Annotated in this window: 58 protein-coding genes and 1 riboswitch (1 of these 59 running past the window's edge); of the genes, 25 read left to right on the forward strand and 33 right to left on the reverse strand. The window is 44.6% G+C overall.

Annotated elements, in window-relative coordinates:
* Window positions 1-138: 138 nt before the first annotated feature.
* Entirely contained in the window at window positions 139-2508 is a 2370-nt protein-coding gene (gene ppsA, locus F0231_RS08610; RefSeq protein WP_171759325.1) for a phosphoenolpyruvate synthase, read from the reverse strand.
* A 172-nt stretch (window positions 2509-2680) separates the two neighbouring features.
* On the opposite strand from ppsA, the gene F0231_RS08615 reads away from it, so the two are divergent.
* Window positions 2681-3514 (forward strand): pyruvate, water dikinase regulatory protein, encoded by an 834-nt coding sequence (locus F0231_RS08615; protein WP_171759326.1) that lies wholly within the window; start codon window positions 2681-2683, stop codon window positions 3512-3514.
* 21 nt (window positions 3515-3535) lie between these two features.
* Here the strand turns inward: F0231_RS08615 and F0231_RS08620 are convergent, their stop codons facing one another.
* The 9 genes from F0231_RS08620 to F0231_RS08660 form a co-directional block, all read right to left on the reverse strand.
* Window positions 3536-5860, reverse strand: a complete 2325-nt coding sequence (locus F0231_RS08620; RefSeq protein ID WP_171759327.1) for a bifunctional diguanylate cyclase/phosphodiesterase — start codon at window positions 5858-5860, stop codon at window positions 3536-3538.
* Window positions 5844-6890 carry a spermidine/putrescine ABC transporter substrate-binding protein gene (locus tag F0231_RS08625; RefSeq protein ID WP_171759328.1) on the reverse strand — a complete coding sequence of 349 codons (1047 nt, stop codon included), beginning with the start codon at window positions 6888-6890 and terminating at the stop codon, window positions 5844-5846. The genes F0231_RS08620 and F0231_RS08625 overlap by 17 nt, the downstream gene beginning before the upstream one ends.
* Window positions 6880-7938 carry a PotD/PotF family extracellular solute-binding protein gene (locus F0231_RS08630; RefSeq protein ID WP_171759329.1) on the reverse strand — a complete coding sequence of 353 codons (1059 nt, stop codon included), beginning with the start codon at window positions 7936-7938 and terminating at the stop codon, window positions 6880-6882. The genes F0231_RS08625 and F0231_RS08630 overlap by 11 nt, the downstream gene beginning before the upstream one ends.
* A 157-nt stretch (window positions 7939-8095) precedes the next feature.
* Window positions 8096-8878 carry a heme ABC transporter ATP-binding protein gene (locus tag F0231_RS08635; protein ID WP_171759330.1) on the reverse strand — a complete coding sequence of 261 codons (783 nt, stop codon included), beginning with the start codon at window positions 8876-8878 and terminating at the stop codon, window positions 8096-8098.
* Window positions 8878-9915, reverse strand: a complete 1038-nt coding sequence (locus tag F0231_RS08640) for an iron ABC transporter permease (RefSeq protein WP_171759331.1) — start codon at window positions 9913-9915, stop codon at window positions 8878-8880. The genes F0231_RS08635 and F0231_RS08640 overlap by 1 nt, the downstream gene beginning before the upstream one ends.
* 12 nt (window positions 9916-9927) lie before the next feature.
* Window positions 9928-10773, reverse strand: a complete 846-nt coding sequence (locus F0231_RS08645) for a hemin ABC transporter substrate-binding protein (protein ID WP_171759332.1) — start codon at window positions 10771-10773, stop codon at window positions 9928-9930.
* 11 nt (window positions 10774-10784) lie between these two features.
* The gene (locus F0231_RS08650; RefSeq protein WP_171759333.1) at window positions 10785-11198 is read right to left on the reverse strand and encodes a biopolymer transporter ExbD; all 414 of its coding nucleotides are present in this window, start codon (window positions 11196-11198) and stop codon (window positions 10785-10787) included.
* The gene (locus tag F0231_RS08655; protein ID WP_171759334.1) at window positions 11195-11881 is read right to left on the reverse strand and encodes a MotA/TolQ/ExbB proton channel family protein; all 687 of its coding nucleotides are present in this window, start codon (window positions 11879-11881) and stop codon (window positions 11195-11197) included. Before F0231_RS08655 ends, F0231_RS08650 begins: the two co-directional genes overlap by 4 nt.
* Window positions 11881-12630 (reverse strand): TonB family protein, encoded by a 750-nt coding sequence (locus tag F0231_RS08660; RefSeq protein WP_171759335.1) that lies wholly within the window; start codon window positions 12628-12630, stop codon window positions 11881-11883. The genes F0231_RS08655 and F0231_RS08660 overlap by 1 nt, the downstream gene beginning before the upstream one ends.
* Window positions 12631-12800: 170 nt before the next feature.
* Here F0231_RS08660 and hutW point away from each other — a divergent pair, with 170 nt between their 5' ends.
* The 4 genes from hutW (at window position 12801) to F0231_RS08680 (ending at window position 15859) form a co-directional block, all read left to right on the forward strand.
* Window positions 12801-14171 carry a heme anaerobic degradation radical SAM methyltransferase ChuW/HutW gene (gene hutW / locus F0231_RS08665; protein WP_171759336.1) on the forward strand — a complete coding sequence of 457 codons (1371 nt, stop codon included), beginning with the start codon at window positions 12801-12803 and terminating at the stop codon, window positions 14169-14171.
* Window positions 14172-14183: 12 nt separating this feature from the next.
* Window positions 14184-14687, forward strand: a complete 504-nt coding sequence (gene hutX, locus F0231_RS08670; protein ID WP_171759487.1) for a heme utilization cystosolic carrier protein HutX — start codon at window positions 14184-14186, stop codon at window positions 14685-14687.
* A 24-nt stretch (window positions 14688-14711) separates the two neighbouring features.
* A complete protein-coding gene (gene hutZ / locus F0231_RS08675) occupies window positions 14712-15242 on the forward strand; it encodes a heme utilization protein HutZ (protein ID WP_171759337.1) in 531 nt (176 codons plus the stop codon).
* A 95-nt stretch (window positions 15243-15337) separates the two neighbouring features.
* Complete coding sequence (locus F0231_RS08680; protein ID WP_171759338.1) at window positions 15338-15859, forward strand: ATP:cob(I)alamin adenosyltransferase; 522 nt, start codon at window positions 15338-15340, stop codon at window positions 15857-15859.
* A 70-nt stretch (window positions 15860-15929) separates the two neighbouring features.
* On the opposite strand, the gene F0231_RS08685 is transcribed toward F0231_RS08680, so the two are convergent.
* Both F0231_RS08685 and F0231_RS08690 read right to left on the reverse strand, forming a co-directional pair.
* Window positions 15930-16481: a DUF924 family protein gene (locus tag F0231_RS08685; protein WP_171759339.1), complete on the reverse strand. Its 552-nt coding sequence runs from the start codon at window positions 16479-16481 to the stop codon at window positions 15930-15932.
* A gap of 16 nt (window positions 16482-16497) precedes the next feature.
* Window positions 16498-17916: a PLP-dependent aminotransferase family protein gene (locus F0231_RS08690; protein ID WP_171759340.1), complete on the reverse strand. Its 1419-nt coding sequence runs from the start codon at window positions 17914-17916 to the stop codon at window positions 16498-16500.
* A 99-nt stretch (window positions 17917-18015) separates the two neighbouring features.
* Here F0231_RS08690 and F0231_RS08695 point away from each other — a divergent pair, with 99 nt between their 5' ends.
* From F0231_RS08695 to F0231_RS08705, 3 genes are all read left to right on the forward strand, one after another.
* Window positions 18016-18930, forward strand: coding sequence for a DMT family transporter (locus tag F0231_RS08695; RefSeq protein ID WP_171759341.1), 915 nt, complete (start codon window positions 18016-18018; stop codon window positions 18928-18930).
* Between the two features lie 96 nt (window positions 18931-19026).
* Window positions 19027-19272: a hypothetical protein gene (locus F0231_RS08700; protein ID WP_171759488.1), complete on the forward strand. Its 246-nt coding sequence runs from the start codon at window positions 19027-19029 to the stop codon at window positions 19270-19272.
* A 106-nt stretch (window positions 19273-19378) separates the two neighbouring features.
* Window positions 19379-20119 (forward strand): ABC transporter substrate-binding protein, encoded by a 741-nt coding sequence (locus tag F0231_RS08705; RefSeq protein WP_171759489.1) that lies wholly within the window; start codon window positions 19379-19381, stop codon window positions 20117-20119.
* 79 nt (window positions 20120-20198) lie between these two features.
* Here the strand turns inward: F0231_RS08705 and F0231_RS08710 are convergent, their stop codons facing one another.
* Window positions 20199-20747, reverse strand: a complete 549-nt coding sequence (locus F0231_RS08710) for a hypothetical protein (RefSeq protein WP_171759342.1) — start codon at window positions 20745-20747, stop codon at window positions 20199-20201.
* A gap of 267 nt (window positions 20748-21014) precedes the next feature.
* Entirely contained in the window at window positions 21015-21839 is an 825-nt protein-coding gene (gene nadE, locus F0231_RS08715; RefSeq protein ID WP_171759343.1) for an ammonia-dependent NAD(+) synthetase, read from the reverse strand.
* Window positions 21840-22025: 186 nt separating this feature from the next.
* Here nadE and F0231_RS08720 point away from each other — a divergent pair, with 186 nt between their 5' ends.
* Both F0231_RS08720 and F0231_RS08725 read left to right on the forward strand, forming a co-directional pair.
* Window positions 22026-22538: a nicotinate-nicotinamide nucleotide adenylyltransferase gene (locus F0231_RS08720; protein ID WP_171759344.1), complete on the forward strand. Its 513-nt coding sequence runs from the start codon at window positions 22026-22028 to the stop codon at window positions 22536-22538.
* Between the two features lie 32 nt (window positions 22539-22570).
* A complete protein-coding gene (locus tag F0231_RS08725; protein ID WP_253825759.1) occupies window positions 22571-23059 on the forward strand; it encodes a hypothetical protein in 489 nt (162 codons plus the stop codon).
* A gap of 35 nt (window positions 23060-23094) precedes the next feature.
* On the opposite strand, the gene F0231_RS08730 is transcribed toward F0231_RS08725, so the two are convergent.
* Together F0231_RS08730 and F0231_RS08735 are read right to left on the reverse strand one after the other, a co-directional pair.
* The gene (locus F0231_RS08730) at window positions 23095-24945 is read right to left on the reverse strand and encodes a bifunctional diguanylate cyclase/phosphodiesterase (RefSeq protein ID WP_171759345.1); all 1851 of its coding nucleotides are present in this window, start codon (window positions 24943-24945) and stop codon (window positions 23095-23097) included.
* A 113-nt stretch (window positions 24946-25058) separates the two neighbouring features.
* On the reverse strand, window positions 25059-25952 hold the full coding sequence (locus F0231_RS08735; protein WP_171759346.1) for a LysR family transcriptional regulator: 894 nt from the start codon (window positions 25950-25952) through the stop codon (window positions 25059-25061).
* Window positions 25953-26063: 111 nt separating this feature from the next.
* Here F0231_RS08735 and F0231_RS08740 point away from each other — a divergent pair, with 111 nt between their 5' ends.
* The 3 genes from F0231_RS08740 to F0231_RS21130 all read left to right on the forward strand — a co-directional run bounded on the left by F0231_RS08740 (window position 26064) and on the right by F0231_RS21130 (window position 27859).
* Window positions 26064-27242 (forward strand): multidrug effflux MFS transporter, encoded by a 1179-nt coding sequence (locus F0231_RS08740; RefSeq protein WP_171759347.1) that lies wholly within the window; start codon window positions 26064-26066, stop codon window positions 27240-27242.
* Window positions 27243-27293: 51 nt separating this feature from the next.
* Entirely contained in the window at window positions 27294-27644 is a 351-nt protein-coding gene (locus F0231_RS08745) for a hypothetical protein (protein WP_171759348.1), read from the forward strand.
* Window positions 27645-27724: 80 nt separating this feature from the next.
* Window positions 27725-27859, forward strand: a complete 135-nt coding sequence (locus tag F0231_RS21130; RefSeq protein WP_301337902.1) for a hypothetical protein — start codon at window positions 27725-27727, stop codon at window positions 27857-27859.
* A gap of 97 nt (window positions 27860-27956) precedes the next feature.
* Here the strand turns inward: F0231_RS21130 and F0231_RS08750 are convergent, their stop codons facing one another.
* From F0231_RS08750 to norR, 9 genes are all read right to left on the reverse strand, one after another.
* Window positions 27957-28556, reverse strand: coding sequence for a glutaredoxin (locus tag F0231_RS08750; RefSeq protein WP_171759349.1), 600 nt, complete (start codon window positions 28554-28556; stop codon window positions 27957-27959).
* Between the two features lie 62 nt (window positions 28557-28618).
* Window positions 28619-29536 carry a DMT family transporter gene (locus tag F0231_RS08755; RefSeq protein WP_253825760.1) on the reverse strand — a complete coding sequence of 306 codons (918 nt, stop codon included), beginning with the start codon at window positions 29534-29536 and terminating at the stop codon, window positions 28619-28621.
* Window positions 29537-29775: 239 nt separating this feature from the next.
* Complete coding sequence (locus F0231_RS08760; protein ID WP_171759350.1) at window positions 29776-30690, reverse strand: DMT family transporter; 915 nt, start codon at window positions 30688-30690, stop codon at window positions 29776-29778.
* A 216-nt stretch (window positions 30691-30906) separates the two neighbouring features.
* Window positions 30907-32244 (reverse strand): MATE family efflux transporter, encoded by a 1338-nt coding sequence (locus tag F0231_RS08765; RefSeq protein ID WP_171759351.1) that lies wholly within the window; start codon window positions 32242-32244, stop codon window positions 30907-30909.
* Window positions 32245-32414: 170 nt separating this feature from the next.
* Window positions 32415-34334, reverse strand: coding sequence for a monovalent cation:proton antiporter-2 (CPA2) family protein (locus F0231_RS08770; protein ID WP_171759352.1), 1920 nt, complete (start codon window positions 34332-34334; stop codon window positions 32415-32417).
* Complete coding sequence (locus F0231_RS08775) at window positions 34331-34951, reverse strand: NAD(P)H-dependent oxidoreductase (protein WP_171759353.1); 621 nt, start codon at window positions 34949-34951, stop codon at window positions 34331-34333. The genes F0231_RS08770 and F0231_RS08775 overlap by 4 nt, the downstream gene beginning before the upstream one ends.
* Window positions 34952-35062: 111 nt before the next feature.
* On the reverse strand, window positions 35063-35674 hold the full coding sequence (locus F0231_RS08780) for an HAD family hydrolase (protein ID WP_171759354.1): 612 nt from the start codon (window positions 35672-35674) through the stop codon (window positions 35063-35065).
* 15 nt (window positions 35675-35689) lie between these two features.
* Complete coding sequence (locus tag F0231_RS08785) at window positions 35690-36049, reverse strand: glutaredoxin domain-containing protein (RefSeq protein ID WP_171759355.1); 360 nt, start codon at window positions 36047-36049, stop codon at window positions 35690-35692.
* 83 nt (window positions 36050-36132) lie between these two features.
* Window positions 36133-37722, reverse strand: coding sequence for a nitric oxide reductase transcriptional regulator NorR (gene norR / locus F0231_RS08790; RefSeq protein WP_171759356.1), 1590 nt, complete (start codon window positions 37720-37722; stop codon window positions 36133-36135).
* Window positions 37723-37950: 228 nt separating this feature from the next.
* On the opposite strand from norR, the gene hmpA reads away from it, so the two are divergent.
* Both hmpA and F0231_RS08800 read left to right on the forward strand, forming a co-directional pair.
* Window positions 37951-39126, forward strand: coding sequence for an NO-inducible flavohemoprotein (gene hmpA, locus F0231_RS08795; protein WP_171759357.1), 1176 nt, complete (start codon window positions 37951-37953; stop codon window positions 39124-39126).
* 127 nt (window positions 39127-39253) lie between these two features.
* Window positions 39254-40642, forward strand: a complete 1389-nt coding sequence (locus F0231_RS08800) for a CHASE4 domain-containing protein (protein WP_171759358.1) — start codon at window positions 39254-39256, stop codon at window positions 40640-40642.
* 15 nt (window positions 40643-40657) lie between these two features.
* On the opposite strand, the gene F0231_RS08805 is transcribed toward F0231_RS08800, so the two are convergent.
* The 3 genes from F0231_RS08805 to F0231_RS08815 form a co-directional block, all read right to left on the reverse strand.
* Window positions 40658-41191, reverse strand: coding sequence for a hypothetical protein (locus F0231_RS08805; RefSeq protein WP_171759359.1), 534 nt, complete (start codon window positions 41189-41191; stop codon window positions 40658-40660).
* The gene (locus F0231_RS08810; protein WP_171759360.1) at window positions 41184-41723 is read right to left on the reverse strand and encodes a YaeQ family protein; all 540 of its coding nucleotides are present in this window, start codon (window positions 41721-41723) and stop codon (window positions 41184-41186) included. Before F0231_RS08810 ends, F0231_RS08805 begins: the two co-directional genes overlap by 8 nt.
* A 65-nt stretch (window positions 41724-41788) precedes the next feature.
* On the reverse strand, window positions 41789-41998 hold the full coding sequence (locus F0231_RS08815) for a cold-shock protein (protein ID WP_047047292.1): 210 nt from the start codon (window positions 41996-41998) through the stop codon (window positions 41789-41791).
* Window positions 41999-42384: 386 nt separating this feature from the next.
* On the opposite strand from F0231_RS08815, the gene F0231_RS08820 reads away from it, so the two are divergent.
* Window positions 42385-42597, forward strand: a complete 213-nt coding sequence (locus F0231_RS08820) for an alternative ribosome-rescue factor A (protein WP_171759361.1) — start codon at window positions 42385-42387, stop codon at window positions 42595-42597.
* Window positions 42598-42641: 44 nt separating this feature from the next.
* On the opposite strand, the gene F0231_RS08825 is transcribed toward F0231_RS08820, so the two are convergent.
* On the reverse strand, window positions 42642-43805 hold the full coding sequence (locus F0231_RS08825; protein WP_171759362.1) for a threonine/serine exporter family protein: 1164 nt from the start codon (window positions 43803-43805) through the stop codon (window positions 42642-42644).
* A 470-nt stretch (window positions 43806-44275) separates the two neighbouring features.
* Between F0231_RS08825 and F0231_RS08830 the strand changes: the two genes are divergently transcribed.
* Window positions 44276-44635, forward strand: a complete 360-nt coding sequence (locus tag F0231_RS08830; RefSeq protein WP_171759363.1) for an NADH:ubiquinone oxidoreductase — start codon at window positions 44276-44278, stop codon at window positions 44633-44635.
* A gap of 187 nt (window positions 44636-44822) precedes the next feature.
* Window positions 44823-45989, forward strand: coding sequence for a D-alanyl-D-alanine carboxypeptidase family protein (locus F0231_RS08835; protein WP_171759364.1), 1167 nt, complete (start codon window positions 44823-44825; stop codon window positions 45987-45989).
* A 118-nt stretch (window positions 45990-46107) separates the two neighbouring features.
* Here F0231_RS08835 and F0231_RS08840 read toward each other — a convergent pair whose 3' ends face one another.
* Both F0231_RS08840 and gbpA read right to left on the reverse strand, forming a co-directional pair.
* Window positions 46108-46956, reverse strand: a complete 849-nt coding sequence (locus tag F0231_RS08840; RefSeq protein WP_171759365.1) for a delta-class carbonic anhydrase — start codon at window positions 46954-46956, stop codon at window positions 46108-46110.
* 181 nt (window positions 46957-47137) lie between these two features.
* Window positions 47138-48601 (reverse strand): N-acetylglucosamine-binding protein GbpA, encoded by a 1464-nt coding sequence (gbpA, locus tag F0231_RS08845; protein WP_171759492.1) that lies wholly within the window; start codon window positions 48599-48601, stop codon window positions 47138-47140.
* A gap of 68 nt (window positions 48602-48669) precedes the next feature.
* A riboswitch (cyclic di-GMP riboswitch) is annotated at window positions 48670-48759 on the reverse strand.
* Window positions 48760-49122: 363 nt separating this feature from the next.
* Between gbpA and F0231_RS08850 the strand changes: the two genes are divergently transcribed.
* The 6 genes from F0231_RS08850 to F0231_RS08875 all read left to right on the forward strand — a co-directional run bounded on the left by F0231_RS08850 (window position 49123) and on the right by F0231_RS08875 (window position 54760).
* Entirely contained in the window at window positions 49123-49473 is a 351-nt protein-coding gene (locus F0231_RS08850) for a helix-turn-helix transcriptional regulator (protein ID WP_171759366.1), read from the forward strand.
* A 115-nt stretch (window positions 49474-49588) separates the two neighbouring features.
* Window positions 49589-50260, forward strand: coding sequence for a DUF3313 domain-containing protein (locus tag F0231_RS08855; RefSeq protein ID WP_171759367.1), 672 nt, complete (start codon window positions 49589-49591; stop codon window positions 50258-50260).
* A gap of 10 nt (window positions 50261-50270) precedes the next feature.
* Complete coding sequence (locus F0231_RS08860; RefSeq protein WP_049844907.1) at window positions 50271-50486, forward strand: DUF3820 family protein; 216 nt, start codon at window positions 50271-50273, stop codon at window positions 50484-50486.
* Between the two features lie 265 nt (window positions 50487-50751).
* Window positions 50752-51714 carry a LacI family DNA-binding transcriptional regulator gene (locus F0231_RS08865; protein ID WP_171759368.1) on the forward strand — a complete coding sequence of 321 codons (963 nt, stop codon included), beginning with the start codon at window positions 50752-50754 and terminating at the stop codon, window positions 51712-51714.
* A 152-nt stretch (window positions 51715-51866) separates the two neighbouring features.
* The gene (locus tag F0231_RS08870) at window positions 51867-53198 is read left to right on the forward strand and encodes a PTS transporter subunit EIIC (protein ID WP_171759369.1); all 1332 of its coding nucleotides are present in this window, start codon (window positions 51867-51869) and stop codon (window positions 53196-53198) included.
* A 116-nt stretch (window positions 53199-53314) separates the two neighbouring features.
* Window positions 53315-54760, forward strand: a complete 1446-nt coding sequence (locus F0231_RS08875) for a sucrose-6-phosphate hydrolase (RefSeq protein ID WP_171759370.1) — start codon at window positions 53315-53317, stop codon at window positions 54758-54760.
* Between the two features lie 69 nt (window positions 54761-54829).
* On the opposite strand, the gene F0231_RS08880 is transcribed toward F0231_RS08875, so the two are convergent.
* On the reverse strand, window positions 54830-55717 hold the full coding sequence (locus F0231_RS08880) for a LysR family transcriptional regulator (RefSeq protein WP_171759371.1): 888 nt from the start codon (window positions 55715-55717) through the stop codon (window positions 54830-54832).
* A gap of 117 nt (window positions 55718-55834) precedes the next feature.
* Here F0231_RS08880 and F0231_RS08885 point away from each other — a divergent pair, with 117 nt between their 5' ends.
* A complete protein-coding gene (locus tag F0231_RS08885; protein ID WP_171759372.1) occupies window positions 55835-56728 on the forward strand; it encodes a DMT family transporter in 894 nt (297 codons plus the stop codon).
* A gap of 133 nt (window positions 56729-56861) precedes the next feature.
* Here the strand turns inward: F0231_RS08885 and F0231_RS08890 are convergent, their stop codons facing one another.
* A protein-coding gene (locus F0231_RS08890; protein WP_171759373.1) for a LysR family transcriptional regulator crosses the window boundary here: on the reverse strand, window positions 56862-57671 show its 3' portion. 93 nt of this gene lie beyond the right edge of the window; the window shows 810 of its 903 coding nt (coding positions 94-903); the start codon falls outside the window, past its right edge; its stop codon occupies window positions 56862-56864.

Genomic DNA, 57671 nt, shown 5'->3' on the forward strand with positions numbered 1-57671 from the left:
AATCGATACCTAAAATGTGGATGGTAGACATATGGTTCACCTCGTTTTGAGAGCCTACTCTAAGCGTAGGGCTTGAGAGTGAGGCGGACCATATAATTAAGGCTTCCGAATTGGAAGCCTTTGTCGTTTATTAGTGAGTTACTTGCTTACTTTACCAAGCTTTAGCCACGTATCGATGACTGTATCAGGGTTTAGGGATACAGAGCTAATGCCTTGCTCCATCAGCCACTCAGCCAAGTCATCATGGTCTGATGGGCCTTGCCCACATATACCGACGTATTTACCCGCTTTGGTCGCAGCATCAATGGCCATTTGCAGCATGGCTTTAACGGCTGGGTTGCGTTCGTCGAACAGGTGAGCCACATCGCCCGAATCACGATCAAGACCAAGAGTAAGCTGAGTCATATCGTTTGAGCCGATAGAGAACCCATCGAAGTACTTCAAGAACTCATCTGCAAGTACGGCATTAGATGGCAACTCACACATCATGATTACTTTTAGACCCTGGTCGCCACGGCGCAGATCAAACTTAGCGAGTAGATCGATAACCGACGCCGCCTCGCTTGGTGTGCGTACAAATGGGATCATAATCTCGACGTTTTTAAGACCCATTTCGTTACGAACACGCTTGATCGCTTGGGTTTCAAGCTCGAAACAATCTTCAAAGACAGGAGAGATGTAGCGAGAAGCGCCACGGAAACCAAGCATTGGGTTCTCTTCGTGCGGTTCAAACGCTTTACCGCCTACCAAGTTGCTGTACTCATTCGACTTAAAGTCTGACATACGAACAATGACGCGTTTCGGCCAGAATGCCGCGCCGATAGTGGCGATGCCTTCAGTCAATTTGCTGACATAGAAATCGATAGGATCTTTGTATCCGCGAATGCGTTGGCTGATCTCAGCTTTTAGCTCGTCGCTCTGCTCATCAAAATTCAGCAGTGCTTTCGGGTGAATACCGATCATCTTGTTAATGATGAACTCTAAGCGAGCAAGGCCAACCCCTTCATTTGGGATTTGAGCAAAGTCGAACGCTCGGTCTGGGTTGCCAACGTTCATCATCACTTTTGTTGGTAGCAATGGCAGTTCATCAACCGCAGAGCGCTTAATTTCAAACTCTAGCTCACCGTTGTAGACATAACCTGTCTCGCCTTCAGAACAAGATACCGTGACGGTTGCGCCATCAGTAAGTTCATTGGTTGCAGTGCCACAGCCAACGATAGCTGGAATGCCAAGCTCACGAGCAATGATCGCAGCGTGACAAGTGCGGCCGCCACGATTGGTTACGATAGCTGAGGCTTTCTTCATCACAGGTTCCCAGTCTGGGTCTGTCATATCTGTAACGAGAACGTCGCCTTCTTGAACCAGTGACATTTGGTCAAGAGAATCAACCAAGCGAACTGGACCTGAACCAATGCGCTGGCCAATTGCACGGCCTTCTACAAGAACGTCAGCTTTGTTGTTAAGCTCATAACGCTCGATAACGTTCTGTTCGCTCTGAGAGCAGACCGTTTCTGGACGAGCTTGTACAATGTATAGCTTGCCATCGATACCATCTTTTGCCCACTCAATATCCATTGGACGCTGGTAGTGCTTCTCGATGATCATTGCTTGTTTCGCAAGTTCTTTGATTTCTTCATCATTTAGAGAGAATGTATCGCGCTCTTCAGATGATGTATCAATAATATCAACCTGCTTGCCAATCTCTTGGTTTGTTGAGTAAATCATCTTTATAAGCTTTGAGCCAAACGTCTTTTTAACGATAGGGTAGTGGCCCGCTTCAAGCATTGGTTTATGCACGTAGAACTCATCAGGGTTAACTGCGCCCTGAACAACCATTTCACCTAAACCCCAAGAGGAGGTGATGAAGACTACTTGATCAAATCCTGATTCGGTATCTAGGGTAAACATCACACCTGAAGACGCTTTGTCAGAACGAACCATGCGTTGAATTCCCGCAGAGAGCGAGATACCACGGTGATCAAATCCTTGGTGAACGCGATAAGAGATTGCTCGGTCGTTAAATAGCGACGCATAGACGTGTTTGGTCGCTTCAAGAACCGCATCAATGCCTTTCACATTTAGGAAAGTCTCTTGCTGACCCGCGAACGAGGCGTCTGGCAAGTCTTCCGCTGTTGCTGATGAGCGAACAGCAACCGAAAGCTCATCGTTACCATTAATCAGCTCTTGATAGTTTTCGCGAATGTCCTGCTCAAGATCAGCAGGGAAAGGGGCATCTAAAACCCATTGACGAATGGTAGCACCTGTCTTACGCAGGGCGTCAACATCTTCAACGTTAAGTTCATCGAGTAGTTGGTGGATACGGTCATCCAAGCCTTCATAATCAAGGAACTGGTTAAATGCGTGGGAGGTGGTCGCAAAACCGTTTGGCACAGATACGCCAGCATTGGATAAGTTAGAGACCATTTCTCCTAAAGAAGCGTTTTTACCGCCGACTTTGTCGACATCTTCCATGGATAGGCCGTTGAACCAGAGGGTGTTCTTTTGCATGTCTTTCTCCAGAAACATTGCAGCTTTGTAGGGGTGGCAAACGATTACGTGTTAGCTCAAAAAAATTCACGAGGAATTTCAAAAGCTGTGGGGGCCGTAACAGCAAGCCGGGTTTTATTATCGATATTATGGTTACTATCCTACTCAAAATAATTTTAAAGTTTAAAATAAAATGCAAATTGATATTCAAAGTCGTGATGTATTCTATGTTTCTGATGGAACGGCCATAACATGTGAAACCTTAGGGCATGTTGTTCTGGGTCAATTCCCATTTAAAGCCAACGAAAAAACCTTTCCATTTATTGAAAGTGAAGACAAATTAACTGACCTAATAAAAGAAATTGAAACTTCCTACCGGAATCATGGCATTAAACCTCTGGTGTTTTTCTCTATCGTGATCCCTGAATATCGTCAAAGGCTGCTTGAATCGAACGCTTTTGGTTATGACGTATTAGAAAGTATTGTGCAGAAGGTACAAGACGATATTCAGATGGAGCCCAAACCCAAGTTGCAGCGCTCACGCAGTGTAGGGAAAGATTCCGATAAGTATTTTGATCGCATAGCGGCTATTGAGTACACGCTTGCTCACGATGATGGTATTACTCTAAAGGGGTTGGAAGAGGCGGATATTATCTTACTTGGGGTATCTCGCAGTGGGAAAACACCCACCAGTTTGTACATGGCAATGCAGTTTGGATTACGTGTGGTGAACTATCCGTTTATTGATGATGATCTTAAACGGATGAAGCTACTGCCAGAGTTTGAAATTCATCGCCACAAGTTATTCGGGCTAACGATCAACCCTGAACGATTAACAGAGATTCGTGAAAACAGACTTGCTGGCAGCGACTATGCCAGCAATGAACAGTGCCTACATGAACTCAAGACCGTTGAAGCTTTGTTCCGCCGAGAGGCCATTCCATATATCAACACCTCTTCTTTGTCGGTTGAAGAGATATCGACCCGGGTGTTGGAACGGGCAGGGCTTCGCCGCAGTTTACTTTAGCGTTTCTACAGCAAGGCGAATCTAATCCGCCTTGCTGTATGTGTGAGCCCAAGAATGCAACTCGACAATGCTCATTGGCTTCCCATAGAAGAAACCTTGCATTAAGTCGCAGCCATATTCAGCGAGCCAGTTGTGCATAGCAATATCTTCAATACCTTCAGCGGTAACCAATTTGTCTTGTGAATGGCAAAGCTCGATCAGCGGTTTGAGTACATGCTGATTATTCGTTTCCACTAATGTATTGAGGAACAGGCGGTCAAACTTAATTTTTTGTACCGGATACTGCACTAATTGAGTCAAGGATGTGTAGCCCGAGCCAAAATCATCAATCGCGAGTCGGTATCCATGGTTCGAAAGAGCATCTAATAGAGGCAACTCAGCACTGTTGTTCGAGAATGTCTCCGTAATCTCAAACTCAATATAATCAGAGTCCAACTGGTGCAACTTACGTTTCTCTTCTATGTAACCAGCAAGCTCGATGCTATTTAGCTCAGCTGAAGATAGGTTAATAGAGAGTTTGAAGCCTTTACCAAATACGGCTTCCAGTTCATGGTAGCTTGCAAACGCCTTATCGATCACGCAGCGATCGATTCGCTCATACAGCCCTTTATCTTCTGCTAGCGGGATAAATTCATCAGGCCATACTTGTCCAAGTGTTGGAGATTGCCAGCGTATAAGTGCTTCAGCACCAACAATTTTGTTAGTGCTGGAACTAATATAAGGCTGAAAGTTTAGGTACAGTTCATTTTCTAATGAAGGCTCTCTCAATGCTTGTTCAATAGAGGCACGTCTTTGAACCATTTGATTAATTGATTCTGAGAAATAAGCATACCCGTTTTTGCCTTTGAGCTTAGCTTGGTACATCGCAGTGTCGGCATTAGAGAGTAGTTTTTCAATGTTGTCTCCATCACTAGGGTACTTCGCAATACCAATACTCATGGTTAAAGGAGAGCTGCTCATCATGGCATGTACGTCGCCCCAGCTTGGTGCCAAGATGTCTTGAACGAATTGATGGGCTATGTCTCTGTATGCGGTAGGCGCTTGCAGAGCAATGGCAAACTCATCCCCCGATAGGCGAGAGACTAGTGTGTTCACGCTCTTGTCTTCACTGTATTGTTCACCAATCTGGTGGAGATAGTGCGCAAGGTCCATAAGCAAACTATCACCTGCGCTATGGCCGTACTTATCATTAATGAACTTGAAGTTATCTAGGTCAATATAAAACACCCAAATGTTATTTTGGTTTGTGTTTTCAGTGATCAGACCTTGAGTCTGATGCTGGAATTGACGGCGATTTAATAATTGGGTTAATGAATCACGCTCTGCTTGAATACGCGTTTTTTGGTAGGTTTCATCTAACTCCTCGTACATGTCATATAGACGCACAGATAAACGGGCTATTTCATCTTTAGACGTTAACTTTTGAATGTTTTTACGATCGCGTTTCTCTACTTCTTGTAGTTGTCGGTCGAGCACGCTGATCGGCCTAATGACGTACTGATACAAAATCGAAAGAATAACTCCGATAGTAATTAATCCCGCGATTGAAAACGAGACCATAAGGTTATGCCAGACCTTACTCACTTTGTTGTCAATCAGATACTTGGCAGGGTCAACCGTAACAGTAATATCATCGGATAGCTGAACCGAAATTGCGCCTTGAAATGTTGGGGTCTTAGTTCGCTGAGTATTACTAAAAATAATATTGCTCTGAGTATCGAACTCGATTTCTCTTCTCAATTCGTTAAAAGAATCGAGAGAGACCGACACAATAACAAAGAAGATATTATCGCGTTCATAGCGTAGCGGTTTTTTTCCGGTTCGTTTATCTAAAACGTCGTAGCGTACCAACATCCCTTCACCCGATGAGTTATGGGTAAAGCCTGAATGCGAGAAGCTCGGATCTATTTTTTCCTGATGACGAACGAAATCTATGATTTTTGGATCAACATCGGCAAAAGGATCGTTACTGCTCTCTGCGTAGTATAAGACGTTCTTCCTACCATCAAGCAAAGAGAGGTTGATAAACGTCTCTTTACTGTATTGAAGCTCATGGATGCTCTCTTGAAGAGTATCAATAAGCTCCAGTTCACGGTACGGGTTGTCCAAGTCATTAAAGTAATCTTCAATAACATGATTTTGTGTCAGTGAATAAGAGAAGCTGTTCAAGTATGAAACTGAACGTTGGAAGTGGCTTGATAGCTTTTCCATTCTCAGTTGTAGGTAACTCTCTTCCCGTTTGATTAGAGCATCTTTTTGTATCGAGAAGATAATATAGCTCGATACCGCCGTACTAATTAGGATGGCAGGAGCAATCAATATAAGAATTTTAGTGCTGAGTTTCATACTTCTTCAAAATCGTTTTGATGACCTTAGTTCTAAGTGTCGAGTTAGCAGAGCTTAGTCGTTGGTCAATGTAGCTTTTATCTAACACTTCCTGGCTTGGAAACAGTGTTTTATCTTCTAAGTAGGTTTTCGGCAGATATTGGTATGCCGCTAAATTGGGGGTAGCCACGCCAATTTCTTCAGCATTCAATGCGGCAATTTGTGCATCCATCAGATAGTTAAGAAACTTTTTGGCTTGCTCGATATTGGGAGATACAGAGTTTATCGCCAAACAATCGACCCAAATTGAGCTGCCCTCATCAGGTATTACAAACGCCCAATCGCCCTCTTGTAAAAAGTTATTTAAAGCAAATTGATCACCACTGTATGCCATCGCAATGTGCAAATCTTGTGGATTGGCGGTTGTGCGAATGTAGCTGATTGCATACTCGAAGGTGAGAAAGTCGGTGAGTTGTTCTAGGGTGTGTTCATAGGCTTTTTTGAGCTCATAAGGTGAAGAGGTGTTCCCCGCATAGCCCATAGTTAATAGAGACGGTAGCAGAGTTTCCACCGTATCTGCCAACATGCCGATATGACCTTTTAGCTCCTCGGTCGGAGAAGTGATGGTTTTCCAACTCGCTGGGGCTTCCTCAAACTTACTTTTCCTGTAAGCCAAGCCAAGTGCTCCCCAGAAGTAGGGTACGGCGTAATCTCCACAAGCTTGAGTCCACCTTTTGTCATTATTCAACGTGTTGGGTAGGTCATCAAGCCGAACCAAGGTATCGTCATTGCCATAGATTCCGGCAGATACATTGTCTAAGGTGATTATGTCGAAGGGTAACTTCTGGCTATTAAGCATTAACTTATTGCGTTCATCGTCGTTGTCAAAGTACGACGATTGTATCGTTTGAGAATTTTCTGATTCCCACCGAGATAGGACGCTTTCAGCGATGGAGTCTTCCCACATATAGATGTGCAAATTGGCATTAGCGTAACTGATATTGAGCAGACCTGCTGCCATTGCTGCAAGTTTTAAATATTTATTCTTCATACTGATAACGTTGATGTTGAGTGATGATTGAGCTCGCAATACGATGACGCAGCGTCATTGGGATATTGCGCATATCCATATAGTATTGAGCGTTATTAAACGTCTTCTTTGAAATCCTTTCAGGATCACTTCCAATAAAATCTACTGTTTCCGCACTGGTGCTCCAATGTCCTAGCTCTGAAGCATTTAAGGCGGCGTTGTCAGGTTGCGTGACGAAATCAATGAACGCAACTGCTTGTTCGATATTGTCGCTGTTGGCTGATACAGCAAGGCAATCCACCCAAATAATGGTGCCCTCTTTTGGCGTAACAAATCCCCACTCAAATTGAGCGTTCATTGCATTTAGCGTATGTTCATCTCCTGAATACGCCATTGCAACGTGGATATCAGCAATTTTATTTGGATTCTGTTCGGCGTAACTCAGTACATAGTCGAAAGCTAATACATCAGGGATGAGTTGCTCTAACTCTCGATAAACCGATTTAAGTTGCGAGGGGTCGGTAGACCTAACAGGAAAGTCTTTTAAAAATAGTGATGGCAGTAATATGTCGGTGTAATCAGACATCATGAGAACATGTTGAGCGTTCTCAGGTTTTGGTTTGACTATCTCATTCCATGACGTTGGTGGGGTAAGGTATAAGTCTTTGCGGTAAACCATGCCCAAGGTACCCCAAAAATATGGAATACCCGCTTTACCGCACTGTTGCTGCATGATGGGTGAAATATGTTCTCGGCCTAGGATGTTGAAATTGCTCAGATCGAGAACCTTGCCACTTTTCAAAAAATTGTGGCTAGCGATTTCATCCAAAACCACAATATCAAGATTCTTACCCGAACGACCGTTAATGATACGATCTCTTTCGACATCGTCATCAAAGTGAGCTTCTTCGACGACAACACCGGTTTTTTCATGCCACTTTTCAGTCACAGCGGGGGATAAATAGTAAGCCCAGTTGAACACTGTCAACTGAGTTTCACTGGCAAAGCTTTGGCCAAAACTAAAAGCTAAGCATAAAACAGCTGTGATTAATCGAACAAAAATAGACATCACTCCCCCTAGATGAATCTGTATTTTACAGTACTTCATTCCAGTTGTCAGCTTATAAACTGATGTGCGGTTCGGATTATCTAAATTGCAAGAGCGAATTGTTGACTTGAATCGCATAAAAAGATCCGGCCATTTTAGGTCGAATCTTTTTATTTGGTTAAGAAGAGGGGTAGACGACGGGGAAGTCTAGGGTTGGGTGCTTGCCGATGGTTGATTGGTAGCCATAAACGCTTTCAACCATCTCAGAAGTCAGCGCCTTCCAAGGTGAGTCGTCACAAACCAGCTTACCGTCATGAAGCACAACCAGTCGGTCAGAGTATTGCGCTGCAAGGTTGAGGTCATGCAAGACAACGACCACTGCAGTATTAAACTCATCCGCCAGGTGACGGGCGATTTTCAACGTATTGTGCTGATGGGCTAGGTCGAGTGCTGAAGTCGGTTCATCTAACATAAGGATCTTTTTATCCTTAGCTTGATCCAGTTGCACGAGCACGCGGGCGAGGTGAAGACGCTGCTTTTCACCCCCAGACAAAGATGGATAGAGCCTATCAGCGAGGTGAGTGACGTCCGTCATCTCCATATATTTGTCTGCTAAGGCGTGTGTCTCTTTATTCGGTGCATTGAGTGGTATTGCGCCCAGTTCGACGACTTCTCGCGCTAAAAAAGGAAAACTCAATGTACTGTGCTGAGGCAACATACCGAGATGTTTAGCCAGAGTATTTGGCTGCCAACTTGATTTAGCTGTACCAAAATAACAAATATCACAACGTGATGGGATCTCGCCGCAAAGTAACTTCAATAGGGTACTTTTTCCTGCGCCATTTGGCCCAAGCAGAGTTGTCACTTCTCCTGCTCTTATATCAATGTTGATATCATCTAGTACCGTGCGTTTGCCAAACTTAATCGAGATATTTTTACCTGAAAGGACAACGTTACTCATCAGATAATTTTCCCTTTTTGTTGAAATAGGAGGTAGATAAAGAAAGGTGCGCCAATCAATGCGGTAACGATACCAACAGGCAGTTCCGCCGGAGCAACGGCAACACGAGAGAACATATCTGCAAAGGTAAGCAATAGTGCGCCCATCAAAGCCGATATTGGTATTAAGGTGCGGTGATCTGGGCCAGATAGCATTCGGCCCAAGTGAGGGATCACTAAGCCGATGAATCCAATCATTCCTGAAACACTCACGGTCACACCTACGCCAACCGCTGTCAGGAGGATAAGCTGGCGTTTCAGTTTTTGAACCGGAATGCCTAGATGGTTTGCTTCTGCTTCGCCAAGCAGCAGAGCGTTAAGTGCCATCGCTTTGCGCATAAACACTAACATTAGGATAAGCAGCGTAACTAAGCAGAGAATTATGCTAGTCCAGTTGGCACCGGCCAGTGAGCCCATCGACCACAAAGAGAGATCTCGCAACATTTGATCGTCGGCGACAAAGTTCATGTATCCGATACCAGCGCCAGACAAAGCACTGATTGCGACACCGGCAAGCAGCATGATGGTGACCGACGTTCCCACCTTGCTTGTGCCCATCTTGTAGACGAGTATTGTCGTTAACGCCCCGCCAAGAAAGGCGAACAGGGGTACTGCGGCAACGTTCATAAATTGAGGGTATTGCTCACTGATATCCGCAAACAAAACAATTGCAAGCGCAGCGCCAAGCGATGCACCTGCAGAAACCCCAATAATGCCAGGTTCCGCGAGTGGGTTGCGAAATAGCCCCTGCATAACAGTACCGCACACAGCAAGAATGGCACCGACGAGCATACATAAAATAGTGCGTGGAAAACGTATTTCATGGATAACCAAGTTGATATGCGGAGCAAGATTTTGAGAGCGAAACACAAGGCTTTGAACGCTGTCCCAAAACCCGATGTTCATTGGTCCCACAGTGACAGAACCAATCGTGGTTGCAAGCAGTGAAAGGCCAAACAGCGTGACAATAAGAGATAGAGGTAAGCGGCGTAATAGCATGGATTCGACCCGTTACTTTAGAAGTTCGCTAAGGCGCGCAGCTTCTGACAAGCTTTTAAGTCCTAAACCACCCACAAGGGCATGGCCATCGATTTGAACAAACTGCTTGTTTTGGCCTGCTGGAGTAGCTGCAAGCATCGGTAGTTTCTTCAAGATTTCATCTGCACCACCGAGTTTGTGGTAGCTGCGTCCACTTACAAGAATGATATCGGGTTGCATTTCAATGATGGCTTCATTTGACAAAGGTTTGTAAGAGGTGAGTTGCTCGGCAGCAGGGTTGACACCACCTGCTAGTTCGATGATCGCATTTGGTGTCGTGTCACGACCTGCAACGTTGGCTGGACGGCCTTCATGAATCAGCAGGAACAAAACCTTTTTCGCGCTTTGCTGCTCGGTTTTGTTACTTTCAAGTGTCGCTATTTTTGCGTTCACTTCTTGTTTCAGGTTTTCAGCCCGGCTTTTAGAGTCTGTGAGTTCAGCAATTTCATCAATACGTTCTAACAGGCCTTCTGGAGTGGATTTAGTATTGACGATATCGACTTTTACGCCAGCAGAGCGCAGCTGATTTAGCGTTGTTTCTGGGCCCATTTCATCCGAGCCGATTAAACGGTTTGCGCCAAGTGCCAATAAGCCTTCAGCAGATAGGCGACGATGGTAACCAACGGTTGGCAGTTGAGATTCGCTTGGCAGTTCACTGGTCACATCGACAGCGACCAATTTATCTTGTTGCTCAAGCGCAAAAATGAGTTCAGTGACGGCGCTGCCTGCACTGATGATTTTTTCGTTCGCCAGTGATGTTGATGCGATAACTGAAAGGGATAGGGCTGCAATCGTGTTGAGTATGGTTTTCTTGTTCATGTCTGACTCTATTATTTTGATTCTTCCGTGAGAAGCTGTGTGGCTTGAATGCCGTTTTCTTGTAGGAATGCGAGTAATTTAACGAGGTATTGAACGTCGGCGGTTTTTTCTGCACCTATGACAATAGGTTGAGCGTTGGAGCGATGCTCCTCTAAAAGAGCAATCGTGAAATTCTCCCAATCAATATACTCTTTACTGTCAATCGCCCAATGAGGCTCTTGATCAAGAATATTGATGGTCAACGACTTGGTATCCACTTCTGATACGGCGCTTGAATCTGAAGTAGGAAGGTCTACTTCAAGTGATTCAAGTTTTACTGCTGCAGTCAGCATTAGGAACACCATAACGATAAAAATGATATCGAGCAGCGGCGTCAGATCTGGGGTTAAACCAAAACGGTTTTCCTCCTGTTTGACTTTGATCATGATGCCGCCTCAATGTTCGACATCGGTTGTGAACCTGCTTCAGGAGTGACGTGCTGCAAGCTGATCCCTTCCAACCAAAGGTTCACGTAGTTCAATGTATGCTCTAGCTTTGCCATCACTTTGTCAGCCCAAAGGCCAAGTAACTGAGCGCCAGCAATGGCGGGTAGCGCTATTAACAGGCCAGCAGCGGTCGTGCGCATCGCAAGGCCTAGGCCTTCGGCAAGATCGTTTGGAGTAATACTTCCTGTCGATGCCGCTACGCCTTTAAACATTTCAATCAGGCCAAGTACCGTACCTAACAACCCAATCAGTGGGCTGATCACGCCAATTAATGTAAGTAAGCGAAGACCAGAGTTAAGCTGGTGGCGCTTCTCTTGCAGCCAAATGCCTGCCGCATCTTCACGTAAGCTTTTTGAGAAAGAGTGGTGGGCAAGAATCATGGCAACCCCTTTATAAAGCAAAGGGCGTCGTGGAGAGAGTTTGTCGACTAACGATTCAATCTCTTTGCTACTGGTTGGACTGATCTGTTTTAGTTCCTGACGAATGGCGCGCTTGCCAACGCCAAGACTTATCACAACTTGGAATAGTCGTTCTGCAATGATCATCAATGTTAATGCTGAGCAGATAATTAGCGGCCATGCCATTAGGCCAAGCTGTTGTTGTATTTGGTGTAATTGTTCCATTATCGATCCAACTTAAAACGAACTGGGATTTGAACTCGGTGTGCCATCTTGTGACCACCAACAGTGTGAGGAGAGAATTTCCACTTTTTGATTGCGTCTAGCGCTGACTTATCCAGCATGGTCGCGCCAGAAGAAGAAATCAGAACTTGTCTTACTTGTTGACCATCTTCATCGAGCCATACTTCATAAAGGGCAACGCCTTCAACGCCACGCTTACGTGCAAGGCGAGGGTATTTAGGTGCGCTCGGACGCGACAAAAACGACGGTTTAGTAATCATGACCGGCTGTGACGTTGCACCATTATTAACCTGTTGTGGTTTGGCTTGCTCAACGGATTTTGAGTCTTCTTTAGCAACCTTTTCAACGGGTTTTTCGATAGGCTTTTTGGGTGCCTCAGATTTTTTAGGCGTTTGCTTGACGACTTTCTTCTCGACAGGCTTTTTCTTGACTGGTGTTTTCTTTTCTACCGGTTTCTTAACTGGTTTCGCTTTCTTAACGACTTTTTTAGGTTCTGGTAGTGCAACCGGTTTTAGGGGCTCAGGAACTGGCTCTGTTTTGGTTACAGGCTCTTCTACAACAGGTGTTGGTTCAGGCGCGGGGGCACTTACCGCCTTAAAGTTAATGGACACAGAGGTTGATTGCGCACCAGCGGGCATCGCGAACGCCTTTGGTTCTTGCACGACGAACATGAACGCAGCATGGACAGCTAAAGAAATGCCGCCGGCTATGGTGTATCGCTTGACGTTCACTTTGACCTCTCTGGGATGATTTGCTGTTACAGAACGATGGGGATTATTACTCACAATACAAATAAGATCAATTATCAATTGCATTATCATTATCGTCATTTTATGATCCTTTCCAGATTATGAGATTTGGGCGTGAAGCTAGAGCTGACAAGCGCTGAAAGGTTTATGAAATGCTGGATATTTATAAATTTGATGAATCAATTGTTGGGGCTAATACCCCCGATCCATTGAAGTTCGCTTTTGTTAAAAAAGCGTCGCCTCATGCTGGTGGAATGGCATCTCCAATTATGCCTGATCAGAAGATTGCTACTCTTGATAAGCTCTATTCGCAAGAAGTAACGAAAAACAATAAGCGATGCTTATATATCCATATTCCTTTTTGTCGTGTTCGCTGCACGTTTTGCAACTTCTTTCAAAATGCAGCAAGCCGCAAGCTAGTGGATGATTACTTTGATGCGCTGATGGTCGAGATTGAGCAAAAAGCAGCTATGCCATGGACTCAATCCGGCACTTTCCACGCTGTGTATATTGGTGGAGGGACGCCAACTGACCTTTCGCCTGAGCAAGTTGAGCGACTGGGCAAAGCAATATCACAGAATTTCCCGCTAGCAACTGACTGTGAAATCACTCTAGAAGGACGCATCAATCGTTTTAGTGATGAGATGTTTGAACGAGCATTGGACGGTGGTTTCAATCGCTTTTCATTCGGTATCCAAAGCTTTGATACCAAAGTCAGACGCAGTGCTAAGAGGCTTGATGATCGTGAAGTGGTATTAGAAAGAGTCACGTCTCTTAGTCAAACCGACCAGGCTCCAATCATTCTAGATCTGCTCTATGGGCTTCCTTATCAAGATATTGAGGTGTTTGAACAAGATCTGAAAGACTACTTGTCTACTGGGGCTCATGGTTTAGACCTTTATCAACTCGTGGTTGGCGGCAATGCGCCGATGATCAACTTGGTTGATAAAGGGAAAATTCCTGCACCAGCAAGTTCTCCAGATAAAGCGGCCATGTACAAGCTAGGGTCAGACTTTATGCGTAAGCACCACATGCGCCAGTTAAGTGTGAACCACTGGGCAAGAGATAATCGAGAGCGTAGCCAATATAACTCGCTAGCGAAAACGTATGCTGAAGTCTTGCCTATTGGCTGCGGAGCAGGTGGCAATATCGGTGGCTATGGAATGATGAACCACCGCACATTAGAAACCTATATGACTGCGATGAAATCTGGTGACTCAGTCGTTGCAATGATGACGAAACAGCACGCGTTAGAACCTATTTTCGCAGGGTTGAAGTCTGGTTTTGATAAGGGTGTCCTTTCTCGTGAACGCCTTCCTGATTTCATGGGCACTAAAGCCTTTGATTTCTTGCGACCGTTGTTCGAAGAGTGGCAACGCAAGGGGTTAGTGGTCGTTGAGAGTCAATATTTAACGCTGACGCTGGCAGGCCAATTTTGGGCCGTGAGCTTGGCGCAAGCATGTATTCAAGTACTACAGTCTACGTACAAAGAAAAAAATGCCCCGATTGCGGTGGCGATTTAAATGGAAACAATGATGGAATCATTAAAACAGCAAGTGGCTCAATTGATTGAGCAAGAGCCCAAGTTACTTCCTGCGGCAATCGCAGAGCAGCTTAACGTGTCAGAGTTTGAAGCCGTAGCAGCATTACCTGATGAGATGGTTGCACTGGTTGGCGGCGAGCAAGCACAAGCGGTGCTAGAGAGCTTAGTTGGCTTTGGCCCAGTGACAACAATTGTCCACTCATTTGGCTCAATTTTTGAAGTAAAAGCGCCATTTCCAAAGGGTAAAGTCGCTCGTGGTTACTACAACTTGATGGGCCGTGAAGGTGAGCTGCATGGTCACCTTAAATTGGACAACATTAAGAATATTGCTTTGGTAAGTAAGCCGTTCATGGGCCGAGAAAGTCACTATTTTGGTTTCTTCTGTGAAGCAGGGAACAACATATTTAAGGTGTACTTAGGCCGAAATGAAAAGCGTGAATTGATTGAAGAACAAGTCACTACGTTCAAACAGTGGCAACAAGAATTTAAAAAATAATAAGATAAAGTTAGGAGTTTCAAAATGGATCAACAAGTAAAACAAGAGCGCCTGCAAGGACGTCTGGGGCCAGAGATTAAAGAGTTTCGCCAAGAGCGCCGCACGCTTCAACTAGCGACTGTCGATGAAAATGGTCGACCTAACGTAAGCTACGCCCCTTATGTTCAAAACAAAGAGGGCTACTTCGTTCTTATCTCAGAAATCGCGCGCCATGCTCGTAACCTGCAAGTAAACCCGAATGTGTCAATCATGATGATTGAAGATGAAGATTCATCTAAGCAGTTGTTCGCTCGTAAGCGTCTTACCTTTGATGCGGTTGCGAGTGTTGTTGAACGCGAATCAGAGCAATGGCAGCAAGTTGTTGGTCAAATGAAAGAGCGTTTTGGTGAGATTATTGATGGCCTAAGTCAACTGCAAGATTTCGTGCTATTTAATTTGAAAGCAGAACAGGGTCTATTCGTCAAAGGCTTTGGCCAAGCGTACCAAGTGTCTGGCGATGACCTAGTGGACTTCGTTCATCTAGAAGAAGGCCATAAAAAAGTGTCGAACGAATAAGACATTTCGTTATTTAGATTCTTACCATTTACGAGTAATCTAGAACACATCAGAGGGAGCCGCAATGGCTCCTTTATTTTTGCCAAGGAAAAGTTATGCGTCCAGTGAGTAAAGATCACGGAGAAATCTGTTACCCATTTATTTATGAAGACAGCCCTGTCTGTGATTTTGAAATTGCGGCGGATGAACTATGCAGTCGCATTGGATTGGTGTTGACGATGGATCTTGATGATCTCTGCCGCGATGTCTTGAGTCGAGTTCAACCAAATGTTTATCACCTCAATGGCTCGGTCAGAGGTAAGTTGGCGATTGACGAGGAGCAATTGGCTGAGCTTTATCAAGACTATAACGTACTTAGAGATAAACTTGATGGTGGCTTCAGAGGCTTCGTTTTGCCTGGCGGTCATCCGATTTCCGCTGAATTACACCTTTGCCGAACGCAAGCCAAGAAGATTATACGAGCATTAGTGATGATTGAACATTCAGGAAAGAAATCTCCAGCACCGATTTTGTTTCGCTACGCTAACTTGCTAGCAAATGTGATGTACACGCTTGCGTCATACACCAATAAGCTTCGACAAGTGGAAGAAGTGGAATTTGTCAGTCGCAGTTATTGATAGTGCGGTTTAAAAGCAGGGCAGTGGCATGACCGCCCTGTTATTTGAAACTTGAACCCTAACGAAGACGTTAGAAGCTAGATCCTGGCTGAGTGAGGAATTCGACCTCTTCAGGTGTACTTTCACGTCCCAGTATTTCATTACGGTGGGGGTAACGGCCAAAGCGATCAATGATCACCTTGTGTTTGAGTTCGAAGTCGTAGTTGTTTTCAAGTCCAGGTTTGTTAAACAGATCGACCGCATGTTGGTGAATAGCGGCCGACTCGCTATGCATAAACGGCATGTAGAGGAAGCCTTGCTCAGTGCTACTGAGTTCTTTATCTTTGCCGAGTGCGATAGCTTCTTGCGAAAGGGCGAGTGCTAAAGGGTCTTGCGAAAATGCCCCTGCGGTATTGCGATAGATGTTACGGGAAAACTGATCCAGTACGATGATTTCAGCGAGTCGTCCTTTGGCTGAATCTCGCCAATCAACAAGCTCACACTGCGCGGCACTTTGAAGCAGGGCAGAAAATCTTTCTGTGATTGTTTGGTCTACAGATTCACTGCTCACAAACCAGTCTTTAGGTTCTAATTCGTTAAACCAAAAATTTAGTACGTCCTGCGCAGTCACTTGCTGATCCATTATGGCATCCCCTTGTTTATTCAGTTATTTGATGATGGATAAGCTTAGCCAGTTTTGCAACCCCTTGTTTCCATTCATCATTGCTTAAAAAGTTTGAACAACTAAAGCGTATACAATGATTATATTGCCCAGAGGTGCCGAAGATACTGCCGGGTAAGATGCTGATTCCTTGAGATTTGGCTTGTTGATAAAGTTGGTCGCTGTCGACACCTTTGGGTAAGGTTAACCACAACAGAAATGAGCCTTGAGGAAGGTATGTTTTAAAGCGACCATTGAGCGAGCTGTAATGGTTTAACGCTTCGCTAAGCTCTGAATGAAACAGCTTCATATTTGCTTGGTAAGAGCGACGCATCTTAGAAACATGTTGGCGATATTTCCCACTATCCAAAAAGGCACCAACCGCAGACTGCATTAAGTTCAAGCTCCCCATGTTATCGCAAACCATGAACTTTTCTATTTGAGCTTGATACTGACCAGCCAATATCCAACCTATGCGCAATCGAGAATCCAGCATCTTTGAAAGTGAATTAACGTAGATGACGCGGTTTTGTCTATCAAGTAATTTTAATGGTGGGATCGTCTCGTCAAAGGCAAGGGCACCAAAAACATCATCTTCGATGATCGGGATTGAGCCTGTTGAGTCGAGCAGAGCCAAACGTTTATCGAGTGGCATATGTGACCCTGTGGGGTTAGTGAAGTTCGGCGTTACTAACAGTGCTTTTATATCCCACTTGTCCATCGCGTTATTGAGGGCGTCTATGTCGAGCCCTGTTCGTGGGCAACTTGGTAATTCAACCACCTTTAGTCCGAGCGACTCCATCAACAGCAAATTCCCGAAATAACAAGGTGATTCAACGGCAACAATGTCTCCAGCTTGAGTCAAAGCACGTAGCGCAAGACTGATTGCTTGCTGAGCGCCGTGGGTGACTGCAATCTCATTCTCTTGAACTTCAACGCCCAGTTCTTGGCTAATTTTAGTTAAATGGCGAAGCAAAAGTGCGTTACCTGGTGGTAATTGATAGTGGCTAGGAACATTCGCCTGCCTGCGACTGTGGCGCCCAATTTCAGCGTACAGAGATTTGATTGCTGGAGAGTCGATATTAGGGTGAGCGGACCCCGTTGCGAGCAACTCTTTATCCGCAGAATAAGTAAGGATCTCTTTACACACAGAGAGCAGGTCGACATGGTTTGGCTTGGGTGGTGCTATAGGTGGCATCTTGCGTTGATTCACTCGATAACCTGACTTGGGAACGGTATAAATAACGCCTTGTGCTTCCAGTTCTTGATAAGCGCGAATGACGGTGTTTTTGCTGATAGACATCGAACTGCTTAGTTGGCGTATTGATGGCAGCTTTTCATCTTGGGTAAACAAGCCCTGCTCGATTTTTTGTTTGATGTACTGCTCTACCATTAAGTATTTGTTATTCACATTCATAAACTGTACCCAAAAAATAACTCAAATCTGTGCCTTTAAGCTTTTGCTGTACCCATTAGAGTAACCTTATCTTATCGATTTTGGCTACAGGAACTTAGCATGCTTATTCGATGCATCCCTTTTATCTTTGTTGCGCTTTGGGCTTCTGGCTTTGTTGGTGCAAGGTTTGGCCTACAGTACGCCGAGCCTGCGACCTTATTGTCTATTCGTATGATCGCCAATGTCGGTTTGTTCTTGTTGTTGGTGATTGTGCTTAAGCGTCAGTTACCTCGCGGGAAGGCGCTTTTCCACAGTGCTGTCGTCGGCGTGTTGATCCATGGTTTTTATCTGGGTGGAACCTACCTTGCGATAAGCTGGGGTATGCCTGCAGGTCTCAGCTCTTTGCTAGTGGGTTTTCAACCCATTCTAACAGCCTTAATGTTGGTCGTGATTGCTCAGCAAAGTTTTCGATTATCACAATGGGTTGGTTTGATACTGGGTTTTGTCGGCATCTGTTTAGTGCTGCTTGGCAAAATCGAATGGCAATCGGAGCAGCATCAAATGGCAGCCGTGGCGATATGTATCCTCGCTCTGTTCGGAATTACGTGTGGCACTTTGTATCAAAAGCGCTTTTGTCAGGGCGAAGATATGATCGGGAGTGCAACCGTTCAATACTTCGCGGCGGGACTGCTGTTTATTCCTTACGCCTTTAGCTTTGAGTCTATGCAAGTGCAATGGAATACAGCGTTTGTATTGACCCTCGTGTGGCTTGTGGTGGTGCTGTCTTGTGTCGCGATATTACTTCTTCTCTATATGGTGGAGCATGGCGCTTCTTCAAGTGTGGCGTCAGTGTTTTACTTAGTTCCTCCAACCACGGCACTTCAAGCCTGGTTAATGTTTGGAGAATCGTTTGATGGCCTCGGAGTAAGCGGCTTTGTATGTACCGCAATCGCTGTCTATTTGGTTGCCAAAGCCCCGTCATTTAGCTGGCTAAAAGTGACTTCCCGTAAAGCCACGAGTGGTGACCCTTTATAGGTATTGGCAAAAATAGACTTAGGTTTATAATCGCGCCGTTATTCCTATTGAGCCACTCATGTGAGTAGATTAAGAAAGCCCGATCGCGCTACTGCTATGCGCGATATTATTGAACAAGTCAAAAGTACCTTACCTCTTTATGAACCAGAAACGTTTGTATGTGGGACGAAAGGTAACTGTGTTGGTTGCCCTAAGAAACTGCTAGAAATGGTCGATTCAGAATTGAGTTACTGGGAGTCTGCATTGCAGCGTGGTATTGAGCCTCAGTTCGATGAAATAAGGCGTTTTGGCAAGATGTGCTCGAGCGTTAGAAGAGGCCTAAGCCGCAACGGACTCATTTAATTTTCGCCTTTCACTTTAGAAGTGCCTAACTGTGAGCTAACTTTAAGTTAGGTTGCAGTTAGGAGGAAGTGGTTTGCGTCTACATCTCTCTATATCCCATGTGCTGATGCTCATGGTCTGCTTATTTCCGCTTTCAGCGCACACTACTGAAAGTGACTTACGTCAACTCTCGTTCTACACAGAGGCCTATCCGCCTGCGAACTTTTTACACGATGACAAAATTACTGGGTATGCGGTTGATGTTTTGATGGAAGCCAGTGAGCTCGTCGGTGAGCCGATCACCTTATCTCAAATGACGCTTCAACCTTGGGCTCGTTCCTATCGAACTGTACTCACTAATAAAAACTCAGTGCTCTTTTCTACCACTCGATCTGAGCATCGAGAAGAGCTGTTTCAGTGGGTAGGGCCTATTGTGGATATTCGTGTTGTGGTTTTGGCGAGAAAAGACGCCAATATCAAGATAGAAAACCCACTTGATATGGCCAGCTATCGTATCGGTGTAATTCGCGATGATATCGGTGAGCAAAGTTTACTTTCATTGGGGATTCCACGTGATTCAATGCAAGAAGCCTCGTATGTCACTGTTTTAGCGGAGCAATTGATGAAGAAACGCATCGACTTGTTGGTCTATTCAGAGCGGGCTGCTTATTGGTGGTCTCGGCAAGTGGGCGTTAACCCAGACTTGTTTGAACCTGTCTATATAGTGAAAGACGGCTTTGTCTATTACGCGGTCAATCGAGATACCGATAAGAGTGTCGCGGAGAAGATTCAGAAAGGGCTAGATATGCTTAAAGAGGTAGACGAATCAGGATCGAGTCGATATCAGAAGATCCTTGATAAGTACTAATAATACCAACCAGAATAAATACCTAATCACCTATTGATCTCGATTGGTACAAAAAAGGCCGCATTTGCGACCCTTATTATTAGACTTTGGCTTTCTTTACGAAGTAAGGATTATCAAATTTCTTTGCGCTTCCTAATTCTGACGTTACGAGTTTATTCCACAAATGAACGTCAAATTCCCCTTTAGGTATAGAAGGGTAGAGCGTTTCAACCTCTTCCATAGCGAAACGAATAAACTGTTTTTTCTTAATTTGGTTATATTTGCGTGCAACACGGTTGTGCTTTGCAATCCACTCCAGTTTAAAAGCGAGTAATCCAGGCTCCGCTTCTTCAAGTGGAAGTCTTGAGAGATAAATACGTTTGTACGACACCTTGCGGTTTACCATGGTACGCATGGCGGTTTGAATGTATTTGCCATGGTTGGTAATCGAAATATCATTTTTATCAAACAGCTGGACGCTCCAACCACTTGGGAAGAAATTTGGCTGACGGTATTGCTTATTACGAACGTCGATTGCTTGGTGCATGACAAGGTCAGAAGTGCCATTGAAAGTCTGTTGCCATTTACCTATTCGGATCTGTACAGCGGTCGGCAATCGATAAATATTGGTAAATTTATCTTGTTCCATATTGAATACACTAATTAATGTCGATGTAAAAAGGCGAAGAGAGTAGGCGAAAAGGGACGTCTACTGTAAGAATTGTGTAACTTTTCCACATAGTGTAGTGAAAAACCAATTGGCTATCTAGTGGTTTTGGTCAAATTTTGTCAAGAATATACGGCTTACGGTTACGTTGGCTTATATTGATATCTCGAATATGATGTCAAAAAGAGCAAATGTAGAGACAAAAAAGCCCCCGCATTGTGCAGAGGCTTCATGAGCGTTGTAGTCAGCTTAATCGTAGATAGTTGGAATTGGCTGACGTTTATGCTGAGTAATTGTGTAGATGCGAACAAGACGATCCGTCACTTCTTGCGAAACGGGCTTGCCTTCTAGGAAGTCATCAATTTGTTCATAGGTCAGGTTAAGCGCATCTTCATCTGCTTTTTGTGGTGCGAGCTCTTCTAAATCGGCGGTTGGCACTTTCTTCACTAGTTGCTCTGGTGCGCCTAAGGTTGCCGCAAGTTCACGAACCTGGCGTTTACTTAAACCAAACAGAGGTGCTAGATCACAAGCGCCGTCACCAAACTTGGTGTAAAAACCGGTGATATTCTCTGCCGAGTGGTCAGTACCAATCACCAAGCCACCCACGTAACCTGCTAGTTCATACTGTGCCACCATACGAGCGCGTGCTTTTACATTACCTTTGACAAAGTCCACTTTCGCGCTGTCTTCAGGAAGAAGGCCTGTGCCCTCCAGTGCAACGTGACTGGCTGCGTGAAGACCATCAACACCCGCTTTGATGTTTACGGATACAGAGTGAGAAGGTTGGATGAACTGAAGAGCGAGTTGTGCTTCGTCTTCATCTTTCTGTTCGCCGTAAGGCAGACGCACAGCGATGAATTGGTAGCCGCTGCTCTCTTCGTTTAATTGGTTTACCGCTAGCTGAGCGAGACGTCCGCAAGTTGTTGAGTCGACACCTCCGCTGATACCAAGCACAAGTGACTTACAGCCAGACTCTTGAAGCTTACGCTTGATAAAATCGACGCGACGTGAAATTTCAAAGTGAGGGTCAATCGACGGTAAAACACGCATCTCATCGCGAATCAACTGTTCCATTATGTTTCCTTCCTGCAGCAATAAAGTTGAAAAGTGTGTATCTAAGTTGATAACTTTAACGGGTCTACCTCAGCAGGTAGTGATTATTCCTGAAGTGAACATGTTAAAGTCACGTCGCTATATCATACCTCAATCAACGAATTAGAAAACTGTGATCGCGGTTTTCCCTGATAGTGAAGAACGAAAATGAGCAAAATTGCTGTATTTGGAAGTGCATTTAACCCGCCGAGCCTGGGCCACAAGAGTGTCATAGAGTCATTAAGCCATTTTGACACCGTATTACTCTTACCTAGCATCGCTCATGCATGGGGAAAGCAGATGCTCGATTATTCAGTACGATGCGAACTTGTGGATGCCTTTATTGAAGACCTTGAGGTCACTAACGTGCAGCGCTCTAGCATTGAAGAAGAGTTACACAAACCCAATAGCAGTGTGACGACCTTTGCAGTACTTGAAGCATTAGAAGCTCGTTTTCCTGAGAGTGAACTGACGTTTGTGATGGGGCCAGACAACTTGTTTAACTTTTCTAAGTTCTACAAAGCGGACGAGATACTGAATCGTTGGTCAATCCTAAGTTGTCCAGAAAAAGTAAAAGTGAGAAGTACTGACATCAGAAATGCTTTAATTGATAAAAAAGACATTTCTTACATGACAACCTCTAAAGTATCTCGCAAACTTGCCGAAAAAGAGTATTATTAAATGGTTTAATGTACGATATATAAGAGGTGTGAATGCTTAAAGGCGGATTGATATGGGGGATGCTATTAATCGCTCCTATTTCTAATGCGTGTGAGTTGTATGGCAAGGATTCCGCTTCTCAATCGGTGATGTTTGGTCAGCAAACTGGTGTTTGTTTTTCACTCCTCGATGGCATTGGTTACACGGCTAAATCGATAGATTCCATCAGTGAGTTTATCGGTGAAGAGTCATCAACCGATTACTCTCAATATTGGTCAGAGTGGTTGCTCAATAGTGACACCAACCCAATTGTGACGCAAAGTCTCGCCTCTAACTATATCGGTCTTGGTGTATGGGTTCCAAGTGAAATTGAAGATCAGATGTCGCAGATGGATACAGAAGAGTGGATCAAAAGCCATGGTCTACAACTGAGTCTTGGATTTGGTGATATGAATTCAGGGCAACCAAGAATGCGATTGGATTACCGCTGGCACGAACAACGTGATGGTGACGTCATGATGCAAGTGGAAGTCCCATTCTAATACTCCCCTAAATAGTCATTGATACGCTAAAATCGTTACCCGTTCGATGCCTGACGTAATGCCAATCTTTGAAAGTGTTGACTGATGATTGTCTCTGGGGTTTCTGGTTTACTAAAGTAGTAGCCTTGTATAAGCTGACAACCCATCGCATAGAGTTTTTCGAGTGCGGTTTGATCTTCGACTCCCTCCGCAACAAGCTTGACATCTAATTGACTTGCCAGTTGCACGATAAGCCATACCACCCGCTCAGCCGTTTCATTACTCAACATATTTCTAATAAAGGTCGCATCAATCTTAATGCAATCTATCGGATAGCTGTGAATGTAATTCAAGCTTGAGTAACCAGTACCAAAGTCGTCTAGTGCGACGGTAAAGCCTAGTAAACGGAGTTGGGTAAGTATCTCTTTCACTTCATCGGTTTGCGATAATAATACTGTCTCGGTCAATTCGATTGTGAACTCATCTGGAGTGAAGTTATAGCTGTATAAGGTGTCTAACAGATGTTGTAAGTATCGGTTGGAGTTATTCAACTCATGCGCAGAGCAGTTTAATCCCAATCTCACTTTATGTCCTAAGCCTTCTTCTAGTATGACTTTCGCTTTGCAGGCGAGCTCGACAATACGTTCACCTAACTCAACGATAAGCCCCGATTGTTCCGCAGCCTCAATAAACTCGAGTGGGGAGATATTGCCAAGCGCTTTGCTTTTCCATCGAGCGAGAATTTCAAAGTAATCCCACCTCTCTTTATTCTTATCGACAATTGGCTGAACGACGACGTAAATCTCACTGTTGGTGATACTTTCAAGCGCAAGCTCATTGCGTAGTGCGTCAATGATCAATGCTCTACGGTAGTACTGGGCACTTAAATGGGTGTCATAACACTGGACGTTGATGTGACGCGATTGTTTACAGTCCTTCAAGGCTAAGCTGGCGTTAAGGATAATTTGGTCAGCGGAGACGCTATGACCTGAGCTTTTTGCAAGGCCAATACTGATGCCAAATTTGATGTTGTGTGCTGGATCTTGGTAACCCTTTTCGAGCTTTTTGATGATGGTATGGCAAACCTCAAATGGGTCACCTGAAAGGTTAATAAACGCGAACTCATCACCAGCAATACGAAAAGCAAGTTGTTTATCCGCAATCGTGCTCTTGATGGTATTGGCGACAAATTTAATGATCTGGTCACCAATGTAATTGCCATATAAATCATTGATTGATTTGAAGTTGTCAATGTCAATGTAGGCTAGTGTGAAAGGTTGATTATTCGCTTCGCTTAAGTGTTCAAGCTTGTCTGATAGGTAGCTCCGATTGAGTAAACCAGTCAGATTGTCATGTGAAACTTCGTAGCTGAGTTGGTCAACTAATGTTTCTGAACGAGCAGTAAGCCATTTTGCTCTCAAGCTGTGAGTGACGACGTTGGCAAAAAGCTGGTGGTGATAAATGAGGTTTGATTGTTCTTCTGAAGTCAACGCTTCGAGGTATGTTGATAGAAGTACCCCTAAGGTCTCTCCGTTCTGATTTTTGAGCGGAATCGCTAAGAATGACTCTATTTCGTTGTCCGAGATGAACGGTTCGTCTGGTAGAGCGATACGAGCGTCCCGACTGCATAAGGTGTATTCGTTACTTGATTGAATAAAGCTGGCACAAGTACTACGCGAGATAGGGGCTGCATAGTGGCTTCTTTGTAGCTTTTGATGACTTGCCGATGCGAGAAGGCTCGATTTAGGCGTAAATTGGTCGAGCTCAATAATACATGTACAAAATGATTGGCCATGTCTGTGTAGTACCTTAGTGGCACTATTGAGAAGCTCTTGTCCATCTAAGCTCAATGTCGCGTTGATCTCTTCTACACCAAGAGGGGCGGATATTGACGTTGTCCTAACCATAACCAGTAACTCACTATTATTGTGATTGATATCACTTATTCGTCGGTGGTGTTACTGTTTAAATATGGTACTGGACGCATAATATTGCAAATTGTAAGTGAAACTTATTGCGTTTATGGTTTTAGGGACTTCTCTTTCGACAGACGTTCTTTTAAGTAATCGAGGAACAGTTTGGTGCGCGTATGCTGATAATCAAGCTTAGGATAGTAAGCATAGACGATCGCTTCATCGGCAGTAATCGTTGGGAGGATCCTTTGGAGAGTGCCCAGCCGTAATTCTTCTTTTATCATGACATCGTTCGAAACCAGAATACCCATACCACTTTTGGCTGCGTAGTAAAGCGCTTCAGGGTTGGTCGTCGCAAAATTACCAGATAGAGAAAGCTTTTGCCCGTTCGTTAGTGATATTTCACGCTGAGTTCTTTCTCCCCACACTAAGAGATTGTGATTTTTTAGCTCCTCAGGAGTTCGAGGAGCACCATATTGCTCAAGGTATTCTGGTGATGCGTAGAAAGCAGCTTTATGTTCGAACAAGGCAGTTGCTTTGAAGCTCAGTGAATTCAGTTGCTCGATCTCACGGCTGATGAACAGATCAAGGCTCAGCTCAGGGAGTTGACCTGGCGTGGTTGTGATTAACTGAATACGAATGTCAGGGTACATTTGTAAAAAGTCATTTAGATATTGAACGAGAAATTTAGACCCTACGGCTAGGGTAGCGCCAATTTTCAGTAGGCCAACAGGTGTTTCAGACACTGAACGTGTTTCATCAAGGATTGACTGCCAACCATCGAGCTGAACTTTTGCTCTTTGATAAAAGAGAGCGCCCGCTTCGGTTTGGGTTACAGATCGGGTTGTACGTTTTAAAAGCTGTGCTCCGATGCGCTCTTCAAGCCAGTGGACTCGTTTGCTGATTGCTGAGCTGGTGGTATTGAGCTTACGTGCTGCGCCATTAAAGCTGCCTTCGTCAACGACTCGAATATAGCTCTGAACGCTTTGAATCCAATCCATAATCCTACCTTATTGTTTCTTGCTGGGACGCAATGACTTTCCAATCATCAATATTATCATTTCGTAGTGGGTAATTTAAACTCAATTATCGTTGTTGAGTCAGGAGTCCGCATGAAAAAAACACCCATTTTGTTAGCTATGATGATCATCGCAACGGGGCAAGTTGGCGTGAGTATTTACCTTCCTGCTCTGCCATTGATTAGCGATGCCTTGAACGCAAACCAAGCCGATATACAACTTCTGGTGACCCTTTTTCTTGTTGGTTTTGGTGCGTCTCAGCTTTTCTATGGTCCACTTTCTGATGCAATAGGGCGACGACCTGTGTTCATTATGGGGCAGGGCGTATATTTATTGGGGACGCTGATTTGTGTTGGTTTCTCTGACAACCTTTCCATACTGATTGTTGGCCGCCTCTTGCAAGGTTTAGGGGCAGGCAGTGCCTCAGTCCTAGGCCGCAGTGTACTTCGCGATAGCTATGAGGGCGCGCAGTTAACCAAAGCGTTATCCTATATTTCTATTACGGCTTCTATCATGCCGATCGTTGCACCGGTGCTTGGTGGGTGGATTTCGTTCTACTTGGGCTGGGAGGCGGTGTTCATCTTTGTGCTACTCTATCTCATCGCCATTTTTACCCTAGGCTATTTCGTACTTCCTGAAACCATGAGTTATGGGAAAAGCCGATTTGAGCTGGGTAAAGTAATCAAAAACTATGGCAGTTTACTGACGAACAAACAGGTCATAACCAGTGCGAGTTACAATTGGGTTAGCTACCTAGCCAGTTTGGTGTCGCTTTCGGTTATGCCGTTCATCCTGCAAAATCAACTTGGCCTTACGGCTGCCGAATATGGCTCAGTGATGTTGATTCCTTCGGCAGGTCTGATGGTTGGTAGTGTTGCTCTTAATATATTGAATCGATATTTAGGTGTTCGACAGCTATTAGCGTTAGCGATCTCTATCATGATTTTAGCCGGTGTTTGGCTTCTGTTGACCCCGGTGTCACTCTTTAACTTGGTTTGGGCATTTTCACTGTTGACCATTGCACAGGGTTTGTCTTTCCCGCTTTCTATCAGTTTGCTTCTTGAGCCCCATAAAAGACAGGCTGGGTCGGTCTCTGCGCTGTCGGGCTCTATTCAAATGTGTGTGGCAGGGGCGTTTGGCGGTTACTTAGTTAAGTATTGGGTCGGTAGCCAAGTTTCAATGGGTGTTTTCTACTTAATGTGTGCGTCGATTATGGCGTTTGTTCTGACTGTTTCTCGAGAAAAAACAACAGTAGAGCAGGAGTTTGCTTGAACGCGAGTTAAAGGTACAATGCGCGCAAATTCCCATAACGAGACGATAATTATGGAACACAAAGAGTTCGAAGTGCTAGTGAAGGCATTGTGTGAGCAAGAAAACCTTCCTCAAGCGTTAGAGATTTTGAAAGCGAGCGAAGATCAAGAAGTGGCGGAAGCGGCTCAATCTTTGGCAGGCCAATTTGCACTAGCTGAAGTGGATGGCGCTAAGCGTATCTATCATGTGACTACTCAAGCAAACGAGCAAGGCGAAGAGCAGGAGTTCGTTGAACATGTGATGGACGAAGGCGATGAAGTGATTCGTTTCGTTGCTTGGTTCTTTGACGTGATGTTCGATGTTAAGCGCAAAGATACATACCAAGTTGCTGGCAAGACGTATCAGCAACCAAAGCGCGCATAGTGATAAAATAGAGTGATCTAGTTCTTGTTTTTGTTTTTAATGTGATTAAAATCACACTCCTTGAATATGAGGAGTCAATCATGAATCACGAATTAGGCAATGCATACTTAGGTCAAATGATCGCAAAACAAGCTATGCAAGACGCATTCTATGGTAAGCCTAAAGCGAAGAAAGCTTCTTTCATCAAACGTATGATGAAGAAAGTGGCAAAATAATCGCGAAGTGAAACGGAATTTCAGCTTGGGTACTAAGTCGTAAGCACTAAAAAGCCCCGCTCTAAATTGAGCGGGGCTTTTTGCATTTATACGTCAGTTAAAGGGCAACTACGTTATCAGGAACCGTGCTTAAGCCTTTTTCCTCAACCCAGGCACTTAGGTTGTCGGCACCACCAATGTAGTGACCATCTAGCCAAATCTGTGGAACGGTAACTGGCGTTTTCTCACCAATGATCGCTTTCACTTCAGGGATCATCCGATACAGAGCAGCACTGTCTTTGACCACATCGTAGTATTGGTACTCAATGCCTGCTTCATCAAGAATCTTTTTCGCTTTTACACAGTATGGGCAGGTGGCTTTACCGTAAACAATATTCCCTTTCAGGGTGTCTCGCTTTGTCCACTCTTGAATGATTGACTGAACTAACACGCCACGGTTAAGTGCTTCACCTTGGCTAATGACCTTACCTTCAACCATCAGGATTGGTGCATGCCAAGCGCCCACTTTTAACGGCTCCCACCAGTGAGAAAGCCAATCTTTCAATTCCAACTCGACAGGTATTCCAGCTAACTCATTCTCAAACGTATCGGTGAGGATATCTTTGGTCAGCGTACATTCACCACAAGGAATGTTAACTTTGAATGGTCCCCAGCTTCCACCCCAGCGATATAGCGTTAGTTTAATTGGATCTGTCATAGAGTTGTCTCCCTTAAATTCCTATGACTAATTAGAAAGTTATTCATTGGAAAAACTTTCAACTATTTCGACTTTTTTGTTTCCCAGCGAGTAATAAAGGCGACAGAAGCAATGATGATCGCTGCCCCTAGCCATAATCGACCTGGTGGTACCCAGCTAAACACCACCCAACCGGCGAGTACATTCAAAGGTAATTTAGCATGGTCGAAGGGTTGAACGAACGACGCATCGGCCACCGCATAGGCTTTAACAATAGCCCACTGAGCCAGAGCTGTCATCGCGCCCGCTGCAATTAATACTACCCACAATGTGGCATCTGTTGGTGTTTGCCAATCAGGCAATGCCAGCAGAATGTTAAAGGGCGTAATAAGGATAAGTAGATACACGACCATGGTCGACGGAGAGTCATTGGAAGAGAGCTTTTTCACCATCAGTGAGTAACATGCCCAGAAAAACGCGGCGCCAACAGGGAGCAAAGCGGCCCAGCTGAATGTGTCTGACCACGGCTCTAGAATGATCATCGCGCCGACAAAACCAGATAAGGTTGCAGCCCATCGTGCTATACCGACTTTTTCTTTGAGGAAAAGCCCAGAACCTATGGTGGCAAAGAGAGGTGATGTCATTAATAGCGCAATACCTTGCCAAATAGGCACAGGATAAGCCAAAGCCCACAGCCACAATTGAATACCAATGACCGAGAGGAAAACACGAAAAACGTGCATGCCCAAGTGTTCGGTGCGTAGAGACTTTCTGATGCCGAGTGTTTTTAAATACGGAAGGATGACAACCAATGCAATCGCATATTGGATTAAGGCAACCGTTGTTGAGGAGAGACCGTAATTAATACTGGCTATTTGTGCAAGGCTGTTCACTATCGCGAATGCAAGGCCTGCGGTTAGCATCCAGCTTGCGCCTTGAACAGGGCGGTGTGTCGTTGTGGTCATGATGTAAGTGTCTGAAAAATGGATAGGCTGAATCATACGACTTTATCTGAATAAGATCATTAGACGAATCTGAACTTATACCAACCTAAATAAATATCTGTTCATTCTTGCTTGCTAAAATCGCTAATAGCTTCGTTATAGATTTTGTAGGTAGGTCAACTAGCTAGCTGCAATCTATGCCTTGCTCTAAGCGATTTTTTCTGCGCAATTATCTGAGCACCTATTTATCCAGATTGGTATTATAATTCAATAAAATCGAATGATTCAGCACTTGGTTATTTTTTGTTTAATGAATATACCGAGATGACAACTAATATCAGCCCCATTGCGTGCCATATCGTAAATAGCTCATCCAGTACCACCACAGCCATACCGGCAGTGATTGCTGGCCCAATATTGCTGGTTAAACTCAAGGTTGTTGGTGTCAGCCTAGCCATAGCTGCTGCAACAAGATATGAGGGCAGCACCGTACAGAAGATCCCCAATAGGACGCCAATGAAAATCAATTCTTGGCTCCATTGACTAGGGCTTGCGCCACTAAAATAAAGATGTACAAGAATCGCAATGCCCGCACTACCCATTCCGATACTCGTAAACAGTGAGCTCCCCAATTTACCGATCAAGGGTTTGCTCCATACCAAGTAGAAAGCAAAGACTAAAGCGGAGCCCATCGCCAATACACTACCTAACACTACGGACTCACCCAGAGTGGAAATATCGTGAACAACAATAAAGCCAATTCCCATATAACCAATCAGTGCTGAGGTGATCACCCTGCGATTTGGCTTTTGGCCATAAAAAATCCAACTAATCAAAACAACAAAGGTGGGAAATAAGAAGATCAATAGTCGCTCTAACTGGGCAGAAATAAACGCCAGTGAAGCGATATCAAGAAAGCTGGCTAGGTAGTATCCCATTACACCGATACTCGCGGCCTTCACACCGTATAGACGAACCTTAGTGCGGTTTTCGCTTTGAAGGCACAGGTAAGCGAGGGTTAAGGCATAAATAGGCAGTGAGCTGAAGGCCCTCAAAGTCATGATGGAGGTCGCATCGCCACCATACTGGTAGGCCAGTTTGATGAGTACGGGCTTGATGGAAAAGAGAACACAACCTGCAAGCGCAAGTATTACGCCAAACTGAATAGTATGAGAGCGATGGGTTGGAGCGGCTTGAGTCTGTTCTGTCATTTCTCGTTCCTAGTGAGGTTAGTATCAAAGGGCAACGAGAAAGAGAAGATTCTGGCTACGTTTCTCGCAGCCAGACATAGGTTTACCTACCGGCTACAGGCATTTAGGAGAAGGAGCCAAAGGTAGGTAAATACGAATTTCATAATTTATCCTTTAAAGATGAAAATCCAGACTAACGGTATCGTATAGATAATGCAACTGCTTGTATTAGGAGACCTAGGCTGATTGCATTTTCAGTTCAATCTGATTTAACGCTCTTTGATACATAAACCATGCGCAGATGCCTGCCAGAACGTTACCGACAAGCGCGCCCCAGAACAGACCTTCAATGCCACCGACTTGAGCACCCACCCACAGACAAGGCAAGAAGAAGGCAAATAGACGCAACGCTGAAATGGTCAGTGCCGTGTATGACTTACCTAGCGCATTGTTTATCGAGACCATCAGCATACAGATGCCCAATGGCCCTAAACTGACAGGCACCACCATGAGGTGATAATTAAGGATACTTTCTACTTCGGCTTCGCTGGTCATAAGCAGTGCCAACCCATCTGATGACGCCCAAGTGATCAGAGCAATGACAAACTGGAAACCAATAACGAATTTACACGCAATAATTACTAGCTTACGAATATCGGCAAGATTATTCGAACCGAGGAGTTTTCCGACCATAGGTGGCATCGACATTGTTAAAGCCAATACGGAAACGATGGCGAAAAACTCATATCGAGAACCCAACGCCCAAGCTGCGACTGCCGCTGTGCCGTAACCGGCTAATAATTTTGTTGCCAACATAGAAGAGAGTGGAGGAAGCAATTGACTGATCATGGCTGGCCCCATGATGTTGCCGATAGAACGGATGCTTTTTCCGACATTCACATCGTTCCAATCGAACAAAGCCCACTGCTTACGGCTTACTTTAGGTACGATGAACAAAATGCCTAGACCAAACGCAACAATCGTCGCGACCGCCGCCCCATTGATTCCCATATCTAAAGTGAAGATGAAAATTGGGTCAAGGACAAGGTTTAGTCCGCTGGTGACCATCATCATGGTTCCCGGAAGCATGGTATTACCATTGGCTCGACAGACACTGTAAAGGAAGTAGAGTACCGCACCCGTCCAAGAGCTGACTAACCAGTAAATCCAGTAGCTATCGATGATAGGGAACACAGATTCAGGTGCGCTCAACATCAATAAGATAGGCTCTCTTAATAGGTAAATCAGGACAGAAAAAACTGCAACACCAACACTACCCATCACGATAACGAGGCCACCAAGTTGCTTCGCATAGCGCTCTTGTTTTGCACCGATGGCCTTTGCAATTACCGCAGTGGTCGCGATGCCAAGGCCAACCTGAATACCAATAATGATCATCTGGATAGGCAGCGTGAAACCTTGTGCCGCCAAAGGGAGAATCCCCAGCTGACCGATAAAGGCACTATCAACGAGTTGAAAACTCATGATCGAGAGAACGCCAAACAGCATAGGCCAAGTCATCTTGAATAGCTGTTGGCCTAAAGAGGGGGATGAATCTTGTGTTGTTGAAGTCATAGCTTTTTTTTCATCGGTTTTGAGCAAGTTGGAACAGACAAATTGCAACCAAGTATTGATTCAATTTAGTACAAACCGAGGCAACTTGGCCTCGGTTTGCTGTGGTTTCATTTACATCGTTACGTTGCCAGCCAAATTCAAGGGGTGGCTAACACATTCATGCAAAATGATTACTCTTCCTTGAAATCATCGGCGTAGCCTTTTGGAGGCGGTGTCCATCCGCGCTCTCCTGCTTCATGCTTATCGTTTCGATCCGCTTGTATCGCCGTTTTAATTTGCTCTTCTAAGTGCATAAACAGCTTACGATAGTTGTTGTCGAAACGTTCACCTTCAGAATCGTCTTCCCATGCTTGATAAAGCATATCTGACTTCTTAGATTCAACACGTTTATAAGCGGACTTCTGTTGCTCAACCAAAAACGGATGATAATCAAGTTCGCGCATCGCATGAGCACCAAGCTCAAGTGCAGAGTGGTAGGTTTCCAATTCAACAATGTCAGCGCCAGCTTGACGAAGCAGGTAGCCGTGGCCTCGGTCAAATGCGCGAGCCAACACTTTGACATTCGGATAAGTGTGTTTGATGTGCTTAGTTAGCTCAATACACGTATCTCGGTTGTCGATGGCGATAACGACCATTGCAGCATCTTCTATCCCTGCTGTGTGCAGAAGGTCAGGGCGGCTAGCATCACCAAAGTAGGCTTTCGTATTGATCTGACGCATTACGTCAACTTGAGCGGCTTGTTGATCGAGTACTACTGTCTTGATGCCATTTGCGACCAGTAGGCGGTTAACGATCTGACCGAATCGACCGATACCAGCGATGATCACCGTACCCTGTTCATCAATGGTGTCTGCTTCTTGATCGTTAGATTGCTGCTCAAAGCGCGGCAAAATAACTTTATCAAACAGAATGAACAGACCAGGAGTGAGGAACATCGATAGCGCAACTACGAGAGAGAGCGTTTGAGCGATATCTTGTGGAATTACGTGGTTTTGCACCGTAAAGCTTAATAGTACGAAACCGAACTCACCGGCTTGAGCAAGACTTAGCGTAAACAACCAGCGGTTGCTGTTTTTGATTCTAAAGATGAGCGCCAGTACATACAGGATCAGTGCTTTTAGAGCCATCACACCCAATGTCATGCCGATAATGGCAGCAAAATCATTGAACAGAATAGTGAAATTAATGCCTGCGCCGACAGTAATAAAGAATAGGCCTAACAACAGACCTTTAAATGGGTCGATGTTCGATTCAAGCTCATGACGGAACTCACTGTTTGCCAGAACTACACCCGCAAGGAAAGTACCCAGTGCAGGAGAGAGGCCAACTAAGCTCATTAATGCTGCAATACCAACAACAAGCATGAGTGCTGTCGCGGTGAAGATCTCGCGTAGGCCAGAACTTGCAACGAATCGGAATAGTGGGCGACTCAGGTAGTGCCCACCAACGACCAGGCCAACAATGGAAGCAATAATGACAAGGCCATACGCCCAACCCGGCAGGCCACTGACTAAGCTCAGCTCTTCATGATGATCGGCTGCTGCGCCAACCGCATTCTGCGCTTGCTCCACCAATTCTGGCAGCGCCAGCAGAGGAATAAACGCAAGCATTGGGATTACGGCGATATCTTGGAAGAGCAAGACAGAAAAGGCATTTTGGCCGCCTTCTGTTTTACTAAGCCCTTTCTCGTTAAAAGTTTGCAGAACAATAGCGGTAGAAGAGAGAGCAAAGATCAAACCGATTGCTAAGGCGATCGTCCAAGGCTGTTCGAAGAAAAGTGCGATGCCCATGACGACTGCGGCAGTACCACCAACCTGAAGTCCACCAAGCCCAATCAAGCGATTACGCATTGACCACAGCATTTTAGGTTCAAGTTCGAGACCAACAAGGAATAGCATCATGACTACGCCAAACTCGGCGAAGTGTTGAATCGTGGTTGTCTCTTCACCGACAAGGCCGATGATTGGGCCAATTACAACGCCCGCAATCAAATAGCCAAGTACTGAGCCTAGGCCTAAGCGTTTTGCAATCGGCACGGCAATGACCGCGGCGACAAGGTAGATAAACGCCTGAAGGAAAATACCGGTCATGCTTGCTCTCCTTTCGGTAAAGTCTCAAGGTAGTGGTTAAGCTTTTCTGCTTGGCTTGCTTTGTCAAAATCAATGTTGCCAGCCACAAGCTCTTTCAGTAGTCGTTGCCAGTTCTCACAATGTGAGGCTACTCGGCCATCTTCTTGAGCGGTTCTTGCGCCGAAAAGAGCAAAAGGTGCCAAGTACTGCATGCCCGTTAATGTCGCCATCTGTTCCAGCGGGTGAAGCAGTTCACGGATGGTGTAGTGGTTGTACCCCTCACTTTGGTAAGCGTCTTCCTTACCGCCAGCCGAAAGAGAACAAAGGAACTTTTTACCGTGCAGTGCGACACCATCGTGACCGTAAGCAAACCCATACTCTAGAACGAGATCTTGCCACTCTTTGAGAATGGCTGGTGTTGAATACCAATAAAGAGGGAATTGGAAAATGATCACATCGTGGTCGAGGAGCCTTTGCTGCTCAAGGTCGATATTGATGTGGTAAGTTGGGTATTCGTGGTAGAGATCCACGACGGTCACGCCTTCGACCTTTTTCGCTGCGTTGAATAGATGCTGATTAACTTCAGAACGCTTAGGAGAAGGGTGGGCGTATAATACGAGAACTTTGTTTTCAGACATACACTATCTCATTGGCTAGCAGGTAATTTATTAATAAGGTTTATTGTTACACACTGTATGGTAAATCGCCACGGCTTACTTCTTCACCGCTCAAAAAACACTTTCAATATTTTATTGATAATGGTGGGCAAACGCACGTTGCAGTTCGGTCAAGTGGTTGACGACGATGGAAGCATGCGACTCAAAATTATTGGGTTCGGCGTGGGTAACAAGGCAAGACGGCATATCGGCGTTGAAGGCTGCCTGCAAGTCGTAAAGGTAATCACCCACATAGAGAACTTGATGTCGTTCTAAGTTCCATTGGTCAGCGAGAAAGACTAAAGAGTCTGGTGCAGGCTTAGGTGGGAATTGCTCTCGGGTGATGATGTCAGTGATAGCAAGATTATTGTGGCTGACTTTCTGCTTGGCGGCTTGCTGACAATTACGAGTGATGATGCCAGTTTTTAGGTGATTATCTTTAATGAAACTGAGTAGATCATGGCAACCTGGCATAGGTGTCGAGTGTTGCGCGTCTTCCAGTTCATGTTCCAGAATCTTAGCGTGAGCGTCCTGCTGCTGGTTTGGGCAGATCAGGTCGTCAACGTAAGAGAGCAAATCTTGATTGAGGGGACAACCAATCTGCTCTCTTAACCAGCGAAAGTCCATGTCTGAGCTCACCAGGGTATTGTCTAAATCAAACACAATGGCTTTGATATCAGGAATATTCAGTGGCACATGAGACATAGGCTTTCCTTAACGTTATGCGAACTCTTTCTCCAAGTAGGCAACGATATCAGAAGATTCATACATCCACGTTACGTCACCGCCTTTTTCAATTCTTAGGCAAGGAACTTTCACTTTGCCACCACCCGATTCCAATTCTGCGCGGTGTGTTTGATCATTCTTTGCATCACGCAGATCAAATTTCACAGATTGACGCTTCATCGCGCGGCGTACTTTTACGCAAAATGGGCATGCTTCAAATTGGTATAACGCTAAAGACTGCGCTTTTGCATCAACAGCTTGTTGATCTTCTGACGAGCGTTTCACGCCGCGAGGTGAAAAGACAAAGTTGAGCAGTAGGATCACGCGCCCTAAAAACCAGCGGATAAACTTCATAAAAATCCTATTCGTATTCTATTGTTTTAAATAAGGTGACATTTACGTTGCGCATTGTAACCGACATGTGACCAATCTTAAACTCAACCGACTTTTATCTGATGTTTTTTAGTCACTTCAATCCCTAAACGCTTTGCCAAGCGGGTGAGGTTGGCTCGGTCGGTCTTTAGCTGACGTGCAGCCTTAGCCCAGTTGAAATCTGCCTCGTTTAGCGCAGCGACCACAAGTTGTCGTTGGTATTCATCCGTGGATTCACGAAGCCCCAATGAGGCATCAATCATCGCTCGACTTTCTGGCTTTGTACTGCTTGGCGAGGCTGGAAGTTCAATGCTTGCGTCCAACTCACCAATATCTTCAATCGAAATAGTAATCAGTTTACCGCCGCGTCCACGAGCTCTGGCTTTCAGTGCAGCACGGTTGATCACATGCTCCAATTCACGAACGTTACCCGGCCAGCTGTATCGCGACAGAACCAGACGGGACTCTTTCCCGAGTTTGATCTGTACGATGCCCAGTTTTCGGCGGGCTTGTTCAAGAAAGTAGCCAGCCAATAAGATGATATCGCCATTGCGCTCTCGCAGAGCAGGGACACTGATTGGGTAGACGCTTAAACGGTGATAAAGGTCTGAGCGAAAATGCCCTTCAGAGACCTCTTCTTTTAAATCTCGGTTTGTCGCAGCAAGAACACGCACATCGATGGTTTCCACTTTGTCTTGCCCAACAGGTTGAATTTCATTGTTCTGCAAAGCACGTAGGATCTTACTTTGTGCTGCAAGAGGTAGCTCGCCAATTTCATCCAAGAACAATGTCCCACCGTCCGCGAGCGCAAACTTACCTAGGCGTGATTTGTCTGCACCCGTAAACGCGCCTTTTACATGGCCAAACAGTTCGCTTTCGACAAGATTCTCAGGGATTGCGGCACAGTTGACGTATACCAAAGGCTGTTTCTTTCTCGGTGACAAATGGTGAAGACTACGAGCAACCAGTTCTTTACCAACGCCCGTCTCGCCGTGGATAAGGATGTTGAAGTTAGAAGGTGCAACGACTTCGATATCGGCTTTTAACGCTTGCATCGCATCACTGTCGCCAATGATCTCTCCACCGTCACGCTCCCAAGCCTCTTCGTTCAGTTCTTCAAACTTTTGTTGGGTCTGCTTGGCTTGCTGTTCTATTTGGCTCACGGTGAGGGCCACCTTTAGCGTCGAAGCTGCAATGGCAGATAGCGCATCAAGGCTTCGTGCTGGGATCTGTTCAAATACGCCCGGAGTTAGGCTGTCTAAGGTTAAAACGCCTAGCAGCTTATCTGCATAAATAAGGGGTAAGCCCATGCATGAGTGCATAGGTAAATCACCCTCGTAATCAAGCAATAGGTTATCAAATGGATCAGGGAGTTCACTGTCAGAGTCGAATCTAACCGCGATTTTTGATTCGCAGATACGTGCAAAGCGTGGATGTTCGTCTATTTTAAAACGACGGCCCAAGGTATCGCGTGTTAACCCTTGAAGAGCGAGTGGAACTAATGTGTCACCTTGCAAGGATAGCAGCGCAACACAATCACACTGAATTGCTTTACGAATCGTATCGAGCAGGTTGTTAAATCGGTCCTGATCATTGTCGCCACGAGCGAGACCAATGGTCATGTCGATAAGGGTTGAAACTGATATATCTTGCATGAGTGATTCGCTCTGAAAATAGGTAAAACTTGGCAGATTGCTTTTTAAGCATGAGTGAATTTAATTATAACATCAATGAGTCATAATGACCTATCTAATGTGAGTCATATTAACTTGTTTCAGAGGGCTGTTCGCTAATAAAACCAATGATTTGGTGCTTTTCAAAGTTGGCACTCTTTCTGCTATATGAGAGTGAATAAATTATAAATATACGAGGAGAAAGTCCTAATGCTTAACAACCAACACATTGAAGTCGTCAAGAGTACCATTCCACTTCTTGAATCAGCGGGCCCAGCACTTACTCAACATTTTTACCAAAGAATGTTTTCTCACAACCCTGAGCTCAAAGATATCTTCAATATGACGCATCAAAAAACAGGGCGTCAAAGTGTCGCTCTATTTGAAGCGGTAGCGGCTTACGCAAAAAATATCGAAAATCTAGCGGCACTAACTTCCGCCGTTGAGCGTATCGCGCACAAACATACAAGTTTCAATATTCAAGCTGAGCACTACCAAATTGTTGGTCATCACCTCATTGAAACACTGCGTGAACTGGCGACTGAAGCGTTTACTCCTGAAGTAGAAGAAGCATGGACGGCGGCCTATCTGTTCTTAGCGCAGATCTTTATTGATCGTGAGGGCGAGCTCTACTTACAGCGTCGCCAAGCGATCGGCGGTTGGGCGAATGCACGTAACTTTATTGTTGCGAACAAAACCGTAGAGTCAGAGTTCGTGACTAGCTTTACGCTGAGACCAGAAGATGGCGGCGCTGTTCTTGATTATCAGCCGGGCCAGTACATTGGTATTGAGGTCAAACCGTCTCAAGGCGAACACAATGAAATTCGCCAATACTCACTGTCCCAAAAGCCAAATGGCGCGAATTACCGCATTTCGGTAAAACGTGAAGTAGGTGAGCACAAGGGTCTAGTTTCCAACTTCTTACATGATGAAGTTTCCGAGGGTGACCAAGTACAACTGTACCCGCCAGCGGGTGACTTCTTCTATCAAGAGAAGCAACGCCCAGTGGTACTGATTTCAGCAGGTGTGGGAGCAACCCCAATTCAGTCGATGATGCAGACACTTGCAACGCAAGGCAAAAAAGACGTGACCACACTTTACGCGTGTAACAGTGAAAACCAGCACACTTTTAAGCAAGAGGCATCGGCGTTAGTGGCTGAAAACGGTTGGCAGTCTTACACATGGTATTTGAACGAAGCAGGGTCGGACTTTTCTGGCGAACTGAATCTGGCACTGGTCTCAAAAGAGATTTCTTTATCGTCGGGTGATTTCTATATTTGTGGCCCAGTAGGTTTTATGGAAGCAGTGGTGAAACAGCTTGAAGCGTTAGGTGTTGAACGAGACCGTATCCACTATGAGGTATTTGGTCCTCATACTTACCTATAAGTTTAGAGACTAAGAACTCAGGCCCTTATGATAGGGCCTTTTTTAATCTATTGTTCCCTAAAGAACATACCGACAAAACATTATTCCGTATAATATTGGTAACTTCATCTCAAAGGTTGCCATTGGTTTGTTAGGTTCTACTGAAAAAAGACTACTACTCATCTTTATTGCTGTGACAACGGTGCTGTTCGGGATTGTGTCTACCATCACCTTACTCAACGAGCGTTACGAAAGCACTCAGCATGAGTTTCAAGACAATGAGCGAATGGCGAAGCTAGCTCTGAAGCTTATCGGGCATCAACTTGATGAGATGAGTGTGAATACACGTAGTCATGCTCATTGGGATGAAACATATAACCATGTTGAATTCCCAAATCAAAACTACCTTGATGATAACTATTCTTTGACAGCACTTAATGACCAGCACTTAACTGGTGTAGCCATAATGGATGTGAACGATCGAGTTATCTTTCAAAATGGCAAGATTACGGACTACGATAGCGTCAAAGTTGACCAACACCTAGCTGGCTTAAAAGAAGAATTAAATAGTATTGATCTAAAAGGGGTGTTGTTTCATAGAAAGCGTGCCTATATGTTTGCTAGCTCAGAGATAACCAATAACTCGGGAACGGCACCATCAAACGGTCGCTTAATCTTTTTTAGGCATATTAACTCTCAAATGCTGACTAAGCTCTCGAGCATTGTTGATAACACTGTGTCTATCGAACCGCTCACTGAGGGAACAAAGTTTGTAGTGTTTCACTCTAATGAGGGATGGAACTTCGATATTATTGAACGTAGCGTTACCGATGAGCAAATCTCAGGAAGCTATCAAATCGGGCAGTTTAATAATCAAACCCTGCCTATGCTTATTCACTTAAGCGCTCCAAACACTCGCGATAATTGGCTGCATGAGGTACTTCATATTTTGCCTCCACTTACTGCGCTGATTATCATGCCAATCATGATCATCTATTTATTACGTCGTTACATTACTAAGCCGATCCGTGAGTTAATCAGTTGGCTGAATGATGTTGACGGTTCGCAGCTTGCGGAAGAGTTAAAGCCATTCAAGCATGCAGGCAACGGCGAGGTAGGCGAACTCAGTGAAAAGTTTAGTAGTATCTACAATAACTTATATCAGCAGCACACCTTCAGTCAGTTGTTACTCTACTCGATCAGTGACGTTATCTTCACCGTCGATAGTCAGGGGAACATAGATTACTGCAACCCAGCGGCAACCGAGTGGCTTAATACCAGTTCCACACAACTGTTTGGCCAAAGCTTTGAATTTTTGATTTCCAATATGTCGGAAGATACACCAAGCCCTGCGAATTGGTTGTATCGCGCGATTCACAGTGGTAGTGAATACAGTGGAATTTCAAAGATAAGAAAGTTTGGGTTAGAGACAGACAGTGAGTGGATGGAAGTACAAGTCAGCCCGATGATCAAAAGTGATGATGAACCACCGGGCGCTTTGATTGTACTGCGTTCTAAACCTGATTACGGGCAGTAAACTAAGAGGGCATCGCTAGTTAAAGAGTTGCTTGAACCAAGTGACGATCTTTGACTGTTGTGTTTTAACCGGCGAGCGCTCAACCCCAAGGTAGTAGCTTTCTAAAAACTGCGTTCTTAATGCCTGAGCAGCATCATTGTTTGAAACGGTGAGTAGCTCTGCCGAGTTCATCGCATGGTCATTGGCGAGACTAAAGTCCATCTTTAGATAGCCTTGTACGTAAAGCCATAAATGCGTCACTAACAACAATTGTTGGCTGCCTTGTTCTTGAAACTTGTCTGCATGCTCACCAAGCGTGGTTTGAAGCACCTCACGCATCTGTTCACTGGCTTCTTTATGGGAAGTCAATGATGCAGTCTCTTCTATATGAGCCTTGGTTAAGATTCCTAGCAAGTGATGCACTTCAGGTGTGTCAGGTTTGCTGATAAGCGCACGTTCAAACAGAGTAGCGTGCTTATCACAAAACATTTGCCAAGCCTCATCCAAAGCCAAAATAGCAGGAACTGAATTGGCTTTAATCGCTTCTAGCTGCTGATGCACCTTAGTCATTCGACTGGAGACACTCTAGCAAGATTTCAAAAGAGCCTTTGTCTGAATCGACAAATAGGCTATTACCCGTGATCATGACGGAAAGATCCATACTACGCTCGATTGTGTTTGAAAACGCTTCGAGAGACTCAGGGTCAAGGCGATAAATGTTCGCTTTGTACTGATGTACTTTGTTCTTGGTTTGTTGCCACCAAACGTCAGACTTGCTGTTGAATGAGAAGACATCGACTGCCGGAGCAAGGCGACACGCTTTCTTAATTCGATCCAAAGACGGTTCACCGATATCCACCCAAAGTTGGATTTGGTCATCTAGAGATTTCACCCATAGGTCAGGCTCTTCAGTCGTAGATAGACCTTTCGTTAGCGCCAATTCAGGTTGCCACTTAATACAGAACGCTAATACACGTGCCATCATACGAGGCACTGTCTCAGAAGGATGTTGAGCAACCGTCAGCTGCGTGGAATCATAAAGGTCGCGGTTGGTGTCCGAAAGAGAGATGCGGAATTTATAGATAGTTGGTTTAAGAGCCATAACACGTTCACATAAAAAAATAGCCAGCTTGAAGCTGGCTATTGTAAAACTTTAGTACTGTAGAATTAAAGTACTTTGATGCTCTCAGCTTGAGGGCCTTTCTGGCCTTGAGATACAACGAACTCAACTTTTTGACCTTCAACTAGTGTACGGAAGCCGTCACCTGTGATCGCTGAGAAGTGTGCGAACACGTCAGGACCATTTTCTTGTTGAATGAAGCCAAAACCTTTTGTTTCGTTGAACCATTTAACTGTGCCAGTAACAGTGTTAGACATAATGTAAATCCTTGATAAATCTTGTATAAAGCCATACGGCATCGATAGCGTGGAAAAGGAGACTGCTATTGCGCACGACGTTACGACAGAAATACGAGAAATCTAACGGAACGGCGAAAGTAAACAAGTACCGTTTTCAAGCTGATATCCAGTCTAAGCAGGCATGCAACTAAGTCAATAAAAAGAGAGGGCTTTTGGGCATAAAAACATGGGTTTTCATTAGAAATTTGCGCTAGGTATAGTTTCGTAAATATTACTGATTCGCCTATAAATAGTGTAACATTCGACCAGCAAGCAGAATGTTCGTTGCATTTACATTCTAGTGAGGCTCTACTCGATTAGAACAAGGCTTGTGAAACATAGATGAGTAATCAAACGGAGGCCACATGGCTCAAAAACAGACAAGGTCCTCTTGTCATCAGACAGACACCGACATTCAAGTTGACTTGGGGAGAGGGGACATCAAAGATAATGCGCTCAAAGCAATGGTAACCAGTAAGCTATTCCGAGCAAAAGTAGAAAAAGCGAAGAAAGGAAAAGGCAGTTTTACAAGACGCGCAAAGCATAGAGGCAAAGAGCCCTATTCAAAAGCCGCTTAATAGCGAAGTTTGAATAGGGCTTTTTCTTATCTAAAGGTTATGCGTTAACGCTCAATTCTAGGTGAATAGATTGAGTAGGCTGTAATCTGTCCGGCAACGATTGCAGAGAACATGAACAGGGCAGAAAGACCGATACTTGGAATGGGTAGTATAGATTGTTCGAACACTGACTGACTGGCGCTGACTAAGACTCGGCTACCTGGAACCAAGATGATGATCCCCTGCAGGATGTAGATTGATCCTGTGAGATTCATCTTTTTGGCGACCCAAGTGCCATATAGAGTAATGAGAACCGTTGTGACCCACGTTCCGACAACCCAGCCACTTTCAAACCCTAAGTAAAATGGTCCCCACATACCTAACACAGCGACAGGAAGCCCAAGTAAGATGTCAGTTGGCCTGGCATTAAACATCACGCCTATCGATACCGAGATCAGAAACAGTCCGAAGATGTGTAACCAGGTTGGCACTTCATTGATGTAGTCGAGCGTTTCCGCTTGCCCCCAAATGGCTTCACCGATATTGAGGCCCATGACAATACCAACAAACAGTTTGATAAGGGTTAATGCACTTTGACCCAACAAGCTTGTACCTGAAACAAGGTCATTAAAGGCCAAACACTCTAAAGAGTTGGCGATGGATAATCCGGGGACGAAAAGGACAATGGCTGCAATACAGAGCGCCCATATCGGGATAGCAGCGCCGGTACTCGCAAAGAAAGCAACCAAAATACCCGTGAGAAGGGCGGCGATGAATTCTGCGGCAATGGCACGTCTTGCTTTACAAACCTGTTGAGTAAGCCAAACAACAAAACCTAGGAAAATAGAAAACAGAATCGCTTCCATGGTACTGCCAACGAGCATTAAGTACGCTGGTGGGATCCCCATGTTCGCCAAAGCAATCACCCATTTCGAATAACCCACAGGCTCTGGCACGGGTTCACTGCTTGGCTGATTGATTCGAATGATGGTATTGGCAAGCAAACTCAGGTTAATTGAAGCGGGTTGATGACGCTTCATTACTACAACGTTGTTGTCATCAGGGAACTGATAATTCACGGTAGTAGGGGTGGCTTGAATCATGACATCAACGCCATGTTTTCGAGCATAAAACTGTGTGTATTTCTCTAGCTTGTATGGCGCACAGCCACATCTATGAAGAGTGTCGCCAATCTCAACAATCTTCTTAATTCGGTACTTGGAAGGCATGGTATGTAGTACGTAAAAATTTGTGACGCAAAGGTATCAAACCAGTCAACGTGATTCGAGACATAATCCAACGAACAGTGGGTAACCTCACACTAATTCTGAGTTGAATTCTGACACATCATTCCATATATGGGAACTAAGCTTTCGAGGTATTTGATTGAACAAAAAACCACAGAAAGAATGGGCTTTCATCACAATTATCAAGATATTTTAAAATGTAACCAATGTTACTTAACTGTAACAATGATTATGTATTGTTTTGGGTAATAGCATCTAAGTCATTGAGTTAAAGAAGTGATAAGAATTAGTGATTTAACAAATAATTCACAACCTTGTTGTTAAGCATTTTTGGTTAACAAATAGACAAAATTATTGCTTGAAATAAACTCAAAAATGGCGAAAATAACCGCAAAATGAGTTTGCAGAAATGAAAGGAAGCTTTTCCTATTTTCCGAAGTAGAGGTTAAGTTATGAAGTTATTTTTAATTCTGATGGTATCTATCTCAGCGGGTGTCGCATCAGCGGATCACCTACATTCATTCTTACTTGGTCTATACATTTCTACTCTAGCGGTTGGTAGCTGCTACTGGTTCGCGTTCAGAAGCAGTAAATTTCCACAATTGGCACTCGTGCTACTGTTGTGTGGTCTGTTCGCTAAAATCGGTGTGACTGTTGCTGGCGTGAGCTGGGGTCTATCTCAAGATTTAATCAGCTCACCATTTGTTTTCTCTTTGTCTTACCTATTCTTCTCAATTGTGGCGACGTATGTTTGGTTCGCGTACCGAGAAAAACTAACGGCAAAGAAAGAGACTCTGCTGAAAGCGGCGTAAACATCGTAAAATTTATGAAAACCAGTGGTTAACGCCACTGGTTTTTTTTTGCCTTTAATGGGAGCAAGGCGGAAAATTTTCGAAATTTATCATGGAATAGTAACGATTAGTTTCAGAGGCGCTGAAACTCCCCCTAGCTTGTCTATACTGAAGTCGTCTATAAAATCATAGTGAGACGTCACCTATCATGACAATGCGTTTTTTAGCATCAACTGCGCTTATTTCAACTATTTCTCTTTCATTTGGTGCTTTTGCTGCACCGACGATAATTCCTGATCCACCGACGCTCGGAGCGAAAGGTTATATCCTCATTGACTATCATACAGGTGAAGTATTAGTCGAAAAAAATGCGGATAAAAAGCTTAACCCTGCAAGCTTAACCAAACTCATGACCGCTTACGTTGCAGGGCAAGAGGTCAAAAGCGGTAACATCTCCTTGGATGACCAAGTTCGTATTAGCCAAAATGCTTGGGCTAAGAACTTCCCTGATTCATCGAAGATGTTTATTGAAGTCGGTACCGATGTCCAAATGATGGATCTCTATCGTGGACTCATTGTTCAGTCTGGTAATGACGCAAGTGTTGCCATTGCTGAGCATGTAGCTGGCAGTGAAGGTGCGTTTGTCGGTCTGATGAACAGTTGGGCGGCAAAATTAGGCTTAAGTAATAGTGGTTACACCAACCCTCACGGACTTGATAGTAATGGCTTGTATTCGACGCCACACGATATTGCCAAACTAAGCCAAGCGATCATCCGTGATTTACCTGATATCTATCCGCTATACAGTGAAACCTCGTACACCTATAACGGTATTACACAATATAACCGCAACGGTCTACTTCGCGATCGAAGCTTAAATGTCGATGGAATGAAAACCGGTTACACCAGTGGGGCAGGTTACAGTTTAGCGACTTCGGCAACCAATGGTGAAATGCGCCTGATCTCTGTCGTTATGGGTTCTAGCAGTACCAAAAGCCGCGAGTCAGAGAGTAAACAGTTGCTGAGCTATGGTTTCCGCTTCTTTGATACCGTATCACCAACCAAAGTCTCTGATACGTTAACTGAAGCTAGAGTCTGGATGGGGGCAGAAAATACGGTTTCGGCTGGAGTAGAAAGCCCAGTTCTACTTACTTTGCCAAAGGGTGATGCTGCGAAGCTGACGGCTGAAATTGAACTCAACGGTGAGCTGGTAGCGCCAATTCAGAAAGGTGAGGCGATTGGTCAAGTTATTTATAGTGTCGATGGAGATGAAGTTGCCTCGGCAAAACTCGTCGCTCAGCAAGAGGTTGAAGAAGGAAGCATCTTTAAGAAGGTGATGGACTGGTTTAAACGTCTCGTGTCGAGTTGGTTCTAAATTGCGTACTCAACGATGTTAGCGCAGTGTCTTTTGATACTGCGTTAACAAACAGTATAAATCGCCCTCCAACACCGAAAGTGAAGGAGGGCGTTATTGTATTTAGGGGCAACAGACTCTAGTTGGTGGAAGATAAAAGGTCTGGGTTTACGACCAAGTTACGCACGCCGTGGGCATGATCTTCTTCAAACTCGTTGCTTTCTAACCATTTAGCAACGGTCGATATATCAACTTTCGCCACTTTTGGTCGAACACTCCACGTCACTTGCAGAGGTGAGCCTTGTTCATTGTAGCCTGGGCCCGTTGTAGAGCCAGCATATTGGATTGGCTTACCTGTGTTGGTTGGGATGTTGACTGCTTGATAGACGCCATTTGAGCGCTTAACTTCAGCTAACTTAACAAAGTCGAGTGCACTTTTATCGTTCACTAAGACAAACACTTGTGTTTCAACTCTTAGCTGAGGGTTTGCAATAGATTCACTCAGACAGGCGCCTAACGTTGGCCCCGGTGTCACTTGCGCTGATGAGTGGACATAGTGCAGTTCAATCGTATCACCCGGTTTCATCCCTCCATGGCCTTTCGCGCCTACAGAGCCTTTGAATGGTTCGAGTTCAGATTTACTCAGCTTACCGTTATACACATACCCTGTGTTGTAACCTTTTCCGTCACCATTACCCGCATACGTGCTGAATTCACCGCCTTTATGCTCGGCGTTTTTATGGAAATGGATGTTACACAGATTCATTTGAGAATACTCAGGTGCTGTACCAAAGTAACGTGTATTGTTACCCGCGAGTTTGTCGATGTCACGCGGGGACTGAGGACCAAACCCCTTGCCTTGAGTGTTCTCGGCGAGCGCTGAGCGTTGCTGCGCAATAACGGTGTCTGACACTGGGTCTTGTGCAGCAGCATGAGAGGTGAAGGGGGTAAGTGCAATACATGAAGAAAGTAGTAGGAACTTGTTCATACGATAAATTAAACCTCATTGATGTGTGTTCAGTTGAGGAAATATATACTCACTAGTTGCTTGGGTGCATATTGGCTCGGTCAATCTTTGTTAGAGTGAGTAGTGAGTTCCAACTATTTGTAAGATAAAAAGAAAACGGATGCACAGAGCATCCGTTTAAACAGCTTGATATCAAATGGGTTTAATTCACTCGGTTCCAAGCATCTTGCCAATGAGATCCAATACCTGGTTCATAATGTGTGGCTGATGGAGACCATTGCACACAGTAACCAGAGTAAGGGAACTCTTTACACTCGTATACTGAACCATCCTTTCCTAGCACAGTTGTGCCAGCTGTGTAACTTTCAATACCTTCAGGGAAGACGAAGTCATAATCCCCCGCTGGTGGCGGCGTTTGTTCTTCAACTAAATGAAAGTCTGAGGTTGTTTGGTCTAGCAGGTTTCCTTGCATATCTTTGATGCGGGTAACTAACATGTGGTGACCAGGTTCTGTTTTAGACAGCGCCATCGCGACGTTTTCAACCTGACCATCAGTCAAAGTGTCGGCGTGTGTTGCTAGCGGTTCACGGTGGTGGTTATAAACCGTGAGTTCAACCTCGATGTCACCTGTTGCCTCTAATGTCAGATCAAGAGTTAGCGGCGAATCATCAATAGTGTATTCACTTTCTAGCCCTGTGATTTCAAGGTCGTAGTCTGGCTCAGGCGTCTCAATCTTGTAACCAACTTCGACGCGCTCAAGTCCAGAACCTGCCTTGAGGTACACAGGGTTTGTGCCATAAACAGGTACGAACTCGCCATTGTCGTTTAACTGACCAGATTTAATTAGGGATTGTTCCTGATTAACTTTAGAAGCCAAGGCGTGTGACCAATTGGTCGCCTTACCCTGTTCGTCACTTTCGATGACTAGCTCTGTTTGGTATGACGTGTTCTCACCGTTTTGGTCAAATACACGGGTGTAAACAGAGTCACCGATATTGAGCTCAAGTGTCGGGATAATTTGCCCGCCTTGACTCCAATCTGGAACGACAGGACCGTCACCATCAAATTTCACATCAATCACGTTATAGAAAGACGCAGCAGTATCACCCACATCCCATACTGCTAGAATCACTTGATAACCTTCGCGTTCAGGGACATCACATAGGTGAGAGACACGTTTTGGCGGTTGAACCATTCCACCGTCGACGACACAAAAAGGTGTTAGATCGAATGAGTTGCGAGCCAACGGTTGATTTGGGTTCCAATCTGCTTTGGTAATGTAGTATTTCCAATCTTTGGTCACATGATTGGCCGTGAACGTCCACTCAAAAGCTTGAGAGCCGGATTGAATTGGTCGTTTTACCCAGCGATCCGCTGTCTGTTCATCAAGCGCTGTTGCAAGGCTGCTTTCTGCACTTGCTATTTTACCGTCACGAGGGCCTGTTTCAGGGAATCCATCAGGGCCTTCAACACTTTGAGGTTCGTATTGGATAGCGCCACAGTTTGTGTTTTTCTCATTGGTATCACTGGCAGGAAACTTACACAGTGTCACTCGACCTTCCGCGACGCCATTTTCATACGCAGAGACATAACCGTGGCCGTAACTCGCGCTGCTAAAGCCGAGCACTGCCAGTGCAATTATTGATTTTTTTTGGAGCGGTTTAATCATCAGATGCCTTCTTACTTTTGCTGACATAAAAGATGACACTCCGGCAGAAACATTCAGAGAGTCTGAATGGCAACCCCGCTATCATAGGTGATGGTTTCACCGACAGACCGGAAGCTTTGCGTCCTACTCTTTCGAGCAGTTTGCCGAAATGCGTTATTCGCCATGCCCCCTTGAAAAAGAAAGAGGGGATGGCATGAGCGAAAAGAAATTTAGCGGAGCGAATTAATAAAAGCGAAATGATTGATTCAAATGTGGAATGGCAATCCCGATTTGAAATTTCTGACATAAATGTACTTGCCAATTTCTATTCATTTAACCTATTAGGCATTGATTTTTAAGATAAATACCCAATGCCTAATTCATGGGGAAAATGAATTTTGAACTGGTTTATAGGGTTTGGCTACGTGTTTGGGTGTTTATCCTCAGACCGAATCCTTATCTAACGTTTACCGTTGGCTGACATGATGAATGTGGAAAAATCTGACAATTTGCGCAGTGGAAATTACTAAGGAATTACAATGGAATTTACTGAGCAGGACAGAGAAGCACTCTACCAAACGTGGATGTCACAAAAATCTAAAATGCGCCTTACTCAGATGGAGTTCGCCAAAAAACTAGGCATGAACCAACTTACGTTTTCGCAGATTCTTCGTGGTGAATCTCCGTTAACCATGTCCTTTATCAGCCTATTTTGTCGCTTACTTCAACTAGAACCTCAACATGTGTTCCCATCACTAAAAGAGACAAATAGTCAGGGGCCGAAGATTGTCTACCTTCAAAGTCGAATGAGCGTTGATGGTGAGATTCAAAATGCTTATATCGAAGGAAACCAAGTGATAGTGGAGTATGCCCATCGGGTTCAGGGTTAGCGGCAAATTTTAAGTTAGACATGGCTCAGATTTATCGCGTCTAAATCGACAAAATGTTCACATATGGTATAGCATTCTTATGATGTCAATATTTTCGTAAATTTGAGTGCTTTCCATGAAATCTTTTAAATACCTATTACTGACTGTTTTAGCCATTACCCTAGTTGGCTGTGCAGGTGGTCCAGTTCAGCGAGCGACTAAGTTCACTTCCTATGATGATTTTCGTCCAGGTCCTGACGGCGGCGTTGATTTGGTGTGGGCACGAATCGGATTGCGTGATGCAGAAAGACTCCAGAGCAAGGTTGATGAGTACGATAGCGTGGTGATTGATCAAGTCTTTGTTTTAGCTGAAGAAGAGAGCTTGAATCAAGAAGAAATTCAAGAGCTGACTGATTATATGGTTCATCGTTTAGAGGAAAAGATCTCACCGTTTAAGACGATAGTTGATGAGCCGACAGGCAAAACCTTACGCCTAAGTATTGCGCTCAGTAACGTTGAAACGCCAAACCCAATCTTGGCCGTGACTAGCAGCGTCTTACCGTTTGGCCTTGCTATGTCGACAATTTCAAAAGTGGCGACCGGAGAGCACACCAATGTGGGCAGTGCGAGTGTGGAATTACTCGTCAGTGATGCACAAGATGGAACGCCTCTATTTGCAGCCATTGATCGTGAAGCCGGAAATAAAGATTTCTCGACGATGATAGACTCACTGGATGACGCTAAAGATGCGATTAACTACTGGGTTGAACGATTAGGTGTTACTCTACAAAGCGCGGAGAACAATTAGAGTCGAGTAGATGCTAGAAAAAGAGAACCTGATTAAACTGGCTAGAATGCAGATGCCATTTGGCAAATATGCAGGAAGAGTGCTGATTGACCTACCTGAAGAGTACTTGCTTTGGTTTGATAAAAAGGGTTTTCCAAGTGGAGAACTCGGTGATCTGTTAAAACTTTGTCTAGCATTGAAAATCGAAGGCTTGGATAGTGTCGTTAAGCCTTTAAAAAGAATGTAACCTGCCTTACAAACACCTCACTTAAAAAGTCAGAATATTGGTTCTGACTTTTTTCCAGCAAAAAATCAATTGATGCTCTTATAAATCTACTGGAGTTCGCGGTGTGTCATCTTCAGCAATCTAGCCCGGAGAGGCAAAAAGCGCTTCTAGCGCCGGTGTTGTCAACTGGCGTGCAATCATGGCATGACATGGTTGCCTTTTTTTACTTGGCAAACCACGCATTTCCCCTTACCGTACTTGCAGTTCAACAATTTACTATATCTCAATGAAAAAACTCACTATCTACGACATAGCAACTCTTGCTGGGGTTTCAAAATCAACTGTTTCTCGATTTCTAAATGGTGGATACGTATCGCAAACCAACAAAGAAAAGATCGAAAAAATCGTCGCTGAGCATAACTTCAAGCGCAGTGATAGTGCAGTTTCTTTGCGTACTAAAGAGAACCAAACCATTGGTATCATTGTGCCACGTATTGATTCTTATGCGTCATCTAATGTGGTTAAGGGCATTCTGAAAGCCGCAAGTCAGCTTGATTTCAACACTGAAATACTCACTTCTGATATGAATTTTGATAAAGAAATTGAATCATATCAGAAGCTTAAACAGCGCAATGTGAAAGGGATCATTGCGCTTGCCACTAACATGACCGATGACTATGAAACCATGTTAGCTGAGCTCGGCTTACCTGTCGTGGTGTTTGGTCAGGAATGTCATAAGGTGAGCTGTGTTTATCATGACGTTTCTGCTGCGGTAGAAGCGTTCTGTCAGTCACTGTTTCCACAAAGTGTGCCGGAATCTGTGGTGCTGCTTGGCCCTGTCACTGACGATATGATGCTATCGAGAACGATCGGCACTTACCAGCGCTGCTTAGGTGGAAAAGGCATAGAGGTTGTGCATATTGATAGTGACTTTAGCTGGCAGCAGAGCCTCCAGAACGTTAAGCAAGCGCTTGAACACTCAAAGCATATTGTTTGTTTGACCGATAATATTGCTTATGGTGCTTACAAGTATGCGCAGCAACAGGGGTTGGTGATTGGGCAAGACATCCATATCAGTGGCCTGGGCGGCTATGATACATCGAGCATACTTACCCCTGAACTCAGCACCATTTCATTTCCGTACCTAGATGCGGGCGTTGAAGCGGTGAAGCTGCTTACGGACTCCAATAGTGTGATTGAACTCAAACTAGGCTACACAATCCATAAAACAGACAGCTTTTCAGCTTGACTCAACGCTCAGTAAGAATATGATGCAATCAACTGGTATCGATACCACAACATTGCGTTTCGATACCTTGAACGATAATATTTCTAGTGCTGCCCATGAGTAGCATTTATTTTGACATGAGTGTGGTATCGATACCGCAAAGAGAATCAAAAATGAAAAATAACGAGAAACAAATAGCGGCTGACATCTATCAAGCGATTGGTGGTAAAGAGAATATTCGTGCACTGGAGCATTGTGCAACCCGTTTACGAATCATTCTTAATGATGACTCTAAGGCGAGCAAAGAGGAGATCGAAGCGATCTCTGGTGTAAAAGGCTACTTCCTGCAGACCGGTCAACACCAAATTATCCTAGGTGGCGGTCTAGTTGAAAAAGTATTTGCTGAGATGGATCATGAAAGCACGGGATCATCAGTAAAAGATGAAGCTTACGCAAAAATGAACTGGCTGCAGAAATCAGTGCGTATTCTGGCGGATGTGTTTATCCCAATCATCCCTGTGATTGTTGCGGCAGGTTTGCTAATGGGTCTGCGTAACTCATTCTTTAACGAACTACCTGATAATGTATTGGTGATCACCCAAGTTCTTACTGATACTGCATTTATTTTCCTACCTGCGCTGGTGGTTTGGTCTACGTTCAAACGCCTCGGTGGTACAGATTCGGTCGGTTTTGTGCTTGGTTTGATGACGGTCGCTCCACAATTGCCAAATGCGTATGCGGTGGGTAGTGGTGATGCCGAGGCACTTGAGATCTTAGGCTTTGCGATTGTTGGCTTCCAAGGCATGATTCTTCCAGCTCTGGTTACGGGTATCTTTGGTGCTAACCTTGAGAAAGGTCTACGCAAAGTCATTCCGAATGCGCTAGCTCTGGTTGTGACGCCATTCTTAACGGTAACGATTTCTATCTTAGTGGCACTGTTTGCAATCGGTCCAATTGTTGGTCAACTGCAAGCGCTGATCATGTCTGGTATTACTTATGTGATTGAACTTCCATACGGCATCGGTGGCTTTATTTTTGCGCCGCTGCACCAACTGTTTGTAATCATGGGTCTACACCACTCATTCATTATTCTAGAGTTTAACTACCTTGGTGAAGGTCTGGGTAATCCACTTAACCCAATGTACTCAGCAACAGGCGCAGCAATGATCGGTGCAGGTGTTGCGGCTTACCTAAAAGCAAAATCAACTGAGACGAAAGGCACGATTGGCTCTTCAATTTTAAGTACCTCTTTCGGTATCGGTGAGCCACTGCTTTACGGTGTGGTGCTGAAAAATCCAAAACTGTGGGCGGCAAATCTTGTTGGTTGTTCTGTTGGTGGTGGCTTTGTGATGATGGTTGGCCTAAAACCTAGCCTTGTGGGTGTAACGCTAATCCCTGCGATCCCTGCATACATTGGTCAAGGCATTGGTTTATATCTAGCAACGATTGCAATTGCCTTTACCACCTCGTTTGTACTTGGTCGCATCGTACTAGCGAAAGACTAATTCCTTTCGCTACTGAAACTTTTTCCGCCACTTTTCTACAAAAGAAAAAGAGAAGAGCGTAGCCTGCCTCAACGTAGAGGCAGGTCTTCTCCCCGAATAAAATTCAACACTGAAGTATGACAATGAACTGGACACTAGAGCAGCGCTATCAGCGTATTGAAGATATGCCAGCAGGCTATTTTGAAAACCTAACTAAGCAGCGCGAGCAAGACAAATACTACCCAAGCTTTCATATTGCGCCGCCGTATGGATTGCTGAATGATCCAAATGGCTTGAGCGAATTTAATGGTGAACACCACATCTTTTATCAATGGTTTCCAATCGGCCCAACTCATGGTCTAAAGCATTGGTATCACGTTTCAACCAAAGATTTTGTGAACTACACCGACCATGGTGTGGCGCTCTACCCAGACCAAGACTACGACTCGCATGGCGTCTACTCTGGTGGCGGTTTAGTTGAGGGAGATGAACTGTTGTTGTTCTTTACGGGCAACAAACGTGATCAAAGTTGGGTGCGTGAACCAACTCAGTGTTACGCAACCATGAATAAACTAGGTGAGATCAGTAAGAAAGGCGTGGTCGTACGTAACTCTAATTACACCGAGCATTTCCGCGACCCTAAAGTATGGAAAGAGGGGGATACCTTCTACATGGTGGTGGCAGCACAAACCCAAGAGCTGCATGGATCGATGGTTCTATATCGTGCAAAAGAGCTGGGTGATTGGGAGCATTTAGGCCCAATTCACACTCGCTACAACCAGTTTGGTTTTATGTGGGAGTGCCCTGATTACTTTGACCTTGATGGCAAAGGCATTATGTTGTTCTCACCACAAGGTGTAAGCAGCGATAATATCTACGACTACAAAAATATCTTCTCGGTGAGCTACATTCTTGGCGACACGCTGAATAAAGACAAAGTCGAGCTAGAAAACCATCAAGACATCGCACAGCCAGACTACGGCTTCGATTTCTACGCACCACAAACCTATCTAGACGAGCAGGGCAGACGCATTATGTTCGCTTGGATTGGGTTGCCTGAGATCGATACCCCTTCGGTCAATCACCAATGGACAGGTCTAATGAGCCTGCCGCGAGAGCTTCGCGTAGAAGAAGGCTTCTTGGCGCAAAAACCATTGCAAGAGCTTGAAATGTTGCGTCAATCTGAACAATCAGTTTCAGGGCAAGTTGAACTCACCTCAACCACGTTTGAACTAAGTTTTGAATGTGAAGAAAACTTCTCACTTGAGCTAAAAAATGCCGCAGGTGATAACCTTATCTTCAAACTTGATGAGGAGAAGTTCACACTAGACCGCGCAAACAACAGCGAAATATACGCAGAAGAGTATGGGCTGGTTCGCTACGCTCCACGTATTGATAAGCAACAATCTATCCGCCTGTTCGTTGATAACTCGGTGTTAGAGATCTTCATCAACAACGGCAAGCACACCATGACCAGCCGATTCTTTATTAAAGATATGAATAGTCTTACGCTGTCTGAAGGTATGTCTGCCACCCTATATCAATTGGGTGCTATCACTGGCTTGCATCAAACCAAGCGCTAAGTTGTAACTGTTGCGGTAAAAGATTTAAATAGACATTACCCTCACAGATTAATGGGTAATGTCTTTTTTTTAATTAAACTGATACGACAAACAAAACTCAATAAACGTTTCTACTTGTGATGCACGCACCTGCTTGGAATGGTAGGCGCAGTGGATATTAGAGCTAAGTGCCATTCCCTTTGGCTCTAGTACTATTAACTCACCAGTTTCTAGCTCTCTTTTTACTGACGCGCGACTTAACGCGGCAATCCCAATACCGAGTTTTGCGCACTGCTTAATGGTCTCAATGCTTATAAACTCACTCACGTTTGAGGTTTTCAGCACGCCCGCTTCAATCAAATGATGCTCAAACTGGTGGCGGTAACAGCAGCCTTTTTCTGTCAGCAATAGGTGTTCATCGGCTAAATCATCCACACTCAATCTTTGCTTACTGGCTAGTGAATGAGTAGGGGAGCAAACCAACACAATCTCTTCGGCTTGATAGGTATGAACCGCTAGCCCTTGACGGTGAAATGGTTTTTCAAGAATAAACGCAAGGTCGATGGAGTCCGCTAGCACCTCGCTTTTAAGGCTTGATACTGGTGTTGGCTGAATAACAAAACGAGTGGCAGGGTGGAGCTTGCAGTAAGCCTCAAGCAATTTAGGTAAGTAATAAGTGATGATGGTTTCATGGCCGCTAATCTTAATCGGTTCATGGGTCTCAACTTGAGTAATCACCGAGCGAGCCTCTTCTCTGATGGAAAACAACTTTTGTGTATAGTGCAGCAGTTGTTCGCCTGCATTTGTTAGCGCCACGCCACGACCATTGCGCTCAAATAACTGGGTGCTCAACTCATTCTCAAGTGCTTTTATCTGGTTAGTCACCGCAGATTGCACATAACCAAGCTGATTGGAAGCCTCGCTGAAATTAAGAGTCTGGGCTGCGCACTGGAAGGTTCTTAATTTTTTAAAGTCCATAATTACCTGTCTTAGCTATCATAAAAATTGATACCTGATGTTATGAGTCATCATTTTACATAAATATAGAGATGGAACAAAATAGAGCCCGTTATTCATTTTGTTAGTTGTCGAAGTATGTCTGTTGTGAAAGATTATCGTGCTGCGTTCGCATTTGGTTTTGTTGGCTTAGTTTGGGGAAGTAACTTTGTGTTTATGAAGCTGGCGGCTGAATTGATTACCCCAATGCAAATTGTTTTCTTGCGGGTGTTATTTGGCTTTGTCCCAATAGCGGCGTTTGCCTATTTTAAACAGGCACTTAGTATTAAACACATTCGACACGTTCACCACTTTCTAGCCATGGGGCTATTGGCAACGGTTATCTACTACTTTGGTTTTGCTAAGGGTACATCACTGCTGACATCCGGTATTGCTGGAGCGATCAGTGGTGCGATCCCTTTGTTTTCAATTTTTGCCGCTGCGCTGTTCCTAAAAGAAGAGAAGATTACTCGCAGTAAGGTAGTGGGAACGCTACTAGGTTTTGCTGGTATTTTGATTTTGGCACGCCCATTTAGCTCAGAGCTTGGCTCAGATACCATGCTCGGAGCGGGTTTTATGGTCATGGGTGCGATGAGTGTCGGCTTTTCATTTGTCTATGCGAAGCGCTTTATTACTCCATTGCAGCTCTCGCCACTGGCTCTCACTACCTATCAGCTAGGCTCTGGCTTGATCATTTTACTATTGGCGACTGATTTTACTGGGGTCGAAGCTATTGCAAGCTCTGGTATTTCTCTGGCAGCAACGGTATTTGGTTTAGGCTTGCTAGGCACAGGTATCGCATACCTTTGCTACTACTTTATTATTGAAAAATTGGGAGCGTTGACGGCTTCTTCAGTGACCTATATTCCACCTATTGTTGCTCTTGCTATTGGTGCTGGGATCATGGGGGAGGTGATTGAACTAAGGGACTATGCAGCGGCGAGTTTGATTTTAGTTGCGGTATCCGCGGTAGCGTTGTCGAACAAAAAATAGGCTCATACAAAGGTGTTAGCTTAAGCCAATCAAGATTAAGTTACCCACTCCTATGCCAGCAAGACTTATGTGGCTCAGCTCTGTCCAATGTGTGTTAGCAACGTGACTGTTGGCTAGAGCTGCCATCTTCAAATTAACTTAATTTCGTGTTGTCGCTAGCTGACTCATTCCGATTCTTTACTCGTTGTGAGACAAAATCAAAAAAAGCATGGATGCGTGCATTTTTATGTAAGTTTGGATGAGCAAGCAACCATATTCCCCAGTTATGATTATTTTCGGGTTCATAAATTTTTTCTAGCTCAGAATAACTATCACCTAGATATGTGGGTAGTACAGCCAGACCATGACCACACTTTACATAGTTTACTACTCCCATAACTGTGTTAACCACTCTCGTCGGTGCATCTTCTGGTTTTACTTTTAAGGTAATTTTAGCCATTGGTGAGTGTTTTAGGTCATCATCCAGCGTCACCCATAATCTTGATTTTTTAGGCCGAGTTTTCACCGATTCCCAATAGGTTTTATGCGCATACACCGCACAGGATATTTCTCCAATGCTTCGTCCAATCAAGTGCTCCGGAGGGGAGTTAGTAGGCCTAAGAACTATATCGGCTTCTCCTTGAGTAATATTCGCAGGTATTGGATCTGACTTAAGATGTAATTCGATGTCGGGAAAAGATCTTTGGAAATCTATAAAAACAGGCATATACCGATTTAATAAAGAGTCAGTTGTCGCAACCGTTAAAGCGCCTTCTAAACGAGAATTTTTTCCGCTCAGCTCTATTTGTATCTCATTAAAATTATTTCGAAGCTTCAAAGCGAGTTTATAAAATATTTCTCCATCATTAGTCATCACATACCCAGTAGTAAGGCGATCAAAGAGCTTTACCCCCAGCCTTTGTTCCACAGCCTCAATTCGTCTAAATACCGTTGAGTGATTAAC

It is taken from the genome of Vibrio sp. RE86 (assembly GCF_013114545.1).
In the GTDB taxonomy this organism is placed as follows: domain Bacteria; phylum Pseudomonadota; class Gammaproteobacteria; order Enterobacterales; family Vibrionaceae; genus Vibrio.

Coding starts and splice junctions, on each gene's coding strand:
- ppsA (WP_171759325.1), bottom strand. CDS start 2,508: ATGCAAAAGAACACCCTCTGGTTCAACGGCCTATCCATGGAAGATGTC.
- F0231_RS08615 (WP_171759326.1), top strand. CDS start 2,681: ATGCAAATTGATATTCAAAGTCGTGATGTATTCTATGTTTCTGATGGA.
- F0231_RS08620 (WP_171759327.1), bottom strand. CDS start 5,860: ATGAAACTCAGCACTAAAATTCTTATATTGATTGCTCCTGCCATCCTA.
- F0231_RS08625 (WP_171759328.1), bottom strand. CDS start 6,890: ATGAAGAATAAATATTTAAAACTTGCAGCAATGGCAGCAGGTCTGCTC.
- F0231_RS08630 (WP_171759329.1), bottom strand. CDS start 7,938: ATGTCTATTTTTGTTCGATTAATCACAGCTGTTTTATGCTTAGCTTTT.
- F0231_RS08635 (WP_171759330.1), bottom strand. CDS start 8,878: ATGAGTAACGTTGTCCTTTCAGGTAAAAATATCTCGATTAAGTTTGGC.
- F0231_RS08640 (WP_171759331.1), bottom strand. CDS start 9,915: ATGCTATTACGCCGCTTACCTCTATCTCTTATTGTCACGCTGTTTGGC.
- F0231_RS08645 (WP_171759332.1), bottom strand. CDS start 10,773: ATGAACAAGAAAACCATACTCAACACGATTGCAGCCCTATCCCTTTCA.
- F0231_RS08650 (WP_171759333.1), bottom strand. CDS start 11,198: ATGATCAAAGTCAAACAGGAGGAAAACCGTTTTGGTTTAACCCCAGAT.
- F0231_RS08655 (WP_171759334.1), bottom strand. CDS start 11,881: ATGGAACAATTACACCAAATACAACAACAGCTTGGCCTAATGGCATGG.
- hutW (WP_171759336.1), top strand. CDS start 12,801: ATGCTGGATATTTATAAATTTGATGAATCAATTGTTGGGGCTAATACC.
- hutX (WP_171759487.1), top strand. CDS start 14,184: ATGGAATCATTAAAACAGCAAGTGGCTCAATTGATTGAGCAAGAGCCC.
- hutZ (WP_171759337.1), top strand. CDS start 14,712: ATGGATCAACAAGTAAAACAAGAGCGCCTGCAAGGACGTCTGGGGCCA.
- F0231_RS08680 (WP_171759338.1), top strand. CDS start 15,338: ATGCGTCCAGTGAGTAAAGATCACGGAGAAATCTGTTACCCATTTATT.
- F0231_RS08685 (WP_171759339.1), bottom strand. CDS start 16,481: ATGGATCAGCAAGTGACTGCGCAGGACGTACTAAATTTTTGGTTTAAC.
- F0231_RS08690 (WP_171759340.1), bottom strand. CDS start 17,916: ATGAATGTGAATAACAAATACTTAATGGTAGAGCAGTACATCAAACAA.
- F0231_RS08695 (WP_171759341.1), top strand. CDS start 18,016: ATGCTTATTCGATGCATCCCTTTTATCTTTGTTGCGCTTTGGGCTTCT.
- F0231_RS08700 (WP_171759488.1), top strand. CDS start 19,027: ATGCGCGATATTATTGAACAAGTCAAAAGTACCTTACCTCTTTATGAA.
- F0231_RS08705 (WP_171759489.1), top strand. CDS start 19,379: ATGCTCATGGTCTGCTTATTTCCGCTTTCAGCGCACACTACTGAAAGT.
- F0231_RS08710 (WP_171759342.1), bottom strand. CDS start 20,747: ATGGAACAAGATAAATTTACCAATATTTATCGATTGCCGACCGCTGTA.
- nadE (WP_171759343.1), bottom strand. CDS start 21,839: ATGGAACAGTTGATTCGCGATGAGATGCGTGTTTTACCGTCGATTGAC.
- F0231_RS08720 (WP_171759344.1), top strand. CDS start 22,026: ATGAGCAAAATTGCTGTATTTGGAAGTGCATTTAACCCGCCGAGCCTG.
- F0231_RS08725 (WP_253825759.1), top strand. CDS start 22,571: ATGCTTAAAGGCGGATTGATATGGGGGATGCTATTAATCGCTCCTATT.
- F0231_RS08730 (WP_171759345.1), bottom strand. CDS start 24,945: ATGGTTAGGACAACGTCAATATCCGCCCCTCTTGGTGTAGAAGAGATC.
- F0231_RS08735 (WP_171759346.1), bottom strand. CDS start 25,952: ATGGATTGGATTCAAAGCGTTCAGAGCTATATTCGAGTCGTTGACGAA.
- F0231_RS08740 (WP_171759347.1), top strand. CDS start 26,064: ATGAAAAAAACACCCATTTTGTTAGCTATGATGATCATCGCAACGGGG.
- F0231_RS08745 (WP_171759348.1), top strand. CDS start 27,294: ATGGAACACAAAGAGTTCGAAGTGCTAGTGAAGGCATTGTGTGAGCAA.
- F0231_RS21130 (WP_301337902.1), top strand. CDS start 27,725: ATGAATCACGAATTAGGCAATGCATACTTAGGTCAAATGATCGCAAAA.
- F0231_RS08750 (WP_171759349.1), bottom strand. CDS start 28,556: ATGACAGATCCAATTAAACTAACGCTATATCGCTGGGGTGGAAGCTGG.
- F0231_RS08755 (WP_253825760.1), bottom strand. CDS start 29,536: ATGATTCAGCCTATCCATTTTTCAGACACTTACATCATGACCACAACG.
- F0231_RS08760 (WP_171759350.1), bottom strand. CDS start 30,690: ATGACAGAACAGACTCAAGCCGCTCCAACCCATCGCTCTCATACTATT.
- F0231_RS08765 (WP_171759351.1), bottom strand. CDS start 32,244: ATGACTTCAACAACACAAGATTCATCCCCCTCTTTAGGCCAACAGCTA.
- F0231_RS08770 (WP_171759352.1), bottom strand. CDS start 34,334: ATGACCGGTATTTTCCTTCAGGCGTTTATCTACCTTGTCGCCGCGGTC.
- F0231_RS08775 (WP_171759353.1), bottom strand. CDS start 34,951: ATGTCTGAAAACAAAGTTCTCGTATTATACGCCCACCCTTCTCCTAAG.
- F0231_RS08780 (WP_171759354.1), bottom strand. CDS start 35,674: ATGTCTCATGTGCCACTGAATATTCCTGATATCAAAGCCATTGTGTTT.
- F0231_RS08785 (WP_171759355.1), bottom strand. CDS start 36,049: ATGAAGTTTATCCGCTGGTTTTTAGGGCGCGTGATCCTACTGCTCAAC.
- norR (WP_171759356.1), bottom strand. CDS start 37,722: ATGCAAGATATATCAGTTTCAACCCTTATCGACATGACCATTGGTCTC.
- hmpA (WP_171759357.1), top strand. CDS start 37,951: ATGCTTAACAACCAACACATTGAAGTCGTCAAGAGTACCATTCCACTT.
- F0231_RS08805 (WP_171759359.1), bottom strand. CDS start 41,191: ATGACTAAGGTGCATCAGCAGCTAGAAGCGATTAAAGCCAATTCAGTT.
- F0231_RS08810 (WP_171759360.1), bottom strand. CDS start 41,723: ATGGCTCTTAAACCAACTATCTATAAATTCCGCATCTCTCTTTCGGAC.
- F0231_RS08815 (WP_047047292.1), bottom strand. CDS start 41,998: ATGTCTAACACTGTTACTGGCACAGTTAAATGGTTCAACGAAACAAAA.
- F0231_RS08820 (WP_171759361.1), top strand. CDS start 42,385: ATGGCTCAAAAACAGACAAGGTCCTCTTGTCATCAGACAGACACCGAC.
- F0231_RS08825 (WP_171759362.1), bottom strand. CDS start 43,805: ATGCCTTCCAAGTACCGAATTAAGAAGATTGTTGAGATTGGCGACACT.
- F0231_RS08830 (WP_171759363.1), top strand. CDS start 44,276: ATGAAGTTATTTTTAATTCTGATGGTATCTATCTCAGCGGGTGTCGCA.
- F0231_RS08835 (WP_171759364.1), top strand. CDS start 44,823: ATGACAATGCGTTTTTTAGCATCAACTGCGCTTATTTCAACTATTTCT.
- F0231_RS08840 (WP_171759365.1), bottom strand. CDS start 46,956: ATGAACAAGTTCCTACTACTTTCTTCATGTATTGCACTTACCCCCTTC.
- F0231_RS08850 (WP_171759366.1), top strand. CDS start 49,123: ATGGAATTTACTGAGCAGGACAGAGAAGCACTCTACCAAACGTGGATG.
- F0231_RS08855 (WP_171759367.1), top strand. CDS start 49,589: ATGAAATCTTTTAAATACCTATTACTGACTGTTTTAGCCATTACCCTA.
- F0231_RS08860 (WP_049844907.1), top strand. CDS start 50,271: ATGCTAGAAAAAGAGAACCTGATTAAACTGGCTAGAATGCAGATGCCA.
- F0231_RS08865 (WP_171759368.1), top strand. CDS start 50,752: ATGAAAAAACTCACTATCTACGACATAGCAACTCTTGCTGGGGTTTCA.
- F0231_RS08870 (WP_171759369.1), top strand. CDS start 51,867: ATGAAAAATAACGAGAAACAAATAGCGGCTGACATCTATCAAGCGATT.
- F0231_RS08875 (WP_171759370.1), top strand. CDS start 53,315: ATGACAATGAACTGGACACTAGAGCAGCGCTATCAGCGTATTGAAGAT.
- F0231_RS08880 (WP_171759371.1), bottom strand. CDS start 55,717: ATGGACTTTAAAAAATTAAGAACCTTCCAGTGCGCAGCCCAGACTCTT.
- F0231_RS08885 (WP_171759372.1), top strand. CDS start 55,835: ATGTCTGTTGTGAAAGATTATCGTGCTGCGTTCGCATTTGGTTTTGTT.